Genomic DNA, 57671 nt, shown 5'->3' on the forward strand with positions numbered 1-57671 from the left:
ACGTCGACGGGGTCAACTCCGGGCTCGCCGAGGGCGCCGCCGCGGCACCCGAGTTCGCCGCCACCGGCGCCGCGCCCGAGCCCTGGCGCCCCTGGTCGCCGCTCGGCGTGTTCCTCGTCCAGCACGTGCTGTTCTCCACCTTCCCGAACAAGCTCTGGCACGCGCACGTGGCCCGGACGCTCGGCCCCGAGGCCACCGGACTGTTCGCGGTCGAGGGACCCGCCTCGTCCGGCAGCAACGCCTGGGCGCTGACCGCCGACCCGGCCACCGGGCGCGGCCCGCTGATCGCCGGTGACCCGCACCGGCTGCTCGAACTGCCCGGCGTCTACCAGCAGGTCCGGCTGGCCTGCCCGGAGTTCGACGTGGTCGGTCTCGCCTTCCCCGGCGTGCCGGGCCTGCCGCACTTCGGCCACACCGGCCACGTGGCCTGGGCCGTCACCAACGCGATGGCCGACTACCAGGACCTCTACCGCGAGCGGCTGCGCCGCGACGGCGACCGCGTGCTGGCGCGCGACGCCGACGGCTGGACCCCGGTCGCGCGTCACGTCGAGGAGATCGAGGTCCGCGGCGGCGACCCGGAGACGGTCGAGGTGATCGAGACGCCGCGCGGGCCGGTGATCGACCACGACCGGGTCACCGGCGAGGCCATCGCGCTGCGCGCCCCGAGCCGGGTGGAGGCCCGGCTCGGCTTCGAGGCGCTGCTGCCGCTGCTGCGCGCCCGGCGCGCCGCCGACGTCGCCGACGCGCTGCGCCACTGGGTCGAGCCGGTCAACAGCGTGCTCACCGCCGACACCAAGGGCGGCGTCCGCCGTCTGGTCGCCGGCCTGGTCCCGGTACGCGACGAACGCTGCCGCCGCGAACCCGTGCCGGCCTGGGAACCGGCCTACCGGTGGCGGGGCGACTACCTGCCGCTCGTGGACGAACCGGTCGACGGCGCGGCGGTGTGCGCCAACGACCGGCGCGACGACGTCGCAGCGCACGGTGTCGACTTCGCTCCGCCGCACCGGGCGCGCCGGATCCGCGCGCTGCTCGCCGAGGGCGCCGAGGCGTCCACAGTGCACACCGACGACCGGCTCCCGGCCGGCCCGCTGTACCGGCTGCTCGACCGGCTCGACCCGGGCCGGCTCGACGAACCCGCCCGCGCGCTGCTGCTGCGGCTGCGCGGATGGGACCGGGCGATGGCGGCCGGCTCGGCCGAGGCCGGCGCGTACGCGGCCTGGCGGGCGGCGTTGGCCCGGCGGTTGCGCGTACACCCGAGGTTGCGTGCCCTCGACGAGCCGTGCGGGTTCGACGAGCTGTTCGCCCCCTGGACCGACCCGGCCGCCCGGATCGGCCTGGCGCTGGACCACCTGGCCGCCGCGCTCGACCTCGCGGAACCGGCGGCCGAGGCGCTGGCCGAGGTGGCCGCCGGCCCGCCGCCCGGCGAGTGGGGCGGCCGGCACCTGCTGCACCCGGTGCACCTGGGCGTCGCCCCGGCGGTCACCGACGCGGTCACCGCGATGCGGCGGCGGGTGGCGCTGGCCGGTGACACCGACTGCGTGCTGGCCACCTCCAGCGTGCCGGGCGTGTCGGACGCCTGCTGGCGCGGCCCGGTGGCCCGCTACGTGTGGGACCTGACCGACCGGGCGGCCAGCCGCTGGATCGTCCCGTTCGGCGCGTCCGGGCGCCCCGGCGACGCGCACTTCGCCGACCAACTGACCCACTGGGCCGCCGGGACGCTGATCCCGGTGCCCGCCGGCCCCCTGACGGGAGACGAGACGACGTGATCCACCTGGAGCGCATCCCCGGCCTCGGCGAGCTGGCGCTGGAGCCGGTACGCCCCGACCGGGACGCCGGCCTGCTGCACGGCTGGGTGATCCGGCCCCGCAACCGGTTCTGGGGCATGGGCTCGCACACCGTCGACGAGGTACGCGAGATCTACGCGTTCGTCGACGGCCTGGAGACCCACCACGCGTACCTGATCCGGCTCGACGGCGAGCCGATCGGGCTGTTCCAGACCTACCAGCCGGAGGCGGACCCGGTCGGCGAGCGCTACCCGGTGCAGCCCGGCGACGTGGGGACGCATCTGCTGCTCGACGCGCCCCGGCCGTACCCGGGTTCGCTGACCGGCGCGGTCTTCCCGGCCCTGATCCGGTTCCTGCTGCGCGACCCGGCCGCGCGCCGGGTGGTGGTCGAGCCGGACGTGCGCAACGACGCCATGCTGCGCCGCCTGCGCATCGAGGGCTTCACGTTCGGCCCCGACATCGACATGCCGGACAAGCGGGCGAGGCTGGCGTTCCTCACCCGGGAACGGTTCGAGGCGGACCACCCGGCGGCGTGACACCCGGCCCGCGTCACGGCCCGGCGGCGCGCAGCCGCCCGGCCAGGTCCCGCACCGTCTCGGCGTACGCCGGGTCGTCCTCGGACGGGAGATGACCCTTGATCGGTGGCGGGACGCTGTCCCAGGGCGGGGCCACCAGGCTCTCCGGATCCCGGAGACGACGGTCCACAGTCGCCTCCGGGCCGGTGACGCGGGCCGGCTCGTCCGGGCGGTGCGGGGAGAAGATCCAGCCGCCCAGCGCGTCGGTGTCGCGCCACAGGTTGCGCCACCGCCAGCCGACCCGGCCGCCGATCCCGCGCAGCATCTCGCCGCCGACGTAGGCGGGGAACAGCCGGGCGTAGAGCCGGCGCAGCGGCGAGCTGTAGGTGAGCAGGGCGACCCGCGAGCTGACCTCCGCCGGCAGTTGCAGAACGGTGGCGGCGACGAGCACCGAGCCGTGGCTGTAGCCGGAGAGCAGCACCCCGTTGCCGCTGTGCACCAGGTACGTGATGCGCCGGGCCAGCTCCGGCACGGCCCGCTCGGCGTAACAGGGCGGTGCGAACGGATGCGCCGCCCGGGGCCAGAACGTGGCCAGGTCGAAGAGCACGCCGACGTGGTGCCGGAACCCGGGACTGCGGTAGGCGAAGATCCCGGCGAGGATGAGGGCCAGCACCGCCGCCGAGATCGCCACCCCGCCCACCTCGATACCGAACATGACCAGCTCCGCCGGCACGTGCGTGCGGTGCTCCAGCGTCTCGCCCGGATCGGGACGGACCAGCGCCATCGCGGTGGTCGCCGCGCCCAGTCCGGCCATGACGGCGAACAGCACCGCCAGCGGCACCAGCAGGTCGGTGAACCGGGCCCGCACGATCATCGTCCGGACCTGCCGCAGCCGGGGCGCCGCCTCGGCCGGCGGCGACGGGAAGTCCCGCTCGACGATCGCCTCGGCGGCCCGCGTCCGGCCGCGCCTGGACACCAGCGCCACCACGGCCGCGACCACCAGGGTCACCAGCAGCGCCCGGAAGAAGCCGTAGATCGCCCAGGTGTACGCGTGCGCCGGACCCGGTATGTCGTCCGCCGGGGACACGCCCCGGTCCAGCAGGTCGGCGGTGCGCTGGACCAGCTCGGCGGAGTACGCCACCGCGAGCCCGCCCGCCGCCGCGGCGACCACGAGCGCCCCGAGGCCGTTCGGCGGCTGGTGGCCGCGGACCCGTAGGCGGTGCCAGATCAGCACCGCGGCCAGGCCGCCGAGCAGTACCGCGTGCGTGACCAGCAGCCAGGTCAGGATCGAGCCGTAGCCGGGCAGCCCGCCGCCGGTACGCCAGCGGGCCGGGGCGAACAGCAGGTACCCGGCCACCACGACGGTGAGCCCGATCGCGGTGCCGCGCAGCACCCGGGCGACCCGGTCGCGTCGCGGGTCGGTGGGCGCCCGGTCGACGAGCGGCGGCACGCAGACCAGGACCAGGCAGGCGAGCAGCACCGCGCCGGTGACCGCCAGCAGCACCGCCACCGTGGGCGGGACGCCCTGCGCGGCCCGGGCGGCGAGGAGACAGCCGTCGAGGGTGGCGAAGGCCGCCGCGATGTGGATCGAGCGCAGCCGGCCCATCAGCGGCTCGGTGTCCCACTGGCCGATCGTGCTCAGCGGGGGCCCGGCGGACGCTCGCTCCGGCGCCCGGAACGCGGTGAACGAGCGGCCCGGCCGCCGGGCGCCCCACCAGACCAGGCTCACCGCGGCGGACGGGACCAGCGCCAGCACCACGAGCCGCAGCCCGACCGGCCGGCCGCCCATCCAGGACAGCCACTCCCGGTCGGCGACGCAGGCCGGGACGGACAGGCACTGCCAGGCCACCAGGTCCAGCGCGACCCCGGCCCCGGCGAGCACGTACAGCGCGGTCAGGCTCAACCCCAGTACCCGGCACAGCGCCCGCACCACCGCGCCGCCGACGGCGTCCCCCGGCCGCATCCACACGGCCACGTTGAGCAGCATGAAGGGCATCAGGAACAGCAGCGAGAGGGTACGCAGCGCGGTGCCGGACGGCAGGTCGTTCCACTGGTACGCCTCCAGCGTCACCCCGCTCGCGCCGCGCCCGTCGGCCAGGTCCGGACGGGGACGGTAGAAGCCGGCGCTGCGGTCGCCCGCGACCTGCCGGACCAGCGGCCTGCCCAGCACCTCGGCGGCCCCGCCCGCGGAGACCCCGTGCACCCGCAGCTCCACCACCTCGCCCGGTGGGGCCTGCGCCCGCCCTGGTCCAGCCGTCATCGACCCTCCGCGACGTCCCGGCCGCCCACGCCGCCTGCACGGCCCGCCCTCGGGTGGCGCAGCGTCCTACCCGGCCGGGCCGGAGGCAAACGCCCGCGCGGGCCCGGCGGACGTCCGTTCGAAGCCCCGCCGTCCGGGTAACCGCCGCCGGACGTACTCGGGAGGGAGATCGGATGACCGGCACACCATCACCGCGCGGCGCGCCCGGATGACGGGGGTCACGGCGGCGACCCGGCTGCCGCCGATCGACGTCAGCCGGTGGGTGAACTCGGCGCCGCTGACGCCGCAGGAGCTGCGTGGGCGCGTGGTCCTGGTGGACGTCTGGGAGTACACCTGCGTGAACTGGATCCGCACCTCCCCGTACGTGCGGGCGTGGCACCGTGACTACCGCGACCTGGGGCTCACGGTGATCGGCGCGCACGCGCCGGAGTTCGGCTTCGGCCGGCTTCCGGAGAACATCGACCGGGCGATCCGCGACCACGGGCTCACCTACCCGATCGCGATCGACGACGACTACACGTTCTGGCGTGCCCTGCGCAACGACGCCTGGCCGGCGAGGTACCTCTTCGACGCCGACGGGCGGCTGGCCGACCGCTGGGTCGGCGAGGGCGGCTACGACCGGACCGAGTCGCTGATCCGGCGGCTGGTCGAGGCCGCCACGCCCACTCCCGCGCTGCCGCCGGTCACCCCGGAGGTGACCGCGTTCGTGACCGGCCCGCAGCCCACGTACGCGGGGATCACCCCGGAGACCTATCTCGGCGCGGACCGGGGTGTGCCCGGCACGTACGAGCTGACCGGCGACTGGCGGGTCGAGGGCGAGTACGTCGAGACGGGCGGCGCCGGTGCGGAACTGGTCCTGCCGTTCACCGCCGGTGAGGTGAACCTGGTGGCCGACCCGGGACCGGAGGGACCGGTAGTGGTTCGGGTGCTGCTGGACGGGAAACCGGCAGCCGACGCGCGCGGCACCGACGTGGGACCGGACGGCCGGGCCCGGGTCGACCGGGCGGCCATGTTCCGGCTGGTCGACGGCGCGACGCCGGGGGAGCACCGGCTCACCCTGCGCGCCGAGCGGCCCGGTCTGCGCGCGTACGTCTTCACGTTCGGTCCCTGACCCGACCCGAGGAGGACAGCCCGTGGCCGTCAAGACCATGACGCGTACCGGCACCGACATCCGCGAGTTCCGTGTCGACGTGCCGGAGGAGGACCTGGCGGACCTGCGGTCCCGGCTCGCGGCCACCCGCTGGCCGGAGCGGCAGACAGTCGACGACCAGTCGCAGGGCGTGCCGCTGGAGACGAGTCAGGCGCTCGCCCGCTACTGGGCCACCGAGTACGACTGGCGCAAGGTCGAGGCGCGGCTGAACGACCTGCCGAACTTCGTCACCGAGATCGACGGCCTGGACATCCACTTCATCCACGTCCGGTCCCGGCACGCCGACGCGCTGCCGCTGATCGTCACGCACGGCTGGCCGGGGTCGGTGATCGAACAGCTGAAGATCATCGGCCCGCTCACCGACCCGACGGCACACGGCGGCAGCGCCTCGGACGCGTTCCACCTGGTGATCCCGTCGATGCCCGGCTACGGCTTCTCCGGCAAGCCGGACCGGCCCGGCTGGGACCCGCAGCACGTCGCCCGCGCCTGGACCGAACTGATGCGGCGGCTGGGCTACACCCGCTTCGTGGCCCAGGGCGGCGACTGGGGCGCGCTGATCACCGACATGCTCGGCGTGCAGGCGCCGCCGGAACTCGCCGGCATCCACACGAACATGCCCTGCGTGGTGCCGCCGGACATCGACGCGCTGCTGCAGAGCGGCATCACCGGCGTGAACAACCCCCTCGAGGAGCTGCCGGCCGGGCTCTCGACCGAGGAGCGGGCCGCCTGCGAGCGGATCGACTTCTTCTGGAAGCACTCCGCGTACGCGCTGATCATGACGACCCGTCCGGAGACGCTCACGGCGCTCGCCGACTCGCCGGTCGGCCTGGCGACGTTCATGCTCGACCACGACGCGGCCAGCCTGGACCTGATCTGCGCCGCCTTCGCCGGGCGGCCCGGCGGGCTGAGCCGCGACGACATCCTGGACAATGTCACGCTCTACTGGCTGACCAACACGGGCGTGTCGTCGGCCCGGCTCTACGCGCAGAACGCGCTGTCGTTCTTCGCTGCCAAGGGCGTCCAGGTGCCGGCCGCGGTGAGCCAGTTCCCGGACGAGATCCTGCTCGCGCCGCGCAGCTGGGCGGAGCGGGCGTACCCGAACCTGATCCACTACAACACGCTGGACCGGGGTGGGCACTTCGTCGCCTGGGAGCAGCCGGAGCTGTTCGCCCAGGAGATGCGGGCGGCCTTCCGGTCGCTGCGCTGACCGACGGCGGACGCGGCCGGGTGGGGCGCCCACCCGGCCGCGTCGGTACGCCCGGACTCAGACCTCGGTCAGCCGGACCGCGTCGGCGATGACCAGGCCGGCGGCGGAGCTCCACCGGCTGACCGCGACGCGGTTGGCGTCCCCGGCCGGCAGCGTGAACGTGCCGAGCGAGCGCCACTGCCCGCCGGTGGCCCGCTGGTCGACCACCACCGTCCGATTGCCGGTGGTGGTGGCGACGATGTACGGCGTGGCCGCGTTGTAGCCCGCGTTCGCCGGCCACCACGCCTCGACCCGGTAGTTGCCGGTACGCGGGACGTTGAACTTGTACCAGGCCGCGTCGCTCGCGGCGACCGGGTCCGCGTAGCGGTAGTCGGCGCCGTAGCGCTGCCCGGAGTACGTCGAGGTGCCCCAGCTCGCGCTGGCGGTGAACCGGCCGGCGGTGGCGTTGTCCACGATCGACGTCCAGCCGGTGCCACCGCCGGCCATCTTGGCGGCCACGTCGGCGCGCATCGTGTTCAGGTCGATGAAGGACGGGTCGATCTTGCCGGTGGTGCTGGTCTCCCGGTGGCCGCGGGCGTAGCTGGAGTCCCGGCCGAGCCGCTTGAGCACGGCGGCGGTGGCCGCGATGCTCGCGTTGTACTGGGCGGTGGTCATCCGCTGGTCGACGCCGTTGTAGTCGATCTCCCACCCGATCATCAGGGTGTTGCCGTCCCCGGCCGGGATCGGGCCGCTGCCGCCGCTGGTGCCGGCGTGGTTGCACCGGCCGGCGGAGATCACGTGGAACACGCCGTGGTAGTCCACGAGCGCCTGGCAGAGCGGGCCGGGCAGGTCGGACCGGCCGTTGATGCAGATGTTCAGCGCCGGGTGCGGGTTGGTGGCGCTGGACGTGGCGGCGGTGTGGTGCCAGAGCACGCCGATCGGGTCGAACGAACCGGAGCGCATCCGGTTGAGCCAGTCGCCCTCGACCACGACCTGTACGCCGGCGCCGCGCAGCACGTCCACGAGCCAGGGAATGGTGGCCATCACTGCTCCCCGAGCAGGTCGGCGAGGCACTCGGCCTTCGGCGCGGCGTGCGCCGTACCGGGACGGACGGCCACCGCGAGGGCGGCTGCCACCAGGGCGGGTACGCCGAGCAGACCTCGGCGTCGCAGACGGGGGGATCGTGACGTGGACATGGCGCTCCTCGGGTGACGACGCTCACCGATCGACGGATGTGAGTGCGGGCACGCTATACCGGCACCCGCCGTTCTGTCGATACCCTTCAATGATCGTTTCCGTCGTGAAAACTTTCGCCACCGCCATCTGTCGCCATTCGTCGATGCGTGGTAGAAATCCTGCCCAAGTCTCGCCGTCGAGCGAGGAATCCTTCACAGGAGGGGCGCCGATGAGAGCGATCGCCACGGCCCTGACACTTCTCGCCGTGCTCGCGGCCACGGCCCCGGCCGCGCCTGCCGCCGCGGCCGGGACGCCGGCCGCCGTCGCCGCGGTCGGCCCGCAGCCCGGCACCTTCACCGGCAAGGGCTTCGACACGTGCACCGCGCCGTCGCAGGCCGCGATGGACGCCTGGCTGAGCGCGTCGCCGTACCGCGCGGTCGGCGTCTACATCAGCGGCGCCAGCCGCACCTGCGCCCAGCCGAACCTGACCGCGACCTGGGTCGCCGACCAGACCCGCAAGGGCTGGCGGCTCATCCCGATCGAACTGGGCTACCAGGCACCGTGCGGCACCCGTACGCCGAAGATGTCCGCCGACCCTGCCACCGCCCGCGGGCAGGGGAGGACCGCTGCGGACAGCGCGGCCGCCGCCGCCGCGGCGCTCGGCATCGGCGCGGGCAGCACGCTCTACAACGACGTCGAGCAGTACCCGTCGAACGCGAGCTGCCGGGCCGCCGTGCTCTCCTTCCTCTCCGGCTGGGTCGAGCGGCTGCACACGCGCGGCTACCTCGCCGGCATGTACTCCAGCGGCTCGTCCGGCATCACCGACGTCTGCGCCGCCTACGACGACACCCGGTACCTGCGCCTGGACCAGATCTGGATCGCCTGGTGGAACGGCGTCGCGGACACCGACGGGGGCACGTACTGCGCCGACGACCGCTACGCCGACCAGCAGCGCCTGCACCAGTACGCCGGGGACGTCACCGAGACGTGGGGCGGCGTGACCATGAAGATCGACCGCAACTACCTCGACCTCCGGGCCGGCACGGCGACGCCCGCGCCGTGGAGCGTGACAGTGGACAACGCCACGTCGGGCGGGTTCAGCGCGGGCGCGGCGTGGGGCACGTCGGCGTACTCCGGGCAGCGGTACGGCGCCGACTACCGCTTCGCCACGCCGGTGGCGTCCAGCGACGTGGCCTGGTTCCGGGCGAGCCTGCCCGCGACCGGCTCCTACGAGGTGTCGGTGTGGTACCCGGCCGACCCCGGCTACAACGACCGCACCCCGTACCTGGTCGCCACCACGACCGGCAACCGGTCGGTGGCGGTCGACCAGCGCACCGGTGGCGGACGCTGGGTCTCGCTCGGCGTGTTCACGCTCGCCGCCGGGACCGGGGACAAGGTCGGGGTGAGCCGCTGGAGCGCCGGCGCCGGCTACGTGGTCGCCGACGCGGTCCGCATCACCCGGGTGTGAGGCCGCCGAACCGTGAGCCGGCTCCGCCTCGGCGGGGCCGGCTCACGGCGTGCTGTCAGCTCAGGTGCGCCAGCAGGGCGGTGGCCATGCCCTGCTCACCGCGGGCGTTCGGGTGGAACGGCGCGGCGGAGTTCTGCGGCACCAGTCCCTCCACCCAGCGGGTGCCGCTGCTCTTGCACGCGTCCCGCCCGATCGACGGCGTGTAGACGTCGGCGTAGCTCGCCCCGCCCGCCGCCGCGGTGTCGGCGAGCATCGTGTTCAGTGCCTTCTGGACCCCGCGCAGGTACGGCACGTCCTGGTAGGCGATCGGCACCACCGGCCAGCAACCGTACCCGCTGTCGGGCAGGATCGCCGGGTAGCCGAGCACCACCACGCGCGCGTTCGGCGCGGCCTGGCGGACCGCCCGCAGGACGGCCGTCACCTTCGGCGCGGTGGCGGCGATCCGGGCCCGCAACTGGTCCGTGCCGCCCGCGGTGAACCGGTCCTTGCAGGGCGATCCGAGCGGGCTGCTCACGCTCGCCTCGGCGCAGTCGCCGATGATGCCGGAGAAGCCGATGTCGTTGCCACCGATCTGGACGGTCACCAGCGCGGTGGCCGAGGTGACGGCGTTCACCTGCGGCGGCAGCGCGATGCCCAGCGCGCCGTCCCCGCCGTACAGGATGTCCTCCGTGGTGGCGCCGGAGCAGCTCACGTCGGCGAACGACGACGAACCGGCGGACGTCGCGACCAGGGACGGGTAGTTGCGGTTGGAGCGCAGGCAGTTCAGGTCGACCTGGGTGGGCACGAGCGGTGCGGAGGTGTAGGAGTCGCCGAGCGCGACGTAACGCCCGGCGGGTGCGGCGGCGACGGCGGGTGCGGCGACGGTGAGCAGCACGCCGGCGGTGGCCGCGGCGACCGCGGCGAGTCTGGTGGCGGTCCGCATCAGCGGCAGGCGGGGACGGATCATGGGGCCCTCCCGGAGGGGTCCTGGTGGTGGTGCTGGGATTCTGTCCGCGCCTGTGACATGCGTCAATATAGACGATACTCACTAAGTGGCGGTCCAGGATGTGGTCCGCCGCCGCCCCGCCGGCGTCGGCCGGTGTCGCGTACGTCACACTTTTCGGCGTCGTGGATGCCGGGTACAGGTCGATCGCCGATCGGTCGATCCGTTGCGTCACAACGGTCCCCGGCCCGTCACGCCTGATGGGCGGGCGGATGCCGGATCCGGGCGCGCACGCACCGGAGTGACCCCGGCACGGCTGGTGAAGAACGTATCGAATGTCGGCGATCGTGAATTTGCAGGCGTCATTACGCTGCGGGGTGGTTGATCGCCGGAACCACGGACGACAGGTGGAAGAACCTCAGATGAGTGACAATCACCCTCCCTACGGAGGCTATCCGGACCCGAACGCCGGAGCGTGGGGCAACCAGCCCGACCCGAACGCCCCGTACGGCGCGCAGCCGGCCTCCGGCGCACCCTACGGCTCGCAGCCGGCATCGGGTGCGCCCTACGGTGCGCAGCCCGCGTCGGGCGCCCCCTACGGCGCCCAGCCGGGGTCGGGTGCCCCGTACGGCGCGCAGCCGGGGTCGGGCGCTCCGTACGGCGCGCAGCCCGCGGCGCCGTACCCGGGTCAGCCGGGCTACCCCGGGCCGGCGCCGTACGCGCCCACCCCGCCCCCGAGCGGCGGCAAGAGCAAGGGCCTCATCGTCGGCCTCGCCGCCGGCGCGGTCACGCTGACGCTGCTGTGCTGCGGCGGCGGCCTCGCCTACGTCGCCTTCAACGGTGACGAGGAGGACCCGAAGCCGGTTGCCTCGGGCAGCGCCACCCCCGGGCCGGACAACAGTCCGTCCGCGACCCCCAGTGCGGGCGGGCCGGAGTCGACCGGGCCGGACGGGCCCACAAACAACGACTCGATCACCGCGCGGTACGCCAGCGAGATGTCGGCGGTCTGCGACGGGGGAGCGATCCTCAACGCCGCGCCGTACACCGCGCCGGCGGGCTCGAAGGCGTACGTCTTCTCCAACTCCCCGGACCGGCCGTCGTTCTGGTCGCAGAAGACGATCAGCTCGGCCAAGCCGTACTACGCGAAGTCGGCCGACTTCGCCACGGTGTCGGTCATCGGCTGCCTCAAGATGGTCGAGGGCAGCGAGGGCACGCCGAAGAAGTGCCAGTACAAGAACAGCGAGGACAAGGTCGTCACCGTCGACTACATCTCCTCGCGGTACACCCTGACCTTCCACGCCGCCAAGACCGGCGAGAAGGTCGGTGACGGCGGCACGGTGACCGCGCCCGCCGCCCGGTGCCCGAGCTTCATCTCCTACAACAAGGTGACGATGAAGTCGTACGCGTCGCCGGACAGCGGCACCATCGAGGCCGCGCTGGACCGCTTCCTCAAGTAGGTGACACCCGGTCGCGGTGTGCGGGTCGGACCGACCCGCACACCGCGACCGGCGTTCAGGCCGGACGCGGCCGGCCGTGCGCGTCCACGCGCTCGCGGGCGAACAGCCGCAGCAGCTCCGGCAGGTGGAGACGCTCGTCCGGGGCGCCGGGGTCGACCGGCACCAGCAGATTGTGCTGGACCAGATGCTCCACCATCCGGTTGGCCTGCTGCCGGGGCAGGCGCAGGATCTCCACCGCGCTGGCCGGGGTGATGAACGAGTCGGTGCGGGCCAGCGCGTGCAGCGCCCGGCGGGCGTCGACGTCCAGCGCCTGGTAGCTGACCGAGAGGCTGTCGCGTACCGAGATGTCCCCGACGGACAGCTCGGACAGCCGGTTCTCCTCGTCCTCCAGATGCGCGGCGAAGCCGGGCAGGGCGACGTCGGGCTGGGTGACGAGCCGGCTGCCGACGATCCGCAGGGCCAGCGGCAGCCGGTCGCAGGCCGCCGCGATCCGGCCGAACACCTCCGGCTGTTCCCGTACCCGGCGCTCGCCCGCGATCGTGGCGAGTAGTTCCACCGCGTCGGCCCGGTCGAGCGCGCCGAGCGTCAGCCGCCAGCCGACGTCCAGGTCCAGCAGGCGCTGCCGGCTGTTGATCAGCACCAGGCTGCGACCCGCCCCGGGCAGCAGCGGACGCACCTGCTGCGCGCAGTCGACGTCGTCGATGATGAGCAGCAGCCGCCGGCCGGCGAGCGCGCACCGCAGCACGGCCGAGCGCTCCCGGATGTCCTCGGACACGTCGGTCAGCGGCACGCCCAGCTCGACCAGCAGCTCCCGGATCAGCTCCCCGCTGCCGCGCGGCGGCTCGTCGCCGCTGTCGAAGCTGACGAAGAGCTGACCGTCGGGGAAGAGGTCGGCCAGGTCGTACCCGCTGCTCACCGAGAACGACGACTTGCCGACGCCCGGCGCGCCGGAGACGAGCACGACCCCGGCGTGCTCGTCGGCGCCGGCCGGGTCGGCGATCCCCTCGGCGATGGCGCGCAACTGGCCCGCCGTGGTGTCCCGGCCGACCAGGGACGGCGGTTTCATCGGCAGGGCCTGCGGGCTCGGCGGCGGGTCGGGCGGCGACGCGGGCCCGGCGCCGAGGGCCGCCGGCCAGCCGGCCGGTGGACGGACCTCGGCGGACTCCGCGTCCAGTGCGGTCTGGAGGGCGCCCTGGAGGGTGGGACCGGGGTCGACGCCGAGTTCGTCGACGATGCCGCGCCGGGCCTGCTGGTACACGGCCAGCGCCTCGGCCACGCGCCCCTCCAAGGTCAGCGCGGTCACCAGTTGCGCCTGCCGGCGTTCGTCGAGCGGCTCCTCGGCCACCATCCGGCGCAGCGGCGGGATGACCCGGGCCGGCTGACCCAGCCGCAGGCGCAGGTCGATCAGCTCGGTCGTCATCTCCCGGTGCTGTTCCCGCAGCGCCGTGACGGTCGCGCCGAGGTCGGTGCCGAGATCCGCCAGGTCCTCCAGCGGATGCCCGCCCCACAGCTCGACCGCCCGGTCGAACAGGTCGGCGGCGGCCTCGGGGCGGTCCCCCCGCGCGGCCCGGCGGGCCTCGTCGGCGAGACGCCGGAACCGCAGCAGATCCAGCTCGTCCTCGTCGACCCGCAGGTGGTAGCCGGTGCCGTCGTGGACCAGCCGGTCGGCCGAGTCGCCACCGCGGTCCAGCGTCTGCCGGAGCCGGTGCACGTACGTGCGCAGGTTGCGGACCGCCGACGCGGGCGGCGCGTCCGGCCAGAGGCCGTCGACCAGCCGGGATGTGGGGACCGTACGTCCCGGGCTCAGCAGCAGTACGGCGAGCAGGAGGCGGGGCTTGGTGCCGGTGAGCGTGACCGGCCGGTCGTCCACATGAACGGTCAACGGGCCGAGAACACTGAACCGCATCGATGCATTCCCCCGCTCCGCAGTACCGTCCACAGTGTGGTGTACCGATGGATTTCCCACCTTCGGCTGGGGAATGCCTCGCTCCCAGATGGTGCAAGTAGTCACCGATCGGTGTGTACTTCGTGACCCCGAGTCAGCTGTGCCGTCGCCCGCCGCGCCGCGTCGAGCACCGCCACCGCGTCCGCCACCCCGGCACCCGCCGACCGGCCCTCCCGGACCAGCCCGGCGAAGTCCTCCGCCTGACGGGCCAGGGCCGCGTACATGGTGGCGTCCCCGTCGGCCGGGTCGAGGAAGGTCAGCCGCTCGTGGTCGCGGGTGCCGAAGACCTCCACCGTCGCCATGTCGCCGCCCCGGTGGTGCCGGCCGAGCGACACCAGCGCGGTGCCGCCGCCGGACAGGCCGAGCAAGGCCTGCGCGCTGTCCACGTCCCGGCCGCGTACCGCCGGGTCGGTGACCGGACCGGCCGGCTGCACCGCGAGCCGGTCGATCTCCTGCCCGGTCAGCCACCGGATCTGGTCGAACTCGTGCACGCCCATGTCCACGAAGATCCCGCCGCTACCGGTCCGGAACGCCGCCGCCGGTGGTTCACCGTCCCACTGCGCCGCGGCCACGAACAGGATCTCGCCGAGCTCGCCGCCGGACATCCGCTCCCGCAGCCGTCGTAGCTGCGGGACGAACCGGCGCCAGTAGGCGACCTGGAACGGGATCCCGGCCGCGGCGGCCACCCGGCCCGTCTCCGCCGCCTCGGCCGGGCCGAGCCCGGCCGGCTTCTCGCACAGCACCGGCAGTCCCGCCTTGGCGGCCGCCGCGACCAGCGCGCCGTGCCGCCCGGTGGGCGCGGTCACCAGGAGACCGTCCGGCACGGCGTCCGCGAGCAGGTCCTCCACGCTCGGGTACGCCGGCAGCCCGGCGGCGGTGACCGCCTCCCGTGCCGCCGGAACCGGATCGACCACGTACCGGATCCGGACGGCCGGGTGGTCGGCCAGGGCCCGCAGGTGGTGGTGGCCCATCCGGCCCGCCCCCACCAGTGCCAGCCGGAACTCATCGCTGCCGGTCATCGTCGGTTCCCCTCTCCTCGTCGGTGTCGGTATCGGCTTCGTCGGTGCTGTCGGCGCCGCTGCGGCTGTCGATGCCGTCGCGGCCGTCCGCGCCGTCGTCGCCCAGCCAGCCGGCCAGCGCGGCCACCACGGCCGGCGCGCCGGTGGCGAAGACCACGAACCCGTCGTGGGCCCACCGCCGGCTCACGCCGCCGGCGGCCTCGACCAGCGCGGCGCCGGCCGCGATGTCCCACGGCGCGGGGTCGAAGCTGACGAACGCGTCCAGCTCGCCGCGGGCCACCGCCGCCAGGTCACAGACCGTCGAGCCGGTGTTGCGCAGGTCGGCGACGCGGGGCGCGACGCCCACGAGCGCCTGGTACGCCCGCCGTCGCGGCCCCGGCGCGTTCGGCACCGCGAACGCCACCAGGGCGTGCCCCGGCTCGGCCTCGTGGTTCACCGCGACCGGTGCGTCGCCGTCGAGCGCGCCGTCGTCGTCGAGTACCAGGCAGGCGCCGGTGGCCGGTTGCAGCACGGTGGCCGCGACCACCCGGCCGTCGCCCACGTCGCAGCCGGTCGCCACCGCGATGCTGACCGCGTAGCGGCTCGCCCCGTGGCTGAAGTTCAGCGTGCCGTCGAGCGGGTCGACGATCCAGCGCAGGCCGGAGCAGCCGTCGCTGGCCCCGGACTCCTCGGCCAGCACGGCGTCCTGCGGCCGGTCGCGGGCGAGCAGGCCGAGGATGGCCCGCTCGCTGGCGTGGTCGGCGCTGGTCACCGGGTCCTGGGCCGCGCCGCCCTTGTGTTCGGTCTGCAAGCCCTTGCCGCGCGCCTCGCGGATCGCGTCCGCCCCGGCCCGCGCCGCGCGCAGGCTCAGGTGGCGCAGGTCGCCGGGAGCGGCACCGATGCTCATCGCGTCACCTGCGCTTCCCGCGGCGCGGCGACCCGGGCGTAGCCGCCGTCCACGAACAGCAGCGGCGGGGTCGGCCGCAGCAGACCGGCGGAGCGGACCGCGCCCATCAGCACCGCGTGGTCACCGGCCGGATTCGCGGAGACCGCCTCGCAACCGAAGTACGCCACCCCGTCGGTCAGGCGCGGGCAACCGGTCGCCCGCTCGTCGTCGTACGCCACACCCGCGAAACCCTCGGCGCCCGCAGGCCGGCCCCGGCTGGCGAACCAGGCCGCCTCCTCGCGCTGGTCGTCGCCGAGCACCGTCACCGCGAACCGGCCGGTACGCCGCACCGCGCCGAGCAGCCGGCAGTCCCGCCGCAGGCAGACCAGCAGCATCCGGGGCGACAGCGACACGGTGGTGAAGGAGTTGACTGTCATCCCCACCGGTCCGTCGGGCCCGACGGCGGTCGCCACCGCCACTCCGGTGGCGAAGCGCCCGGCCACCGAGCGGAACGCCCGTTCCTGGTCCTGTCCCTTTCCTGTGCCGGTCATCACCGTGCTCCTCTCGTCGCGCCGCCGACCAGGTCGGCGGCCCGCCGTCGGTCGGTCTTGCCGTTGGCGTTCATGGGCAGCGCGGCCACGTGGTGGATCCGCGCCGGCACCATGTAGGCGGGCAGACGCTCCGCGCACCTGCGGGTCAGCTCGCCGGTGATCCCGGCGGCGCCGGTGTAGACCGCGCGCAGGGAGACGTCGTCGCCCGCGCCGAACGCCAGCACCACCGCGTCCTGCACCCCCGGGTGGCCGCGCAGGACCATCTCGATCTCGCCCAGCTCGATCCGGTAGCCGCGCAGCTTCACCTGGTCGTCCAGGCGGCCGTGGTGCACGAACGTGCCGTGCTCGCGCCGGACCCGGTCACCGGTGCGGTAGTACCGGCGGCCGGCGTACGTGACGAACCGGCCGTCGTCGTCGGCCGGGTCGAGGTAGCCGTCGAACCGCTGCGGCCCGTGCACGCACAGCTCGCCGTCGTCCACGCCGACGGCGCCGTCCTCGGCGCGCAGGATCGCGTCCAGCCCGGGGTGCGCGTCGCCGATCGGCACGGTGCCGTTGGAGGTGGCCGGCCAGGCCGCCGGATCCGCCGGCAGCCGGTGACCGGTGCAGGTCACGGTCAGCTCGGTGGGACCGTAGAGGTTCTCCACCACGCTGCCCGGCGCCGCCGCCGCCCACGCCCGCGCCTGCTCCAGCGTCAGCGCCTCGCCGGCGAAGAGGCTGTGCCGCAGACCGGGCATGGCGCCGGGGGAGAGCATCCGCATCCGGCGGGCCAGCGAGACCACCGAGGGCACCGAGAACCAGTGCGTGATCCGCCGTTCGTTGACGAACCGCACCGGCGTCAGCACCTCGTCCGGCTGCGGCACCACGAGCGTGGCACCACCGCCCCAGGCGACGAACATGTCGAACACGGACGGGTCGAAGGTCAGGTCGAAGGTCTGCGACAGCCGGTCACCAGGGCCGACGGGGTAGCGGTCCCGGCAGTACGCGAGGAACGCGTCCACGTTGCGGTGCCGGACCGGCACGCCCTTGGGCCGCCCGGTCGAGCCGGAGGTGAACAGCAGGTACGCCACGTCGTCCGGCGCCACCGGGGCGGCCGGCGGCGGGACGGCGGGCGCGCCGTCGAGGCGTACCGTCACGGCGTCGCCCGCGACCTGCGCCGCGGTCGCGGCGCCGGCGTCGTCGACCACGAGCGCGTCCACGCCCGCGTCCCGGCACTGCCGGGCGGTGCGGGCCGGTGGGAAGGCCGGGTTGAGCGGCACCACCGCCGCTCCGGCGCGCAGCGCGGCCAGATATCCGGCGTACGCGGGCAGGCTGCGGGCGGCCAGCAGGCCGACCGCGCGCGGTCGGTGGCCCACCTCGGCGTGGATCCGCCCGGCGAGGCCGTCGGCGAGGTCGCGCAGCCGGCGGTAGGTCACCGGCTCCCCGCCGACCTCCAGCGCGACCGCTTCGGGCACGCGTGCCACGGTCCGCTCGAACCAGGAGTAGAGACTCACGGCGTTGCTCCCTTCACTGTGCTGTCGTCGATCGGTCTTCCGGCGCACCGGCGCGGGACGTCGTGCTCAGGTCACCGTGCCCACGAGTTCGTCGGCGTGGTCGGCGATGCCGGCGAGCATCGCGCCGGTGGCGCCACCGGCGATGCCGAACATGGCCGCCTCGGTACGCAGCTGCGCCTCCCCGCCGTCGCGGAACGCGTCCGCGCCGCGCAGGCGCACCGCCTCGGCGGCGACCCGGTCCACGGTCTCGGCGGCGCTGACCTTGAGCAGCATCCCGGTGACCGCGGACGGGACGGCGGCCGGCGCGTCCAGCAGCGGCGCGCACAGCGCGTCGAGCTGGTGCGTGGCGACCAGGCACCGGGCGTACCGCTCGCGGACCGCCGGGCGGTCCCACAGCGTGCCCGCCCCGGCCGGCCGCCGCCGCAGCCAGTCGTGCAGGCCCGCCAGCATCCGGTGGCACATCGCCCGGGCCCACAGCGCCCCGGCGACCCGTTCGACGCCGACCTGCCGGGCGAACCCGGCCAGCGCCCGGCCGGGGCGGCCCAGCACGGCGTCCGGGCCCAGCGCCACGCCGGCGAAGCGCAGGTGGCCCACGCCGGACCCGGCGAACGCCCGCCCGGCGGACTCGGCCGTCACGCCCGGCGCGGCGGCGGGCACCAGCACCCAGCAGAAGCTGGTGAAGTGCCGCGCCTCGCGGTGCCGGGCCAGCACCAGCGCCGCGTCGCAGCTCGTCGCGTTGGTGATCCAGTCCTTGCCGCCGTCCAGGACGGCGCCGTCGTCGCCGGGCTTCACCCGGGTCGTGGCGTCGAGCAGGTCCGAGCCCGACCCGGCGGCGTCGGTGACGGCCAGCGCCACCACCGTCTCGCCGCGCAGCATGCCGCGCCGCGCGGTCTCCGCCGGGCCGGTCGCGCCGGCCAGCAGCGGCAGTACGGTGGCGACCTGCACGCAGACCGACAGCGTCACGCCGAGCGGGCACCGGGCGTCCAGTTCGGTGAGCAGCGCCGACAGCCGTCGGGGGTCCGGCTGGACGCCGTCCGGATAGAGCGCCTCGACGATCCCGGCGGCGCCCAGCGCGCGCCACACCGCGCCGGGGTCGGTGGGATCCGCACCGGACAGGGCGGCCCGCACCGCGGCGGCGTCGTCCCCGGCCGGCGTCGGCTCAGGCAAGACGCACCCCCGGGTCGCGCAGCGACAACGCCCCGTTGGCCAGGCGCAGCCGGTCGTTGGCGTAGTTCAGCGAGGCCGAGCGCAGATCCCGGAAGGCGCGCTCCAACGTCAGCGGCGAGTCGGTCAGGTAGCCGTGGCGTAGGCCGGTCAGCTCGACCAGCTCGTCGGCGGCGGCGAAGGACTCCTCCGCCGCCCGGATCTTCAGCGTGTTGAGCAGCAGTTGCACCGGCGCCGCCGACATGTCCGGCGCGTCGGTGACCACCGCGACGGTGTGCCGCAGCAGCGCGTGCGCCGCGTCCAGCCGGGTGCGGATGCCGGCCAGCCGCAGCAGCACCAGCTCGGAGGAGGGGGCGAACTGGCGCCGTCCCGCCTCGCTGCGGGCGTGCCGCAGCACCCGGGCGTACGCACCGGCCGCCGCGCCGATCCAGGCCGCCGACCAGCCGACGTGGGCCAGCGGCGCGAAGACCCGGGTGGCGATCTCCCGGAACCCGCCGTGCTCGCCGATGACCTGCCACTGCGGCACCGCGCCGCGCAGCCGCATCGGCACGCTGTGCGTGGCCCGCATGCCCAGCGGGCGCCACCCGCCGGTCACCTCGGTCTCCACCTGGTCCCGGTCGGCGTAGACCAGGTCCACCTGGGCGGCCGAGCCGGCCCCCGGCGCGCGGGTGGTGATGAGGAAGGCGTCCGCGTAGGGGCCGCCGGTCACGATCGGCGCCTGCCTGTCGATCAGCAGCATCTCGCCGTCGTGCTCCAGCGCCGACTCGGCGGTCAGCAGGTGCCCGCCCTTGCCGGCCTCGGTGGTGACCGAGCCGAGATACCGCTCGCCCCGGGCCACCGCCGGCAGCACCTCGGCACGCAGCTTCTCCCCGCCGTACGCGGTGATGGCGGCGACCTGCTGGCAGTGCATGGCGAAGACCATCGCCACCGACATGTCCACCCGGCCCAGCGTCAGCGTGACGTCGACAAGGTCCGTCAGCGTGCCGCCGGCACCGCCCTCGGCGGCCGGGACCAGCAGTCCCAGCAGCCCGGTACGGCGCATGGCGGTCAGCGCCTCGGTGGGGAAGGCGGCGTCCTCGTCGGACTGGCGGGCATGCTCCGCAGCCACGTCGGCGACGGTCTCGACGGCCGGGGCGTACCCGGCGGGCGCGGTCATCGGGAACCACCGCCGACCGGGGCGCGCAGCTCCTCGACCACGCCCCACAGCCCGCCGGCCGTGGCGAAGGTCGAGTCGACCAGCTTGTCGTCGGGCACGGCCACGCCGAACGTGTCCTCGATGGCGAACAGCAGCTCGATCTCGCGCATGGAGTCCAGGCCGAGGTCGCGCAGGCGCGACTCCTCGGTGATCTCGTCCGCGCCGGCGAACTTGAGGAACGGGCGGAGCAACTCGGTGAATTCGGCGTTCATTGACGTCACCTTTCTTCTCGGGTTTCGGCAGTGGCGCCCGGCGCGTCGACCGGGTGCCGCGTCAGGGTCAGCCGGGACGTCTCGACGACGCGGTCGCCGTCGCAGACGACCTCGACCGGCGCCGGGTGGCCGAGGAAGGCCAGCAGGCTCGCCGAGAGCCCGTACGCCCCGACGTTCGGCACGGCCAGCACGTCGCCCGGCCGCACGTCGGGCAGGTTCGCGGCGCGGGCCCAGGTGTCCAGCGGCGTGCACAGCGGCCCGGCGACGATCGCGGCCTCCAGCGGCGCGCCGTCGCGGCCGTCGGCGGCGTGCAGGGCGGGTACGAGCGGCGGCAGCCGGCGCAGGCCGGACATCCCGCCGAGGTGGTTGATGCCGGACTCCAGCACCACCACCGGCGTACCCTGCGACCGCTTGACGTCCAGCACGCGCGTCAGCAGCGTGCCGGCGGTCGCGGTGAGGAACCGTCCGGACTCGAAGGCGACCGTCGGCGCCCCGTCGCGCCAGCCGGGGAAGAGCTCGTCCAGGGCCGCGGCGACCCGGTCGGCGAGGCCGGTCAGGTCCGCGTTGCGGCCGGGCCGGGCGAACGGCGCGCCGAAGCCGCCGCCGAGGTCGAGCAGGGTCAGGTCGATGCCGAGCAGGTCCCGCAGCCGCCGGGCGGTACACGCCGCCGCGGTGAACTGGGCCACCAGCGCGTCCACCGAGTCGACGTTGCTGCCGGTGTAGAGGTGGAATCCGCGTACCGGGGCCGACGGGCGGGAGCGGAACCGTTGCGGCTCCTGTTCGATCCAGTCGGCGTCGGCGCCGAACTGGGACGCGACGCCGGTCATGGTGAGCCCCTGACCCGGGTTGGGCACCCGGTCGTTGACCCGCAGCAGGCACCGCACTTCGACGCCGTGCGCGGTGGCGATCCGGTCGGCCTGGTCCAGGCCCTCGGGCGAGTCGACGGAGAACCAGCGGACACCGGCGCGCACCGCCTCGGCCACCTCGGCGTCGCGCTTGCCGGGTCCGGTGTAGAGCATGCGCTCGCCCGGCACACCGGCCCGTAGCGCCGCGGCCAGCTCGCCCGGCGAGCAGATCTCCGCGTCGCAGCCGGCGGTGTGCAGCGCCGCGACCAGCGCCGGGTGCGGGTTGGCCTTGAGCGAGTAGAACAGCCGGCTGGGCGCGGGCAGCGCGGCGACCAGGGTGGCGTGGCTGGCGCGTACCCGGGCCAGGTCGTAGCGGTACGCCGGGGTGTCGAACGGCAGGTCAGCCATCGTGCTCACCCGCCAGCCGGGCCAGCGCCCGCCGGTCCACCTTGCCGTTGCCGGTCAGTGGCAGGTCGGGCAGCACGACGCAGCGCGCCGGCACCTTCATCTCCTCCAGCTGTTCCCGCAGCCGGCGCAGCACGTCGGCGGGGGTCAGCGCGGCCACCACGAACAGCGTCGCGCCGTCGCGGCCGTCGGCCGGCGGCAGCACCCCGGCCGCGTCCACGCCGTCGACCCGGTACGCGGCGGCCTCCACCTCGGTGGCGCTGACCCGGGTGCCCTTCTCCTTGTAGACGTCGTCGCGGCGGCCGGCGAAGTGGACGTACCCGTCGGCGTCCACGTGACCGTGGTCGCCGGTGTGCAACTGCGGGAACAGCCCGTGGGCGCGGCGGAAGCGTTGCGCTGTCAGTTCGGGTCGCCGCCAGTAGCCGGCCATCACGTGCGGGCCGCGTACCACAAGCTCGCCGCGGACGCCCGGTGGCTGACGCCGCCCCTCGGCGTCCACAGTGAAGATCTCGGTGCCGGGCAGCGCGCGCCCGCAGGCGCCGGGCCGGCGCAGGTCGGCGTCGGGCGGCATGATCGCCGCGCGTTTGCACTCGGTGAGGCCGAACATCAGCTGGACGGCCAGGCCGGGCAGCAGCCGGCGCAGGCCGGCCAGCACCTCCGGCGGCATGGCGGCGCCGGTGTTTGTGAGCAGGCGCAGCGGCGGGCGCGGCGCGCCGGCCCGGCCGAGCAGCCGCAGCAGGTTGATCGCGAGCGACGGTACGCAGGGCAGCACCGTGGCGCCGGACTCGACGAGGGTCGCCAGCAGGCGGCCTCCGGTGTCCCCGGGATCACCGAGGCGCAGCCGGGCGCCGGCCACGGTGCTCAGGAAGATCTGGTAGAGGCCGTAGTCGAACGACGGCGGCAGCAGGACGTGCACCACGTCGTCGGGCCGGTAGCGCAGCTCCGACTGGATCGCCCGGACCGCGAACGTGACCTGGGCGTGCGTGGACACCACGGCCTTCGGCATGCCGGTGCTGCCGGAGGTGTAGATCAGGCAGACCGGGTCGACCGCGAGCGGGGCCGGGCCGGTGGGCGCGTCGCCGATCGCCGCGGCGGACGCGGCGTGCCGCGCCTCGGCCGCCCTGTGGACCGGGACGCCGCGGGCGCGGGACAGGCCGGTCAGGACCGGGTCGTCGGTGAGGACCAGGCCCGGTTCGGCGTCGTCGAGCACGTGGGCGAGGGCGACTTCGGGGGCCGGCGTCCGGAGGACGACGAAGACCGCGCCGGCCCGGGCGACCGCGTACAGCAGCGCCGGCAGGGTCGCGTCGGCGGGCAGCGCCACCAGCACCCGGTCGCCGCGCCGGACGCCCTGCCCGCGCAGCCAGCCGGCCAGGCGCAGGCTGTCGGCCCGGACCTGACGGTACGTGAACTCGACGGTCCCGTCCCCGGCGGCGGGCGCGTCGGGTCGCGTCTCGGCGGTGCGGTCCAGCAGGTCGTGCAGCAGTTCGGTACTCATCGGGCACCTCCGGTGGCGGCGCCGAACATGGCGCACAGGGAGCCGACGTCGCGCAGGTCGGCCGCGGACAGCGCGGTGGCCGGCACCTCGACGCCGAGCCGGCGTTCGACCCGGTCGATGACGTCGACCAGCCGGAACGAGTCGAAGCCGGGCAGTTCCCGGAGCACGTCGGTGGTGCGCAGGGCCGAGCCGTCCAGGTCCAGGGTGTCGCCGAGCGCGCCGAGCACCGCCGCGCGTACGCCGTCGTCACCGGCCCTCTCCGGCGCGGGCCGCGCGGTGTCGTCGCCGGTCGCGCCGGCCGGTCCGGCGATCGACTCCAGCGCGGCCAGGTGGTCGGCGATCAGCCCGCCGAGCGTGTCCGCCAGGTCCGGCGCGGCCGGCCGGCCCGCCTGGGCCCGCCGCAGTGCCACGTAGCTGCGCGTGGCGAGTTGCTGCCAGCGCGCGGCCTGCCCGGCCAGCGCGGCGGCGGCCTCCGGCGCGACCGCGGCGAGCCAGTGTTCGTGCAGGTCGCGGGCGCGGGCCAGCAGCCAGACGTCGAGGACGAAGCGGTGCAGCCCGGCCACCGTGTCCAGGGCGGCGCCGGTACGGGCCAGGTAGCCGTCGATCTCCGGACGGGCCCGGCCGGCCCGGGCGGCGTTGCCGGCGAGCATGGCCGGTACGTCGATCTCCGGGGCCGGGTGCGCCGTCACCGCCAGGGTGTGCGCGCCGCCGGCCAGCGCCGTGTCGAACGCGGCGGCGGGCAGCCGCCACACGCCGGGACGCGCAGGACCCCAGGCGGTGTCGTTGTGATACGCGTCGACCACTGTGACCTCGTCCGGCGCGGCGGCCGTGACGAGGAAGCTGTGCCGCATGTGCTCGTGCTCGTGGTACGGGCACCAGGGCAGGTCGTACGCGTCAGCGGTCACGTAGAGCGGCTGGCCCGGGGCGGACAGCCGGCGCACCTGCGGGCCGTCGAGCTGCATCCACCGGCCCTCCACCCGCAGGCCCAGCAGGTCGACCGCCTCGGCGGCCCGGTCGTCCGAGGTCGCCTCGACGGTGACCAGGCCGTCCTTGTCCCGGGTGTGGAACCCGAACCGGGCGCCGAGGGCGAGGTGGCTGCCGGACCCGTTCGCGTGGTCGGCCAGCAGGGCGAAGCTCGTCTGGAGACAGTCCAGCGCGGTCGCGTGCAGACCGGTCAGGATCGGTGTCCACACCGGATCCGTGCTCGGCCGGTCCGGCGCGTTCGGGACGTGGTGGGACATGGGGGACTCCTCGATGCGGATACGTGGGGCGGGGCCGCCGGCGCGGTGGGTGCCGCGCCGGCGGCCGGTACGAAGGTCAGCTGTCGGTGCGGCCGTCCAGCCCGTTGGCCCAGGTGGCGAGCGCCTGCGCCTGCTCGGCGAGCGCGTGCTCGTCGGTGCCGATCGGGTCCTTGAAGAAGAAACCCAGCTCCTCGATCGGGCCGACGTGCCCGGCCCGGTGCGCCGCGGCGGTCAGCCGGGCCAGGTCGAGCACCAGCGGGGCGGCCAGCGTGGAGTCCACTCCGCTCCAGGTCAGCTGCATGGACATCCGGACGCCGAGGAAGCCCTCGAACGAGACGTGGTCCCAGGCGGTCTTGTGGTCGCCCAGGTCCGGCACGTTGTCGATGTGCAGCGGGGCGGTGACGTCCTCACCGAGCAGCGCGGGCAGCACGCCCGACTTCGAGCTGAGCTTGCTGCGGGCGTTGCGCGGGTCCTCCAGCGTCGCGCCGTCACCGCCGCCGAGCAGGTTCACCCCGGCCCAGGAGAGCACGTGCAGGGCGCGGGAGGTGAACATCGGCGCCAGGGCGGTACGCAGCAGCGTCTCCCCGGTCTTGCCGTCGGAGCCGGCGAACGGCACGCGCTCCCGCTGTGCCATCATCTCCAGCGCGGGCAGCCGGGCCCCGGTGGACGGGGTGAAGTCGACGAAGCCGCAACCGGCCTGGAACGCCGCGTACGCGACCACCGAGCTGGCCGGCAGCGCCTTGTCGTCCGGGTCGGCCATGGCGCGGGTCAGCGCGTCCAGGTCGTCGTACTCGGGCCGGTGGTCGGCCGGCGGCTCGGTCGAGGAGACGTTGATGACGACGACCCGGGACAGCCCGTGGCGGCTGCGGAACTCCTCGATGTCGCCGGCCAGCCGATCGACCACCTCGGCCAGTGGCGCGGTCTCGGTACGCGCGTCGTACCCGGTGCGCAGGTTCTGCTCGACCTCGGGCAGGCTGCCGCGCACGGCGGCCAGCACCGGCGCCGGGATGACCCCGGAGTCGACGAGCGACTCGGCCTTCTTCTCCAGCGGCGTGTCGACGATGTCGTGCCCGCCGACCACCATGTCGTTCCAGCTCGCCAGCGGCGCGTCGCGCAGCATGCCGGTGTCGGTGACGCAGCCGGTCGAGTCGGCCATGCCGGCGCGCAGCGCCAGCAGACCGGTGATCGCGGTGGTGGCGACCGAACCGCGGGCGCCGTTGAGCCACACGCCGACGGGTGCGTCCGTGTCGGGGGACGAGGCGCGCGAGGTCTCGCGTTGGGTGACGGTCACGGGAAGACTCCTTCTCTGGGTGCGCCGGGACGGCGCGGTTCAGCGGGTGAGCACCTTGGTGACGGCGGCGGCGATGTCCTCCATGTCCTGTTCGGTGCCGAGGAAGGTGCTGTGGTGTGTCTGGACGGTGTGGGCGGCGAGCCACTCGGTGTTGGGGTACGTGCGCTCCCGGTGGATCGCCGCGAAGCGTTCGGCCAGCGGCGCGAGCAGCGGCTTCGTCCACGGCTGGAGCAGCCGGCTGCGGTGCAGCGGCTCGTCGGTGCAGTAGAACCGCCGGCCCAGTTCGGCGGTGAGCGCGGCGGCCACGGCGGCGTTGTCCATGCCGGCCGGCAGCTCGTCGAAGACGATCGTGCCCTCGTAGATCGAGATGCGCGTCTGGTCCGGCGCCGGTTGCAGCAGCCGTACCCCGTCGACGCCGGCCAGCAGCTCGCCGAGCAGCCGGTAGTTGTGGTTGCGCACGTCGTGCTGCTCGTCCAGGGTGGTCAGCTGGGCGCAGGCCACCGCGGCGGAGAACTCGTTCAGGCAGAAGTTGGCGCCCTGCACCCCGGCGCTCTCCTCCAGGTCCAGCTCGCCGGCCGGCGTCCGGTCGCCGCGGTAGCGGCGCGAGTCGGCCCGCAGCTCCTCGAGCACCGGCGCGAGCGTGTCGTCGTCGGTGACCACGGCCCCGCCCTCACCGCAGGTGAGCACCTTGCCGTGCTGGAAGCTGAAGCAGCCGAGCCGGCCGAGCGAGCCGGCCTGGCGGTCCTGCCAGGTGGCGCCGTGGGCCTGCGCGCAGTCCTCCACGACGGAGATGCCGCGCGGCCGGGTGACCGCGTCGAGCGCCGGCACGTCGGCCATGTTGGAGGCCCAGTGCACCGCGACCACGGCGCGCGGGTCCACCGACAGGTCGATGTGGTCCGGCCCGACGCAGCCGGTGTCGCGGTCGACGTCGACGAGCACCGGGACCAGGCCGGCGCGCAGCGCGGCGGTCGCGGAGGCGGTCCAGGTCAGCGCCGGTACGAGCACCGTCTCGCCGTAGCCGAGGCCGAGTGACTCCAGGGCCACGACGAGGGCGCTCGATCCGTGGTCGACCGGCACGCAGTGGCGGGTGCCGACGTAGCGGGCGAAGTCGGCGGCGAAGCGCCGCTCGTACAGGCCGGTGCCGCCGACGGACGGGCTGCTGATCGCCCACCGGCCGCCGGTCAGCACCGCGGAGAGGTTGCCGGCGGCGTCCGGCGCGGGGATCGGCCAGCGTGGCCACGGACGGTCGGGCGGGCGGACCGGCCGGCCACCGTCCACGGCGAGCCGCCGGTCGAGAGGAATGGAGGTCGTCATGTCCTCGACCTTGATGCCCATCGATACATCAGCGGTACACACGCGGTAGCCGGCCCGGCCGGCGCCGTGTATCGGCGTTGTATCCGGGTGGTCGAACCTCGGGACATGAGCCGATCCGCATCGCACGTGAGCGAACCGACCGAACCCCGCGCCGTCACGCGCGGCGTCTCCGTCGTCATCCCGGTCAAGGACCGGGTGGCGGAGATGCGCCGTCAACTGCGCAGCCTGCGTGACGCCGCCCCGAACTGCCCGGAACCGGTGGAGGTGGTGGTCGTCGACGACTCGGCGCCCGGCGCGGCCGCCGCGCACCGCGCCGCCTGCGCCGAGTACGGCGCCCGCTACGTGCGCGGCCCCCGGCACGTCGGCGCCAAACGGAACCTGGGCGTCCGGCACGCCCGGTACGACCTGCTGCTGTTCACCGACTCCGACTGCCGGGTGCCGGCCGACCTGATCACCCGGTACGCGGCCCGGCTGCGCGCCTCCGGCGAGGAGGTCGCCGGCGTCACCGGCCCGGTGATCGTCGAGCCCGGCGACAGCGCGTTCTTCCGCGTGATGCGCCGCTCCTACCTGCTGCTCGGCGACCTGACCCGGCCGCTGCACTACGAGCGCGTGTCCTGGGGCGCCGGGGCGAACATGGCGGTGAAGCGCTCCGTCTTCGAGGCGGTCGGCGGATTCCCGGAGGACTCCCCGATGCCGCTGGGCGGCGAGGACCTGCACCTCGGGCTGCTGCTCACCGACGCCGGCTACGTGCTGCTCACCGACCCGGCCGGGGTGATCACCCACGACACCGGCGTCGCCGACACGTTCCGCGCTGTCGCCTACCGGTTCACCACGTACGGGCGCTCCGAGCAGTGGCTCTGCCTCGCCCACCCGCACCGGCGCAGGTTCGTGCTCAACACCGCCAGCACGCTCGCCGTGACCGCGCTGGCCGGGATGCTGACCGCCCGGCGCAGCGGTGGGCGCAGCCTGCTCGCGGTGCCGGCCGTCGCGGCCGCAATGATCGCCGCGAAGACACCCGGCCGGCTCGGCGGCGACCGGGGACCGCGCGCGGTGGCCGAGTCGATGGCCTGCGCGGCGATCGAGACGCTCTTCGACGGGGCCGCGTTCGTCACGTCGCTCCGGCTCGGCCGCCCCGACCTGCTCTTCACCGGCTTCCGCGCGCCGGACGAGGCCGACTACCAGCCGTACGGGGCGGACCACCGGCCGGTCGCGCCGGTGGCCGTGCCGCCGGTGGCGGTCTGACGGAGGGAGTGGTGGTGCCGACGACGTACCCGCTGGCCCCCGGCCAGCAGATGATGTGGGAGTTCATGACCGCGCTCGACCCGGGCCACCCCGGCGCCTCACGGCTCGTGGTGGTGGAGTTCCGCCGGCTGCGGGGCACCCTGCGGGTCGACGTGCTGCGGCAGGCGATGCAGGACGTGGTGGACCGGCACGACGCGCTGCGGATGCGGTTCGACCGCATCGGCGTGCAGCCCGAGGTGCGGATCCTGCCGCACGTCGAGTCGCCGCTGGAGTACGTCGACCTGTCCGGCCTGCCGCCGGCCGAGCAGCAGGCCCGCGTCGAGCGGATCGCGTACGCGCACCGCAACGACGCGTTCGACCCCGGCCGGGCGCCGCTGTGGCGGGCCGCCCTGGTCCGGCTCTCCGAGACCGAGCACGTGCTCGCGCTCTGCTTCTTCCACATGGTCTCCGACGGCTGGTCGTGCCGCGTCGTGGTGGAGGACCTGTGCCACGCGTACGCGGCCCGGCTCGGCGCGGCCGATCCGCAGCCGCCGCTGGGCGTGGATCCCACCGCGCTCGCCGCGCTCCAGGAGGCGGAGCAGGCCGGCAACGGCGTCGACGCCGCCGCCCGGGCCGCGTACTGGCGGGACCGGCTGCGGCCGGTGGAGCCGTACCAGCTCTTCCCGGCGTCGCCGCCGGCGCCGGACGTCGCGCTCAGCGCCGAGGTGGCCACCCGTTTCGCGTTCCCGCCGGAGGTCACCGCGCGGCTGCGTCCGGCCGCCCGGCGGGCCCGCACCAGCCCGTACGTGCTGCTGCTCGCCGCGTACCTGGTGCTGCTGTCGCGGCGGGCCGGCCGGTCCCGGGTGGTGCTGGGCACCACCACGCTGGGCCGGGAGAGCCCGCTGTCCCGGCAGCTCGTCGGTCAGTTCACGAACAACGTCTACCTGCCGGTCGACGTCGCGGCGGACGCGCCGATGAGCGCGGTGGTAGGCGCCGCGCACACCTCGCTGGCCGAGGCCGTCGCGCACGCCACCGCGTTCCACCGGCTGGCCCGGGCGGTCCGCCCCGACTTCGCGGCGATCCGTCCCTGGCCGGACAACCACCTGTTCGACGCCTGGTTCCAGTCCGCCGCGTCGGCGTCGCCGGTGCTGCACTGCCCGGGGCTGCGGGTGGAGCCGGTCGACATCACCGCCCGGCCCGCGCCCGGCACGCCGCCGCCGGTGGTCGCCGCCGACGTGCCGCCCGAGTGCCTGCCCGTCTGGGTCAAGCGGGGTTCGCCGATCGTCGTGGTGGACGACGACCGGGCCGGCGGCGTGGTGATCCGCAACCGGGGCGTCTTCGGCGACGACCTGGTACGCGGCCTGATCGACGACTACGTCGCGGTGGTCTCGGCGCTCGTCACCGACCCGGGAACCACCCCGGAGCGGGTGCGCCTTCCTGACGGTGCGTGCTTCCTCGACCACGCGATCGGGTAGGAGTCCCGACGGACCGATCGGAGAGAGGTACGACGACCATGACGGACACCTCGACGAACCAGCACACGGCGGAGCAGCCCGCGCCGCCGGTGCCACGCTCGGCCGTACGGGCCCGCTGGTCGGTGGCGCTGCTCTTCGTCATCATGGGCCTGGCCATCGGCGGGTGGTCGGCCCGCGTACCGGAGGTGCGGGACGCGGTAGGCGTCGGCAACACCGGCTGGGGCCTGGCGAACATCGCCACGAACGCCGGGGAGCTGGTCTCCCTGGTCGTGGTGGCGGTGCTGATCAGCCGGATCAACACCCGCCGGCTGGCGCTGGCCGGGGCCGCGCTGATCCTGCTCAACGCGCCGCTGCTGGCCGCGTCCACCACAGTGGTGGCGCTGGTCGGCGGTCTGGCGGTCTGGGGCTTCGCGGCGAACCTGCTGGCCACGCCGATGAACGCCCAGTCGGTAGAGGTGCAGAAGCGCTACGGGCGGCCGATCCTGTCCACGTTCCACGCCGGCTTCAGCATCGGCATGCTGGCCGGTGGTCTCTGCGGCACCGGCGCCGCGGCGATCGGGATGTCCCCGTCGGCGCAGATGGCCGTCACCAGCGTCCTGCTGGGCGCGCTGCTGGTCGGCACGCACCGCTGGCTGCCCGATACGCCCCGGCAGGAGACGAAGGACGGCGAGGACCGGCGCCGGCTGCGCGACCGGTTCACCCCGCAGCTGCTGCTGCTCGCGGTGATCGCGTTCCTCGCCTCGTTCATCGAGATGGCCGGCGCACAGTGGAGCGCGCTGTACGCGACCGAGGTGGCGGGCGCCGCCGCGGTGCTCGCCGCGGCCACGTACACCTGCCTGTCGCTCGCCGCGACCGTCGCCCGGCTGGTCGGTGACCGGCTGGCCGGCCGGTTCGGGCGGATCCGCTTCGTGCGGCTGTCCGCGCTCGTCGCCACAGTGGGTGTGGCGCTGCCGGTGGCGTACCCCCATCCGGCCGCGGTGATGGCCGGCTTCGGACTGCTCGGCTTCGGCCTGGCGTGCGTGACCCCGACGGTGCTCGGCTTCGCCGGCGAGCAGCCGGGCCTCACCTCCGGTGAGGGCGTCTCGGTGGTGGCGATGGGCCAGTGGCCGGGTGCGTTGCTCGCGGCGCCGGTGATCGGCCTGCTCGCCGGTGCCCTGAACCTGCGCAGCGCGTTCGTGGTGGTGGCCGTGATGGCGATCGCCGTGGTGGCGTTGATCGGACGGGTCCGGGCGACGGCGCTGCCCGGTGAGAGCCCGGTCCCGCCCCGGCCGTGACGGCCGGGGCGGGGGCGGCGGTCAGAAGTCGTCGTCGAAGGTGACCGACCCGGTCACCCCGACCTGGTACGCCGACACCCGGCGTTCGAAGAAGTTGGACAGCTCCTGCACGTCCTGCAACTCCATGAACGTGAACGGGTTGCCGCTGCCGTACATCGGGGCGATGCCGAGCACGGCGAGGCGCCGGTCGGCCACGTGCTGGAGGTACTCGCGCATGTCCGCCGGCGACATCCCGGGCACGCCCTGCCCGAGCAGGTCGTCGGCGAAGCTCACCTCGCACTCCACCGCCTCGGCCAGCATCTCCTTCACCTGCTTCTCCATCTCGTCGTCGAACAGGTCCGGTTCCTCGGCGCGTACGGTCTCCACCACGTCGAAGGCGAACGCCATGTGCATCGACTCGTCCCGGAACACCCAGTTGGTGCCGGAGGCCAGCCCGTTGAGCAGGCCCCGGGAGCGCAGGAAGTAGACGTAGGCGAACGCGCCGTAGAAGAACAGGCCCTCGATGCACGCGGCGAAGCAGATCAGGTTGAGCAGGAACGCCCGCCGGTCCGCCCGGGTCCGCAGTTCCCGCAGCTCGAAGACGGAGTCGATCCACCGGAAGCAGAACTCGGCCTTGCGGGCGATCGACGGGATGTTCTCCACCGCCGCGAACGCGGCGAACCGTTCCTTCTCGTCCGGCACGTACGTGTCCAGCAGGTTCAGGTAGAACTGGACGTGCACCGCCTCCTCGAACAGCTGCCGGGACAGGTAGAGCCGGCCCTCGGGGGAGTTGACGTGCTGGTAGAGGTTGAGCACCAGGTTGTTGGCGACGATGGTGTCGCCGGTCGCGAAGAACGCCACCAGCCGCGACACCAGGTGCCGTTCGGCGGGGGACAGCTTCGCCAGGTCGGCGAGGTCCGAGTGCAGGTCCACCTCCTCGACCGTCCAGGTGTTCTTGATCGCGTCCTTGAACCGGTCGAAGAAGCGCGGGTAGCGCATCGGTCGCAGGGTCAGGTCCATGCCGGGGTCGAGCAGCATGTGCCGGGTCGGTGCGGTGGTGGTCACTGGCATGCCTCGCAGCTCTCGGGGTTCTCCAGGGAACAGGCCAGCGCCTCGTCGTCGCTCACGGAGGAGACCACGCCGGAGACCGGGGCGAGCGCCGGCGCGACGGTGGCCTGCTGGATGCGGGTGGCGGGACGGGAACGCAGGTAGTAGGTGGTCTTCAGCCCGGCCTTCCAGGCGTACAGGTACATCGAGGACAACTTGCCGATGGTCGGCGCGCTCAGGAACAGGTTCAGCGACTGGGACTGGTCGACGAACGGCGCCCGCGCGGCGGCCAGGTCGATCAGCGCCCGCTGCGGCAGCTCCCAGGCGGTGCGGAACAGCTCCCGCACCGGCGCGGGCAGCTCGGCGATGTCCTGCACCGAGCCCTCGGCCCGCTTGATCCGGTCGCGGACCTGCGGCGTCCACAGCCCGCGCGCCTTCAGCTCCCGCACCAGGTACGTGTTGACCTGGAGGAACTCCCCGGACATGGTCTCGCGCTTGAACAGGTTGGACACCTGCGGCTCCACGCACTCGTAGCAGCCGGCGATGGAGGCGATGGTGGCGGTCGGCGCGATCGCCACCAGCAGCGAGTTGCGCAGCCCGTGTGCGGCGATCCGCTCGCGCAGCGCCGCCCACCGTCCGGCCTGCGCCGGCTCCGCGCCCCACAGGTCCGGGTGCAGGTCACCCTTCGCGGCCCGGGTCTGCGGGTACGCCGGATGCGGCCCGAACCGCTCGGCCAGCCCGGCGGAGGTCTCCAGCGCGGTCAGCAGGATCTCCTCCTGCACCCGGGTGGACAGTTCCTTCGCCTCGGCGGAGTCGAACGGCAGGCGCAGCGTGAAGAACGCGTCCTGCAGGCCCATCAGCCCGAGCCCGACCGGCCGCCAGCGCGGGTTGGACGCCGCCGCCTGCTCGGCCGGGTAGTAGTTGATGTCGATCACCCGGTCGAGGAACACCACAGCGGTGCGTACCGTGGCGCGCAGCCGCTCCCAGTCCACCCCGTCGGCGCTGACGTGTGCGCCGAGGTTCACCGAGCCGAGGTTGCACACCGCGGTCTCGGTGTCGTCGTTGACCTCCAGGATCTCCGTGCACAGGTTGGACAGGTGGATCACGTTGCCCGGCTCACCGGTCTGGTTGGACAGCCGGTTCGCGGCGTCCTTGAACGTCATCCAGCCGTTTCCGGTCTGCGCGAGCGTGCGCATCATCCGCCCGTACAGGTCCCGGGCCTTCACCGTGCGCACCGCGTTCTTCTCGGCCGCCCGGTACGCGGCGTCGAACGCCTCGCCGTACAGGTCGGGCAGCTCCGGGGCGTCCGACGGGTCGACGAGCGACCACTCGCCGTCGGCCTCGACCCGCCGCATGAACTCGTCCGGGATCCAGTTGGCGAGGTTGAGGTTGTGCGTCCGCCGGGACTCCTCGCCGGTGTTGTCCCGCAGTTCCAGGAACTCCTCCACGTCCGGGTGCCACGGCTCCAGATAGACGCAGGCCGCGCCCTTGCGCCGGCCGCCCTGGTTGACCGCTGCCACCCCGGCGTCGAGCGTCTTGAGGAACGGCACGATGCCGTTGGACCGGCCGTTCGTGCCCCGGATCAGCGCGCCCCGGCCGCGCACCCGCGACCAGGCGATGCCGATGCCGCCGGAGAACTTCGACAGCTTCGCCACCTGGTGGTACCGCTCGTAGATCGAGTCCAGCTCGTCGCGCGGCGAGTCGACCAGGAAGCACGACGACATCTGGGTGTGCCGGGTGCCGGAGTTGAACAGCGTGGGGGAGCTGGGCAGGTACGCGAGGCTGGACATCAGCCGGTAGAAGCCGACCGCCTCGCCGGGGGTGCGGGACAGCCCGCAGGCCACCCGCAGCAGCCAGTACTGCGGCGTCTCCACCACCAGCCGCGACTGCGGGTGCCGCAGCAGGTAGCGGTCGGCCACCGTGCGCAGTCCGAAGTACTCGAACCGCCTGTCGGCGTCCGGGTCCACGGCGTCGTCGAGCTTGCGGGCGTGCCGGGCCACGAACGCGGCCGTCTCGTCGCCGATCAGGCCCAGCCCGTGCGCGTACGCGATCGACTGGCTGAAGCTCGCCACGCCCTGACCGCGGACCTCCTTGTCCACGTACGCGGCCAGCAGCCTTGCTGCCAGCTTCGAGTACTGCGGCTCCTCGCCGATCAGCTCCGCCGCGGTCTGGATCGACAACCGGTCCAGCTCGGCGGTCGTCGCCCCGTCGTAGAGCCCGCTGATCGTCTTGGTGGCCACCCGCAGCGGGTCCACCTCGTCCAGGTCGGCGACCCAGCGCTCGACCGCCCGGACGATCTTGCCGACGTCCACCGGCTCGGTGTCGCCGTCCCGCTTGCGTACCCGCATCGCCGGCCGGCGGGCCTCGGACCCGCCGGTGGCGGACGGGGGACTCTCCTGCACGACAGTCATGACCTCTCCTCGCTGTCACCGTCTGGAGACGGCGGGAGACGCCAACGGGCACGGCGCGGCCGGCCCGGCTGCTGGCGTCGGTCGTCCCGCGCGACCTCCGGCCGCCGTACGCGGAGGCGTACGGCGCGCTGGCAGGTCTTCGGACTCGCGGGCCCGACCGGGGTCGCCGGTCGCCTACCGGCCGTCGCTTCCCAGGCCGGTGGCCCAGTGCTGTTGACGGCTGTCGTTCCCACTCACCGCTGCGGGGCAGTCCCGGATTCCCACCGGGTTCCCTCTTGCCTCGGCCCCGCCCCGGAGGGCTCGGCCGAACCAGCTGCGGCACCACCATATATGGCGGTGAGGGCTTGTGTGCAACACCAGATGTCGTGTCGGCGTGTCGGAATGATCTCACTGTCCACAGTGCCTACCCCCGATTCCGGCGCGACCCGGCGGGCGCGATACTCGGCGTATGGGGAATACCGGGCGCCGCTGGGCGTGGGTGGCGGTCCTGTTCGTCGGCGTCGGGCTTCACCTGCTGGTGCTGGAGACACTGGCCGGCACCGGGACCGTCACGTTCGTACCGGCGCTGATCGTGCTCGGCGCGTGCGTCGCGCCCGCCACGTTCCTGGCCTTCGCCCAGGGACGGCCGGCCCGCCGCCCGGTCCCCGGCTCCGTCGTCGGCGTCGCCGCGCTCCTCGGCGGCGTGGTCGGCGTGGTCGCCGCCGGCTGGCTGGAGTACGGCACGCTGCACCGCCTCGGCGTCCTGCCGATGGCGCTCGTCGGCCTGGCCGAGGAGACCGCCAAGCTGATCGTGCCGGCCGGCATCCTGCTGCTGTGGCGGCGGCACCCGTCCCCGGCGCAGGGCCTGGTGATCGGCGTGGCCTCCGGCGCCGGGTTCGCCGCGCTGGAGACCGTGGGGTACGCGTTCGCCGTCTTCGTCGGGTCGGAGGGCAACCTCGGCGCGGTCGAGCGGACGCTGCTGGTGCGCGGTCTCACCGCGCCCGCCGCGCACCTGGCCTGGACCGGGCTGACCGCCGCCGCGCTGTTCACGTTCGCCGCCGCGCCCGGCGGCCGGAGACTGGCGGCATTCCTGCTCACCTTCGCCGCCGCCGTCACGCTGCACACCTGCTGGGACACGTTCGGCACCCAGCCCGCGTACGTGTTCATCGGCGCCGTGTCGCTGGGCTGGGTGTTGCTGCGCCTGCACCTGGACCGCGAGCGGCCGCCCGCGTCCGGGACGCCGGTCGTGCCGGCATCCCGGGAGACGGCAGCGCGTGCCGGCTGAGCCGGGCGGCCGGCCCTCCGGCTCCGCGCCGCCCGGCACGTCAGCCGACGGCCAGCCGGACGCCGAGCGCGACGAAGGCGACAGCGCAGAGCCGGTCGACGCGCCGCGACCAGCGGCTGTCGCCCCACCGCCCGGCGAACCGGCCGGCGCCCACGCCGAGCGCCAGGTCCACGGCGAGCTGCACCGCGACGAACAGCGCCCCGAGCAGCACCAGCTGCGCCGCCACCGGGCCCGCCTCGGGCCGGACGAACTGCGGCAGGAACGCCACACTGAACAGGATCATCTTCGGGTTGAGCAGGTTCGTCAGCAGCCCGCGCCGGAACGCCCGCCCGGCGCCGCCGTCCGGGCGGTCCGCCGGGGCTCCGGGCCGGCCGGTGCCGCGCAGCGCCCGCAGGCCCAGCACGATGAGGTACGCCGCACCGGCCCACCGGATCGCGGTGAACAGCACCGGGGACGCGGCGATCAACGTGGCGAGCCCGGCCACCACGGCGGCGACGTGCACCGCTTCCCCGGCGGCGACCCCGAGCGCGGCCACCGCGCCCGCCCGCGGGCCGTACCGGGTGGCGTTCGCGAGCACGAACATCATGTCCGGCCCCGGGGTGAGCATGAGCACCACGATCGCGGCCAGGTAACCGGCGAGCGTGGCCGCCGACAGTCCGAGCACCGCTCAGCCCTCCCCGGCGCCGTCGAGCAGCGCCCGGCGCAGCGCCAGCCGGTGCTCGCGCCGGATCTGCGCCTCCCGGTAGCGCCGCCGGTCACCGTCGGTCTCGGCGTGCAGCGGCGGCACCGGCCGGGGCTGCCCGTCGTCGTCGACCGCCACCATCACCAGGTGCGCGGTCGCCACGTCCACCGGCGGCACCGCGCGGTCCCACCGGTCCGCGCTGACCTTCACCGCCACCTCCATCGAGCTGCGGCCGGCCCAGGTGATCCGGGCGTCCACGTGCACCACGTCCCCGACGCGTACCGCACGCAGGAACGCGGTCTCGTCGATGGCGGCGGTGACGGCCGGGCCGTCGGAATGGCGGGCGGCGACCACACCGGCGACCGAGTCGATCAGGTTCAGGATGCGCCCGCCGTGGACCGTGCCCATCAGGTTGGTGTGGTGCTGGTCCATGATCTGCGACAGGGTCAGGTGCGAGGCCGACGGTGGTCGGCCGGTGAGCGTGATGGTGTCGGGCACTGTGCGGTTCCGTCCTCGCAGAAGCGGACCGCCGACCGGCCGGGGTGTGCACGTCGAGGACCCGCCGACGGCCCTGCGTACGACGTGTCACCCGCCCGACCCACCCGCGAGGTCGACGGCGGCGCGCACCGGTGGTACGCGCGACGCGGGCAGGTCTTCGGACTCGCGGGCGTGACACGAGGTCGCCTACCGGCCGTCGCTTCCCAGGCCGTGGCCCAGTGCTGTTGACGGCTGTCGTTCCCACTCACCGCTGCGGGGCAGTCCCGGACTTCCACCGGGTTCCCTCTTACGACACCCGGCCGTCGCCGACCGGGTGAACCAGCGCTTCCCGCAGCGTAGCCCAGCGCCCGAGGCCGGCGGCACAGGCGTCAGGCCGGCGCCGATCCCGTCACAGCGGCAAGCGGCGCCGCGCCGAACGACACCGCGAACCGCTTGCACCAGATCGACACGCTGCGCAGGCCGTCCAGGTCCACCGACGCCGGGATGTCGTACGCCTGATCGCCGATGTTGCCCTTGAGCCGGCCCAGCTCGACCCAGCGGCCGTCGTCGAACACCTGCCAGCCGGCCCGGCCGGGCAGCACCTTCCGGTCGGTGAGCCACACCCGCAGGTCGGGCCCGTCCGAGGTGTCCAGTCCGCGCAGGAGCAGCTGACGGCGGCCGTCGGCGAGACGGACCAGCTGCGCCCGGCCGGACGTGTCGTGCTCGTGGGTGACGAAGTCACCGGCGGCGAGCACCACGTCGGCGGGCGGTGCGCCGGTCGGCGACGGGCCGGCCGCCGGTGAGCCGGTCGTGCCGGCCGGCTGCGGCTCCGCCACAGTGGGCAGCGCCTCGCGTACCTCGCGGTCGGTCACCAGCCGCCACGGCTGGAACAGGTACAGGCTCACCCCGAGGCCGGTGACGGCCGCGACGGCGAGCACCGACAACACCACACGTCTTCTGCCCATGCTCCGACGGTAGGCGCGGACCCGGCGGAAAGATCTTTCCGTCCGCTTACGGCTCGACCGCGGGCCGCCGCGCCGGGACGCCGATGGGTAGCGTCTGGCGCATGGGGCGCTACGTGCTCGTCGTCGACGACGACCGGACGGTGAGCGACGTCGTCCGGCGCTATCTGGAGCAGGACGGTTGCCGGGTCCGGCTGTCCTTCGACGGGCCGGACGCGCTCGCCGCGGCCGAGGAGGAGCCGCCCGACCTGGTGGTCCTCGACCTGATGATGCCGGGTCTCGACGGCATCGAGGTGTGCCGGCGGCTGCGGCGCCGGCTGCCCGGCCTGCCGGTCGTCATGCTCACCGCGCTCGGGGACGAGGCCGACCGGGTCGCCGGGCTGGAGGTCGGCGCGGACGACTACGTGACCAAGCCGTTCTCGCCGCGCGAACTGGTGCTGCGCATCAGGTCGGTGCTCCGGCGCGCGGCCCCGCAGGACCGGGGACCGGCAGGGACGCTGCGCGACGGCGACCTCACCGCGGACACCGGCCGCCGCGTCGCGGAGCGCGGCGGGCAGCAGCTGTCGCTGACCGTACGGGAGTTCGACCTGCTCGCGTTCCTGCTGGCGAACCCGGGACGCGCCTGGTCACGGGCCGAGCTGCTGGACCGCGTGTGGGGCTGGCGGTTCGGCGACCAGTCCACAGTCACCGTTCACGTCCGGCGGCTGCGGGAAAAGATCGAGGACCACCCGGCGCAGCCGCGCCGCATCGTCACCGTGTGGGGCGTCGGTTACCGGTACGAGCCGTCGGAGGCGTCCCGGTGAACGAACTGATGGTCATCGGGCTCTACGCCCTGCTCGCCGGCGCTGCCGTCGGCGCGCTCGGCGTCGGCGCGTTGCGGCTGGTGCGCCACCGGTCGATCCTCGCGCACATCGCGGTGCTGCTCGCGGTCACCATCGCCTCGGTGACGGCGGGCGTCACCGCCGTCGCCCAGGCCATGTTCCTGTCCGCGCACGACCTCCAGGTCGTCCTCGTCACTGTCGCGGCGTCCGCGGCGCTCAGCCTGGCCGTCGGGGTGGCGTTCGCCCGCCGCCTCGCCCAGGCGGCGGTCTGGGCCGACCAGGCCCGGCAGCGGGAGCGGCAGCTGGAGGCCGGCCGCCGCGAGCTTGTCGCATGGGTCTCCCATGATCTGCGTACGCCGCTGGCCGGGCTGCGGGCGATGGCGGAGGCGCTGGAGGACCGGGTGGTCGAGGAGCCGGCGGCGGTGGCCGAGTACCACCGCCGGATCCGGGTCGAGACGGACCGGATGACACGCCTGGTCGACGACCTGTTCGAGCTGTCCCGGATCACCGCCGGAGCGCTGCGGCCCGCGCTGTCCCCGGTGCCGCTCGGCGACGTGGTCTCCGACGCGATCGCCGCCACCGCGCCGCTGGCCGCCGACCGGCGGGTCCGGGTGCTCGCCCCGGAGACCGGCTGGCCGACCGTCCGTGCCGCCGAGGCCGAACTCGCCCGCGTCGTGACGAACCTGCTCGTCAACTCGGTGCGGTACACGCCACCGGACGGCACTGTGCGCATCGACGCCGGGCGGGACGACGACGACGCGTGGCTCGCCGTCTCCGACACCTGCGGCGGCATTCCCGAGGCGGACCTGCCCCGGGTGTTCGACGTGGCGTTCCGGGGCACCCGCGCCCGTACCCCCGCACCGGCCGGCGCCGACGAGTCGGCGCCGGCCGGCGGCGGGCTGGGTCTGGCGATCGTGCGCGGACTGGTCGAGGCGCACGGCGGGCGGGTGCACGCGCACAACGTGACCGGCGGGTGCCGGTTCGTGGTCCGCCTGCCGGCGGTCTGACCGGGCCGGTCAGGCGGCGTCCGGGGGACCGGTCTCCACCAGGCGTCCGTCCGCCAGGCGCAGCCAGCGGCCCACGTCGATCGCGGCGAGGAACCGCTCGTCGTGGCTGACCACCAGCAACGCGCCCCGGTAGGCGTGCAGCGCGCTCTCCAACTGGCCGACGCTGACCAGGTCGAGGTTGTTCGTCGGCTCGTCGAGCAGCAGGAGCTGCGGGGCCGGTTCGGCGCCCAGCACGCACGCGAGTGTGGCGCGCAGCCGCTCCCCGCCGGAGAGCACACCGACCGGAAGGTGCGCGCGCGGGCCGCGGAACAGGAAGCGGGCGAGCAGGTTCATCCGCTGCGCGTCCGGGGCCTGCGGCGCGAACGCGGCCAGGTTCTCCGCCACGGTACGGTCCAGATCCAGCAGGTCCAGCCGCTGCGACAGGTACGCGATCCGGCCGTCCGCGCGGGTGATCCGGCCGCTCTCCGGCTCCAGGTCGCCGTCGATCAGCCGCAGCAGCGTCGACTTGCCCGCGCCGTTGTCGCCGAGCAGGGCGATCCGTTCCGGACCACGGATCGTCAGGTCGACCCCGTCGGCGGCGAACAGCGACCGCTCGCCGTGCCGGACCTGCACCCCTTCGGCGCTCAGCAGCGTGCGTCCGGCCGGGACGGTGGTGGCGGGCAGCTCCACCGTGATCGTCTTCTCGTTGCGCAGCGCCCGCTCGGCCTCGTCGAGGCGCGCCCGGGCGTCGTCGACCCGCCCGGAGTGCATCTCGTTCGCCTTGCCCGCTGCCACCTGCGCGTCCCGCTTCAGGCCGCCGGCGACGATCCTCGCCAGACCCGCGTTCTTCAGGTTCCGGGAGGCGTTGCCGGCTCGCCGGGCCGCCCGCTCGCGGGCCTCCTGCAACTCCCGCTTCTCCCGCTTGAGGTCCTGTTCGGCGCTGCGGACGTTCTTCTCCGCCACCTCCTGCGCGGCCCGTACGGCCGCCTCGTACGAGGTGAAGTCGCCGCCGTGGAAGCGCATCTCACCGCGATCGAGTTCGGCGATGCGGTCCATCCGGTCCAGCAGCGCCCGGTCGTGACTGACCAGCAGCAGGCAGCCGTGCCACTGTTCCAGCACGTCGTAGAGCCGGTGCCGGGCGCCCAGGTCGAGGTTGTTCGTGGGTTCGTCGAGCAGCAGCACGTCGGGCTGCTTGAGCAGTTGCGCCGCCAGCCCGAGGGAGACCACCTGCCCGCCGCTGAGCGTGCCCAGGCGCCTGTCGAAGGCGAGGTCGCCGAGGCCGAGCCGGTCGAGTTGCGCGCGGGTGCGCTCCTCGACGTCCCAGTCGGCGCCGATCGTGGTGAAGTGCTTCTCGTCGGCGTCGCCGGCCTCGATGGCGTGCAGCGCCGCGATCAGCGGGGCGATCTCCAGGACCTCGGCCACTGTCAGGTCGGCGGCCAGCGGCAGGCTCTGCGGGAGGTAGCCCAGCACGCCGTCGACGGTCACCGACCCGGCGGCCGGGCGGTACTCGCCGGCGATCAGCTTGAGCAGCGTGCTCTTGCCGGCGCCGTTCGGCGCGACCAGACCGGTCCGGCCGCCGCCGAGGGTGAAGGAGAGGTTCTGGAAGACCGGGGTGTCGTCCGGCCAGGAGAAGCTCAGGTTGGAGCAGACGATGAAGGAATCGGACATCGGGAAGACGACCTCGACGATGAGGGCGGGCGGACCTCAGCCGCCCGGCGGGGGACACGGTCTCGGGGTACGACGGAACGACCACGGCGCTCGCCTGCGGTCGGTCACATGTCCGGTCTCACCCGGAGATGTCGTCGTCACCCGCCATGTCTGGTCTCCCTGCCTGCCTGATCGCCACTGGATCACTCCGGTCCACCGTAGCACCGGCGGTGGTCGCCAGGCGGTCCTGGAGACGGGCGTGCCGGAACTGGTAGACCGGCCCCACCGTGCGCAGCACCGACCGGCGGTGCGCGTCGTCGAGGAATCGGAGCAGCCGCAGCGGCGCCACCCCGGTACGGCGCAGCTCGACCATGACGAGCAGGGCGCGCCAGGTCTGCGAGGACGTCACGCCGAGCAGGAAGCCGCCGACGATGCCACAGGCGATGCCACCTTCCGCCGATCCGGCGAGCCGCCCCACCAGGCCACCCAGGACGCCGAGCACGGACCCGAGCCAGAGGCCGCCGCCCACCGCGGACCACAGGTCCCGCCGCCAGGACAGCCGCGACGACACCGGGTCGTCCTCGTCCGCCGACCCGGCCATCGCCAGGTACACGCCCAGGGAGAGGCAACCGAGGAAACCGGTCGCGGTGAAGGCGAGGAAGACCGGGAAGGCCCGGCCGGACCCGATGCCTGTGACGTCGGCGCACGCGGCGACGAGGAGCCCGAAGAAGCCCAGGAACAACGCACCGGTGAGCCCGGCGCCGAGCACGTTCTCCATCCGCTGACGGCTGATCACCCGGCTCCACCTGATCCGGCGGAGCCGCAGTGGACGCCGGCCGATCAGCACGTCCCGGGAGAGCTTGGCGGTGAATGTGAGCACCAGCCCGAACGCCAGCCCGGCCAGGACGCCGAACGCCGGGCCGGCGAGCAACCCCGCGCTCAGTCCGGCGCCGAGGCCGGTGACGAGCACCGTCGAGACCGCGTACAGGTCCCAGGAGGTGAACGACGCCAGGTGCCACCACACCAGATCGCGGCTGCCCACCCGGTTCATCAGGTGGGCGAGGTGACCGAGCCAGCGCGCCGCCTGCGCAGCCGTGTAGCGCGGCTCCGGTACGCCGGGCTGGACGGCGTACGCCGCGGGGAGCACCCGGTCGAGCAGGGCGTCCTCCACCGCCTCCCGGCTGTGGTAGCGGTCGAGCAGCTCCGCGGCATCGTCGTCGGTGGTCACCGTGTCCCGGAACAGGCTCAGCATCAGCGGGCTGCGCAGCGCCTGCGCGACGGGACCGTCCGGCCGGTCGCGCACCTCGTCCACCAGCCGTTGCCATCCCGGCGGCAACGGCTGGGTCCGGCTCCTGGTGACGTACGCGGCGATGTCCGCGCCGGTCAGCGGCTCCAGCTCCAGGGCGGCGGCGCCGGAGAGGTGCCGGGCGGCGGCCACCGCCTCCACCAGCTCGCGGCTGCGGGTCGTCACCACCAGCCGGAACGTGGTCTGGACGTCGAGCGCGCGCAGGGCGACCGGTCGCAGCTCCGGCGGCAGTTCGTCCAGCCCGTCCAGGAAGAGGGCCACGTGCCCGCCCGTGACGAGCCGGCGGGCCGGTTCGAGCCCGCCGAGGACATCGTGATCGGCGGCCAGCCGGGCGGCCAGCCAGTCGGCGACCGGTTGCCGGCGCGGATCCCAGCCGGACACGGTCAGCAGCACCGGCACGGGTACCCGTGCGCGTTCCTGCTGCGGCAGGCGCTGCCGGTGCTCCAGCGCGTCGATCAGCAGCAGGACGACCGCTGCCGACTTGCCCGCACCGGGCCCGCCGAGCAGCAGGAGGCGGCCGGAGCCCAGGCCCGCGTACACCCGGAACAGGTCGTGCAGGTCGCCGTGGGCGAGGTCGGCCGCCCGCACCGGCGGGACGGCCGGCAGGGGCGGGAACCGGACCAGGTCGCCCTCGGTCGCGGCGGCGTCCACCGGCCCGGTGACCGGCCGGTCCGACCACCGCCAGTGGACCCGGATCGGAACCGGCGCCCACAGCCCGCGTTCGGTCGCCGCGCGGCTCCACTGCGCGAGGACGGCGGCGGCCAGCTCGTCGGCCGCCCGCTGCGCCGCGGGGCCGGGGTGGCGTGCACCCCGGTGGTTGCGCCGCCACAGCCAGCCCAGGATCGGCCCGCCGGCCGCCAGGACGGCGAGGACCGACTGCAGCAGGGTGAGCTGCCGGTCGGTGGCGTTCGGCAGCCAGGCGACCGACGCGCCGAGCCCGGCCGCGACGAGCATCGCCAGCACCGACCAGACCCCCCGCCGCATCCCGGTAGTGTGCCAGCCGGCTGGCTGTCCACACAGGCCCGTTCGCCGAGCCGGGAGTGTTCCGGCCCTATGCTCCTGGCCATGTCCCAGGTGACTGCGAGCCGCTGGTTCGGGCCGGCCGGATCCACGGCCGGTGACGCCCAGGTGTTCGTCTTCCCGTACGCCGGTGGCGTCGCCGCCTCCTTCGCGCAGTGGCGGGACCTGGCCGCGCCGGAGCTGTCGGTGCAGGTCGCGCTGATGCCGGGCCGGGGCGCCCGGCTGCACGAGCCACCCGTGGGCGACCTCGCGGAGCTGGTGGACGCGCTGGCCACAGCCGTCGCCGAGCGGGCGTCCGGGCCGTACCTGCTGTTCGGCCACAGCCTGGGGGCGCTGGTGGCGTTCGAGGTGACCCGGGAGCTGCGCCGCCGGGGCGCGCCCGCGCCGCTGGCGATGCTGGTCGGCGGCGCGGAGGCGCCGCAGACCCGGCTGGTACGGCGGCGCGTGCACGACCTCGACGACGCCGGTCTGATCGACGCGCTGCACGACTTCGGGGCCACGCCGGCCGCGCTGCTGGCCGATCGCGACCTGATGGAGCTGATCCTGCCCGGGGTACGGGCGGACTTCGCGCTGTCCGAGCGGTACGCCTACCGCCAGGGGCCGCCGCTGGAGGTGCCGGTGCACGTGCTGCTCGGCGACCGGGACGAGCACGTGGACCCGGGCCGGGCCGCGGGGTGGGCGCGGGAATGCGTCACCGAGCCGCAGTGGCACGTGTTTCCCGGCGGGCATTTCTTCCTTACCGACCATCTGCCGGAAATCATCGACCTAATGCGACACATCGTCGCCAGTCACACCCCTGTGGCGGAATAGGCGACAAAGAACGGGTAAGGACTCGTACCCGTACCGGACCTTCCGCAATGTCCGGTATTCGACCTGGTGAACGGCCGAGAAGCGGTGTTAAAGTCTGCCATCCGTTCGCCGAAGGGACGTCGCTGACGAGGCGGCATACTGTCGCGTGCGCCGAGGTGTCCATGAGCCGGCCGTACCTTCCGTCCCTGGTCCTGCGCGATTACCTGCACACCGTGGCGACCCTCCACCCGCAACTGCGCGAACTGCTCGACTTCGGCCGCCCCGGCGCGGACGCAGCACTCGCGGAACTGGCCGGCACGGTCAGCGAGTTCGACACCGACTCCACCGGCCGGGGCGATTCCTACCGCCGGGCCCAGCGGGACACGCTCGTCCGCTGGACCGGCATGCGGCGGCTGCTGGACCTCGCCACCCCGGACGCCGCCGCCCCGGTCACGCTCATTCTCGACGTGCTCGGCGGCGACGGCACTGTGGCCCGCGCCGCGAGCAGCCAGTCCGCCTGCTTCGAGTCCAAACTGGCGTTCATCACCGGCGACCTGTCCGGCCACATGGTCGACAAGGCGCTCGCCCACGGCCTGCCTGCCGTCCGTCAGGCCGCGCACTTCCTGTTCCTGCGTGACGCCGGTATGGACGCGGTGCTGCTGGCGTACGGCACGCACCACATCCCGGCGGCCCGGCGGCCGCAGGCGGTGGCCGAGGCGGCCCGGGTGGTCCGGCCCGGCGGCCGGATCGTGCTGCACGACTTCGACGAGTCCAGCCCGATGGCCGGGTTCTTCGGCGAGGTGGTGCACCCGCACGCCGCCGGCGGCCACGACTACCGGCACTTCAGCCGCGCCGAGCTGACCGGACTGTTCACCGCGGCCGGGCTGCCGGTACGCGTCGTCGACCTGTACGACCCGCTGATCGTGCGCGCCGACAGCGCCGAGTCCGCCTCCGCGGGCATGCGCGACTACGTCGGCGACATGTACGGCGTGCGCGACTACTTCGCCACGCTCACCGATGACGAGGTGTGGGGGCTGCTGACCCGCCACTTCGACCACACCGGCTACCTGGCCGGGATCGGTCGCGACGACGTGCCGGCCCGTCCGCTGGTCTACCGGGCCGACGGGCAGTTCGTCGCCGAGGTGCCCCGGATGGCGATCGTCGCGGTCGCGACGAGGACGCGGTGAGCGCCGTGACCGGCCCGCGCGACCTGGCCGGCCCGCGCAATCTGACCGGCCCGCGCTACCTGATCGACCTGGTGCACCGGCCCGCCGGTGCCGACGACGACCGGCCCGCGATCGTCGGCCCGGACGGCGAGCTGAGCTACACCGCGCTGTGGGAGCGGGTCGGCGCGACGGCCGAGCTGCTGCGCCGCGCCCGCGTGCGGCCGGGTGACCTGGTGGGCCTGTACCTGCACCGGTCCGCCGACTATGTGACGTCGCTGCTGGCGACGCTCGCGGTGGGCGCGGTGGCGGTGCCGATCGACCCCGAGCTGCCGTCGGGCCGGGCCGAGCAGATGCTCGCCGCCGCCGCGCCCCGGCTCGTCCTGTACGCCGACCGGCCGCCTGCCGTCGCCGCGCCCGCGCCCACCGGGTGGCGGGACGTGCGTACCGCGCGGGCCGGGTCGCCGGCCGACCTGACCGATCGCACCGGCTGGCTGCCGCCGGGCGAGCATGCCGCGCTGGTGCTGTTCACCTCCGGCTCCACCGGCCGGCCCAAGGGTGTCGTGCTGCACCACGCCGGGCTGGTCAACCGGCTGGCCTGGGGTCACGACTGGTTCGGCTTCACCGCCGACGACCGGGTGCTGCACAAGGCGTCGATCGGGTTCGACGCGTCGGTGCACGAGATCCTCTCTCCGCTGATCGCGGGCGGCGCCGTTGTCGTCGCCGGGCCGGGCCTGCAGTTCGACAGCCTCGGGCTGGTCCGGCTGATCCAGCGGGAGGCGGTCACCACCGCGCACTTCGTACCGACCATGCTGCGGCACGTGCTCGACGAGCCGGAGCTCGCCGGCTGCGGCACGCTGCGGCGGGTGCTGTGCGGCGGCGAGGCGCTGGACATGCGGCTGGTCCGGCGGCTGCGCGAGGTGCTGCCGTGCGGGCTGTTCAACGGGTACGGCCCGAGCGAGACCTCGATCAACGTGTCCTACTGGGACTGCGCCGAGGCGTACGCGGGAAGCATCGCCCCGATCGGCCGGATCATCGACGGCGTCACCGCCCACGTGCTCGACGACGACCTGCGCCCGGTGCCCGAGGGCGGGACCGGCGAGCTGTGGATCGGCGGGGTCGCGGTCGGGCTGGGCTACCTGCGCGACGACGAGCGGACGGCGGAGCGTTTCCGCCCCGACCCGGCGCGGCCGGGCGCGCGGCTCTACCGCACCGGTGACCTGGTGCGGATCGCGCCGCAGGGCTTCCTGGAGTTCCGCGGCCGGGCCGACGACCAGGTCAAGATCCGCGGGGTCCGGGTGGAGCCGGGCGAGGTGGCCGCCGTGCTGCGCGAGCATCCCGCCGTGCACGACGCGGTGGTGGTGACCGTCCCGGACACCGACGACGGTCCGCGCCTGGTCGGGTACGTGGTGCCGCAGCCCCGGCAGGCCCCGGCCGTCGGCGGGCTGCCGCGGTTCCCGCTTCCGAACGGCATGGCGGTCACCGCGGCGTCGCCGGACGAGGCGGTCTTCCTCTACCGGCAGATCTTCGACCAGGCCGAGTATGCCCGTTTCGGCGTGCGCGTCGGCGACGGTGCCGTGGTCCTCGACGTCGGCGCCAACATCGGGCTGTTCTCGCTCTGGGCGTCCCGGCAGGCGCGCGACGTGCGGCTGATCGCGGTCGAACCGAACCCGGACACGCTGCCGTACCTGCGCGCCAACCTCGGCCTCTACGCCGGCTCCGCGTCGGTCGTCGAGGCCGCCGTGACCGACGCGGCCGGCACCGCCGAGCTGACCTCGTTCCCCGAGCTGAGCTACCTGTCCGGCCTCGGCGCCGACCGGGCCGGCGCCGCCTCCGACCTGGTCCGGTCGCACTACCGCCACGGCGGCGGCGACGCCGACGAGACCGAACAGGCGGCGCTCCTGGCCGACGCCCGGCGCCGCCTGGCCTCGGTGGCGCACGTGGTGCCGACGGTGACGCTGTCGGACCTGCTGGACCGCTTCGAGCTGGACCGCGTCGACCTGTTGAAGATCAACACCGAGGGTGCCGAGCTGAGCGTGCTGCGCGGGCTGCGCCCCGAGCACTGGCCCCGCATCCGCCAGGTCTGCCTGGAGGTCGAGCGCAGCAGCGTGACCACCCCGCAGGTGCGCGAGCTGCTGTGCGCGGCCGGGTTCGAGGTGCACGACATCGGCGACTGGAACGTCGGCGCGGACGCCGACGTCAGCTACGTCTACGCCGTACGGCCGCAGGAACCACCACCGGCGGCGACGCCGCGGGACGAGCCCGCCGACCACCTGCTGACCACCGGGCTGCTCCAGGGCTACCTGGCCTCGGCGCTGCCGTCCGCGATGCGCCCGGACCAGATCGTCCTGGTCGACCGGCTGCCCCGCCTGCCCAACGGCAAGGTCGCGCGGCTGGAGCTGCCACCGCCACCGCCCCGGCCCGCCGGGGTCGCGGCGGAGCCGGCCGGTGGCGCCCTCACCGACCGGCTGCGCGAGGCGTGGCGGGCCACGCTCGGCGTCGACGCGGTGCACGACGACGACACGTTCGTCGCGCTCGGCGGGCACTCGCTGACCGCGCTGCGGATGGCGCTGCGGGTACGGGAGATGGCCGGGCTGGAGGTGTCCCCGGCGAGCTGCCTGCGCGCCGGATCGTTCGCCGACTGGGTCGACCGGGTCACGGAGGCGGGGCGCGATGTCAGCCCGGTCCGCTGACGCGCGGCACGTCGTCGTGGTGGGCGCCGGCCGGCTGGCCCGCTCGCTGTGCCACACCCTGGCCGCGACGCCCACCCCGGTGCCGCTGCGCGTGACGGTCCTGGCCCGCGACCCGGACGCGGCGCACGCGCTCGCCCGGGCCGCGCGGGTGCGCGCCACAGTCGCCGGAACCCCCGTCGCCGTCACCGCCCGGCCGTTCACCGCCGAACCCGGCGCCGACCCGGGGGAGGGGTACGCCGCCGACGCCGCCTCGATGGCCCGGCTCCGGCCCGACGTGCTGGTCTGCGCCGCGTCCGCGCAGTCGCCGTACGAGCGGGCGGCGGCGCCGTCGGCCTGGACGGACCTGATCGCCGCGGCCGGCTTCGGGGTGACGCTGGCGCTGCAGGCCGAACTGGTGTCCCGGCTGGCCGCCGCGCTGGCCGGCGGCGCGCCCGGCGCGACGCTCGTCAACGGCGCGTTCCCGGACGCGGTCAACCCGCTGCTCGCCGCGCGGGACCTGCCGGTGCGCTGCGGCATCGGCAACGTGGCGACGCTCGCCGCGTGCCTGGACGCCGCGCTCGGCCGTCCCGGCCAGCGCCGGCTGGCGGTGCTCGGCCACCACGCCCACCTCGCCGCGCCCGGCCCCGACGACGAGGACACCGCCGAGGTACGCGCCTGGCTGGACGGCCGGCCCGTCCCGGACGTCACCGGGCTGCTCGCCGGCTACCGCGCGCTGCCCCGGCCGGAGCTGAACGCGCTCGCCGGGCACGCCGGGGCGGCCCTGGTGGCGGCGCTCGCCACCGGCGACGAGGTGACGGCGAGCCTGCCCGGGCCGCTGGGACTGCCGGGCGGCTACCCGGTCCGGCTCACCGCCGGCCGGACCGAGCTGCGGCTGCCGGCCGAGCTGCCGGTGGCGCAGGCGGTCGCCTGGAACACCGCCGCCGGGCGCCGCGACGGCGTCGAGGTCGGTGGCGGCCACGTCCGCTACCCGGAGCGGGCCCGGGCGGCGCTGGCGGCGTACCGGCCCGACCTGGCCGGCGGCTGGCACGCGGGCGAGCTGCCCGAGATCGCCTGCCGCTTCACCGCCCTGCGTGACCATCTGCGAACGGTGCCGCCGGCGCCGGCCCGGAGTGTGTTGGAGGAAGCCCGATGACCGTGACCACCCCGGCCACCCGCAACATGATCACCGACTACTACGACGTCGTCGCGTCGGCGGTGCGCCGGTGCGGCGCGGTCCCCGGCGACGCGCCCGGCACGCCCGGCTTCGCGCCCGGCTTCGACCTGCCCGAGCTGACCCCCGCGGTACGCGAGTTCTACGCCGCCGCCACGGTCAGCTGGTCCCCGCTGGGTCACTACGGCGGGCACGACCTGACGATGCTCGACCTGACCGCCAACCCGGGCACCCGGACCACGAAGACGTTCGCCTCGATGGTGATCGTCGCCCGCGCGGTGGAGCACATCCGGCGTACCGGTGAGCGGCTGTGCATCGTCACCCCGACCTCCGGCAACAAGGGCGTGGCGCTGCGCGACTCGGTGGCCCGCGCGTACGCGGCCGGGCTGGTGACCCCGGAGCAGCTGTCCATCGTGGTGCTGGCGCCGGCGGCGACCCGGCACAAGTTCCGCCACGACGCGCTCGCCGACGATCCCGCGACCCGCGCGGTCAACCCGCTGCTGCGGTACACCGGCGCGGACCCGGAGGGCGTGAAGGCGCTCGGCCGCGCGTTCGTCGACGAGTACGCCGCCACCGCGTACGACAAGCACGGCGTCACCCTCTGGTACACCCTCGACCTGCGCAACTACCTGGTCGCCGACGCCGCCCGGGCCGCCTTCGAGGCCGACGTGTCGCCGGCCACCGGCTCGCGCTGGCACGCGCACGCCGTGTCCAGCGCGTTCGGCCTGCTCGGCTACAACCTGGGCCGCGACGTACTGGAGGCGGCCGGCGACGCCGACCCGGCCGACCGGCCCGGTTTCCTGCTCGTGCAGCACCTCGGCACGCCGGACATGGTGCTCAGCCTGCGCCACGGTTCGTTCGAGCGGGACCACTGCCCGGCGTACACGTTCGACGAGAGCCGGGGCGTCTGGACGCAGGACGCCGACCTGCGCTTCCCGGCCGTCACCGACGACCCGGCCGAGGTGCTCGACCCGACGTTCTACACGCACCGCCCGGTGACCTCCCCGGCCATGAACGCACTCATCGAACGGCACGGCGGCGACGGCATCGTGGTGTCGCGGCGCGAGTGCGTCCGGCGCTACCCGGTCGCCCGGCAGTGGCTCGCCGACGCCGGTCTGACCCTGCCCGAGGATCCGGCCCGGCTGCGGGAGTGGTCGATCCTGATGGCGCTGACCGGCGTCTGCAACGCCGTCGACCGGGGCCTGGTCCCGGCCGGGCACGAGATCGTGGTGCACGGCACCGGCAGCTACTGCGACGACTTCCGGATCGCCGAGGCGGACGCCGAGGTGTCCACGCTCGCCGACGTGGTCGCCGCCGCCCTGGACCAGCGGTGAGCCCGTCTCCGCAGCCGCTCGGCCTGCCGCCGCGGTTCGCCGCCCGGGCGCGCGCCGCGGGCGCCGACCCGGCCGCCGTCGTCCTCACCGCCACGGCTCTGGTGGTACGCCGGTACACCGGATCCCCCGTGGTGACGCTGCGGCACGGCGGCGACCCGGTGACGCTCGACCTGACCGCCGACGCGCCGATCCGGGAGTTGTGCCGCTCGGTGCGCCCGGCGTCGCCGGACCACCCGGTCGACGCCACTGTCGAGGTGCGCCCCGGCCTGGCCGGCGTCACCGTGTCCGGGCTGCCCGCCGCGTACGCCGACGACCTCCGCGCCGACCTGGCCGACGTCCTGTCCACGCTGGACCCGGACGCCTCGTCGGCGGGGGTGCTGCCGTCGGCCCGCTACGAGCGGCGTCCGGCGCCGGACCTGTGGCGGCTGCACGGCGGCGACGGCACCGAGGCCGGCCGGGTATGCGGCGACACCATCCCGGCCGCGTTCGCCGCGGCGGTGCGGGCGTACCCGGAGCGGGCGGCGGTGCTCGCCGACGACGCGACGGTGACCTACCGGGAACTGGGCGCGGCAGTGGCCGCGACCGCCGAAGCGCTGGCCGGGCCGGGTGACGTCGCGGCGCCGGTGGCGGTGCTGTGCCGCCACGGCGTCGCCACGATCACCGGCATCCTGGCGGCGCTGGCGTCGGGGTCGCCGTACGTGCCGCTGGACCCGGCGTACCCGGCGGCCCGGCTGGCCGCGATGCTGCGCGACGCAGGCGTCCGGGCGATCGTCGCGGACCCCGGCCACGAAGAGCGGGCCGCCGCGCTCGCGGCCGACGCGGGGCTGGAGCTGCCGGTGGTGTCGTTGCGCCGGGGCGAGGCCGGCGTGCCGGTGCCGGCCGGGCCCGCGCGCCCGGACGACCCGGCGTACGTGCTCTACACCTCCGGGTCCACCGGGAAGCCGAAGGGCGTGGTGCAGAGCCACCGCAACGTGCTGTTCGGTGTCCGCAACCACGTGCGCAACTTCGCCGTCCGGCCGGACGACCGCACGAGCGTGCTCACCTCGTTCGGCTACGACATGGCGGTCACCGACACGTTCAGCGCGCTGCTGTCCGGCGCCGCCGCCGTCCCGGTCGACGTCCGCACGCACGGCCTCGGCCATCTCACCGGCGCGCTCGCCGACCGGGGCGTCACCGTCTACCACTCCACCCCCACCGTCTTCCGGTACGTGGTGGCGAGCCTCGGCGAGCACGGGCGGCTGCCGTCGGTCCGCGCCGTCGTCCTCGGCGGCGAGGAGGTCACCCGGCACGACGTGACGCTGGCCCGGCGGGCGTTCGCGCCGGGCGTGGTGTTCGTCAACGGGTACGGCACCACCGAGATCAGCTTCGCCGCGCAGCACCACCTGCCGCCGGACGCCGACCCGGGGCGGGCAGTCGTGCCGATCGGGCACCCGCTGCCGGGCGTCGAGGTGGTGCTGACCGACCCGGCCGGACGCCCCGCCTGCCTCACCGGCGAGGTGGTCGTGCGGACCCCGCACGTCGCGCTCGGATATCTGGGCCTGCCGGAGCTGACCGCGGCCCGGTTCACCGAGTACGACGGGGTGCGCGCGTACCGGACCGGGGACATCGCGCGGCGGCTGCCCGACGGCACGCTCGTCTACCTGGGCCGCGGCGACCGGATGGTGAAGATCCGCGGCTACCGGGTGGAGCTGGGCGAGATCGATGCGTGCCTGGCGGCGCAGCCCGGCGTGGCCCACGCGGCGGTGGTGGCGCGGCGAGGCGCGTCCGGCGCTGGCGAGCAGGAGATCGTCGCGTACGTGGTCGCCGCCGCCGGGACTGTCGTCGAGCCGTCGGCGCTGCGGGAACGGCTGGCCGCCGTGCTGCCGGACTTCATGGTGCCCCGGGCGGTGGTGGCGGTGCCGGAGCTGCCGATCGGGCCGACCGGCAAGCTCGACCAGGCCGCCCTGCCCGACCCGGACGCCGGAGGACCGGTCACCTCCGGGCCGCCGGCCGGGCCGGTCGAGCAGGCCATCGCGGCGGGCTGGTGCGCGGTGCTCGGACTGCCCACAGTGGATCGTCTGGTGAACTTCTTCGATGCGGGCGGGCACTCGCTCCAGCTCGCCCTGGTGCAGGGGTACCTGGAGGAACACCTCGGCCGCCGGGTGCCGCTGGCCCGGCTGGTGGAGTTCCCGACCGTGGCGGCGCTGGCCGCGTACCTGGAGACGTCAGGGGACGCTGCGGGCATACCGGAGGACGGCCGGCTGGCCGCGGTCGGACGCCGGATGGCCCGTCGCGCCGCCGCGCGGGCCGCGGGCGGTGGGGAGGGACGGGCGTGAGCGCGGACGAGCGGATCGCGGTGGTGGGCCTGTCCTGCCGGGTCCCCGGCGCGGACGACGCGCAGGCGCTGTGGCGCAACCTGCTGTCCGGGGTGGACTCGGTGCGCCGGACCCCGGCCGGCGAGGGCGTGCCGGGCGGACCGGACTGGGTACCGGCGTTCGGCCGGCTCGACGACCTGGAGGGTTTCGACGCGGACCTGTTCGGCTATCCCGCCGAGGCGGCGGCGCTGCTCGACCCGCAGCACCGGCTGTTCCTGGAGGTCGCCTGGCACGCCCTGGAGGACGCCGGGATCGACCCGGACCGCGACCCGGCCCAGATCGGCGTGTTCGCCGGATGCGCGCCCAACCGCTACCTGCACCACCACCTGCTCGGCAACCCCGCGCTGGCACCGGCGGCGGGCACGCTCGCCGAGGACTGGGACGATGCGCTGACCGGTTCCGGCTGCGACTACCTGCCGACGCGGACCGCGTTCGCGCTGGGGCTGTCCGGCCCGGCCGTGGCGGTCCAGACCGCCTGCTCGACAGCGCTCGTCGCGGTGTGCCAGGCCGGGCAGAGCCTGCTGGACTACCGCTGCGACGTGGCGATAGCGGGCGGCGCGGCGGTGGTGTCCACCCGGCAGGCCGGGTACCGGCTGCGGCCGGGCGGGCTGCTGGCCACCGACGGGATCTGCCGCCCGTACGACGCCGCCGCCACCGGGCAGGTGTTCGGCAACGGCGCCGGGGCGGTGGTGCTCAAGCGGCTCGCCGACGCCCGCGCCGACGGCGACCACGTGTACGCCGTGCTCGCCGGGTGGGCGGTGAACAACGACGGCGCCGACCGGCCCGGCTTCACCGTGCCGGGCGTGTCCGGGCAGGCGGCGGTGCTGGCGGAGGCGCTGGCGTCGGTGGGCTGGGACGCGGCCGACGTGGGTTACCTGGAGGGGCACGGCACCGGCACGCCGGTCGGCGACGCGATCGAGGTGGACGCGCTGGCCCGGGTACGCCGGGGCGCCCGCGCGCCGCTGCTGCTCGGCTCGGTGAAGGGCAACCTCGGCAACCTGGACGCGGCGGCAGGCGTGCTCTCGCTGATCAAGGCCGTGTACGCGGTCCGCACCGGGCAGGTGCCGGGTACCGCGCACTTCACCGCCGCGCACGGCGACATCGACCTGGCCGCAGCGGGTGCCGAAGTCGGCGCGGAGACCCGGCCGTGGACGGGGGAGCGACGCGCGGGCGTCAGCTCGTTCGGCCTCGGCGGCACCAACGCGCACGTACTCGTCGAGCCCGCGCCCGCGACGGACGAGCCGGACGCCGGGGCACCCGGCCCGGTGGTGCTGGGACTGTCCGCGGGCAGCCCGGCGGCGCTGCGGGAACTGGCCCGGCGGCTGGCCGTCCGGCTTGCCGACGGCGACCTGGCGGTGGCCGACGTGGCGCACACGCTCGCGGTGGGACGGCGGCGGCTGGCGTACCGGGACGCTGTCGCCTGCGCCGACGCGGGGGAGGCGGTGCGCCGGCTGACCGCGCTCGCGGCCGGCGACCCGGCCTCCGACGACGACGCCGCAGTTCGCGCCTGGCGCGCCGGTGACGAGCCGGCCGTCCCGCCGGGCCGGCGGGTGCCGCTGCCCGGCTACCCGTTCCGGCGGACCCGGCACTGGATCGAGGCACCGCGATGACCGTCCGCGACGATCAGCGCGACCAGCGGGTCGGTCCCGAGCTGCCCTACCCGCAGGTGTGCCTGCCCGACCTGGTCGCGGCGCACGCCCGGCGGCGTCCCGGCGCCCCGGCCGTGGTGCAGGGCGACCTGACACTCAGCTACTCCGTCCTGGTCGGCCGGGCCGCCGCGCTCGCCGCGTCGCTGCGTGCCCACGGCATCGGCGCGGACGACCTCGTCGGCGTCTGCGTGGACCGCCGCCCGGACCTGGTGGTCGCGCTGCTCGGCGTGCAGACGGCCGGCGCCGGGTACGTCCCGCTCGACCCGGCGCTGCCGGCCGGACGGCTGCGGGAACTGGCCGCCGAGGCCCGCCTGCGTGTCGTCGTGGGTACGCCCGCCGCCGAGGCGTTCACCGGACGCACCGTGCTGGACGTCCCCACCGGCACCGCGCCCTGGCAGCCGACCCCGGCGACGCTCGGCACCACCGCGTACGCGATGTTCACGTCCGGGTCGACCGGGCAGCCCAAGGGCGCGGTGATCGAGCACCGGGCGCTGACCGAGAAGATCACCTCGATCGCGGAGTTCTCCGGGTTCGACACGGCGACCCGGTGCCTGGCGTTCGCCTCGATCGGGTTCGACGCGTCGGTGGCCGACATGCTCGCCCCGCTCGCCGCCGGCGGCACAGTCGTGCTCGCCGGTGACGCCGAGCGGGCCGACCCGACCCGGCTCTACCGGATCTGCGCCGAGCACGCGGTCGACGTGGTGGTGCTGCCGCCGCCGATCCTGCCGCTGCTGGACCCGGACCGGCTCCCCGGCGTGCGGCTGGTCGTCACCGGCGGCGAGGCCACCGGCCCGGAACAGGTCGGCCGCTGGACCGCCGGCGGGCGCCGCTTCATCAGCGTGTACGGCCCGACCGAGGCGACGGTGCTGGTGACCTGGTTCGAGGGCAGCGGCGACTGGACCCGGCCCATCCCGATCGGCCGGCCCGCCGCCAACCACCGCATCCACCTGGTCGACGACGAGCTGCGCGAGGTCGGCCCGGGGGAGATCGGCGAGGTGCTCGCCGGTGGTCCCGGGCTCGGCCGCGGATACCTGTTCGACGCCGCCCGCACGGCGGAACGGTTCCTCCCGGACCCGTTCTCCGGCAAGCCGGGGGAGCGCCTCTACCGCACCGGTGACCTGGCCCGGTGGCTGCCGGACGGGAGCCTGGAGTTCCTCGGCCGGGCCGACCGGCAGGTCAAGATCCGCGGGCAGCGGATCGAGCTGGGCGAGGTCGAGGCGGTGCTGCGCCGCCACCCGGACGTCGACCTGGCCAGCGTCCAGGTCCGCGCCGGCGCCGGCGGTCAGGAACTCGTCGCGTACGTGGCGACCGGCCTGGCCCCCGCCGAGCTGCGCGACTACTGCGCCCGGCTGCTGCCGCCCGCCGCCGTACCGGCCCGGATGCTCACCATGCCCGCGTTGCCGATCACCATCAACGGCAAGATCGACACCGAGCGGCTGGCCGCGCTCGACCTGGCCGGACCGGCTCACGTGCCGTCCGGCGAGCCGCCCGCCACCGACACCGAACGCCTCGTCGCGCAGGCGTGGGCGGCGCTGCTGGACGTCCCGGCGGTCGGCCGCGACGACGACTTCTTCCACCAGGGCGGGCACTCCATCACCGCCATGCGGCTGGTCGCCGATCTGCGCGAGCGGCTGGGCCGCGACCTCGCCATCGAGGACGTGCTGGTGGGGCGGACGCCACGCGGCATCGCCGCCCGCGCCGTCGCCGCCGCCGGAACCGGCCCGGCCGACGCCGCCGTCCGGGGACGGCCACCGGCGCTGTCCCCGGCGCAGCAGCGGCTGTGGTTCCTCGACCGCTACTTCCCGGCCGCCGCGTCCGCGTACAACGTCGCGTTCGCCGAACGGATCACCGGCCCGCTCGACGTGGCGGCGCTCGCCACGGCGCTCACCGCGGTCGCGGACCGCCAGCAGATCCTGCGCTGGCGCATCCCGGAGCGCGACGGCGTGCCGTACGCGGTCGCCGACCCGTCCACACCGGTGCCGCTGCCGGTACGCGACCTCGCCCCGGGCACCGATCTCGCCGGCCATCTCGCGGCGAGCGCCGCCACACCGTTCGCGCTGGCCACCGACACGCTGTGGCGGGCCGAACTGATCCGCGCCGGCGCCGACGAGCACGTGCTGGCCGTGTACGCCCACCACGCCGTGTTCGACGGCTGGTCGCAGTCGCTGTTCTACGCCGACCTCGCCGCCGCGTACCGGGCCGCGCTCGGGGACGGGCCGCCACTGCCGCCGCTGCCCGCCACCTACGGCGACTACGTGGCCTGGCGCGCCGACCGTGCCCGGCGCCGCGCCGCCGCCGACCTCGACTGGTGGCTGGAGCACCTGACCGGGGCGCCTGTGGTGCTGCGACTCCCCGGGGGACGGGACCGGCCGGCCGAACAGACGTACACCAGCGCGACGGTGCGTACCCGGCTGGACCGGGCCGCCACTGCCGCGCTCACCGACCTCGCCGCCGGGCTCGGCGCGACCCCCGCCGCCGCCGTACTCGCCGCGTTCACGCTGGTGCTGGGCCGGCGTACCGGCCTGCCCGACCTGGTGGTCGGCACCCCCACTGTGGACCGGCGGGCCGCCGACTTCGAACCGATGGTCGGCTTCTTCATCGAGATCGCGCCGCTGCGGCTGCGCCGGACGCCCGGGGCCGGCTTCGCCGCGCACGTCCGCGCCGCCTGGGAGGAACTGCTCGCCGCGCTCGCCCACCCGGAGGCACCTGTCGAGCGCATCGTCGGCGGTCTCGGACTGGGCGGCCTGCTCGACCGCAGCCCGCTGGTGCAGGTGCTGTTCAACATGTACACGTTCGACGAGCCCCGGCTGGACCTGGCCGGACTGTCCGCCGAGCCGGTGCCGGTGCCCGCGCCCGGCTCACCGTTCGACCTCACGCTCTACGGCATCACCCGGGACGGGCGGCTGCGCGTGGAGATCGTCTTCAACCCGGACGTCTACGGTGAGGCCCTGATCAGCGACGTGCTCGCCGACGTCGAGCGGTTGCTGCGGGCCGGCGCCGCCGACCCGGAGCGGCCG

At 74.8% G+C, this 57671-nt stretch carries 44 protein-coding genes and 2 riboswitches (2 of these 46 running past the window's edge); of the genes, 20 read left to right on the top strand and 24 right to left on the bottom strand.

Translation table 11 applies throughout. The features are described from left to right. Both O7611_RS10365 and O7611_RS10370 read left to right on the top strand, forming a co-directional pair. Nucleotides 1-1766 carry the 3' portion of a penicillin acylase family protein gene (locus O7611_RS10365; RefSeq protein WP_269696685.1) on the top strand. The gene continues 271 nt to the left of window position 1, outside the view, so only the last 1766 of its 2037 coding nucleotides appear in the window; the start codon falls outside the window, past its left edge; the stop codon is at nt 1764-1766. Further along, nucleotides 1763-2320: a GNAT family N-acetyltransferase gene (locus O7611_RS10370; protein WP_194799928.1), complete on the top strand. Its 558-nt coding sequence runs from the start codon at nt 1763-1765 to the stop codon at nt 2318-2320. Before O7611_RS10365 ends, O7611_RS10370 begins: the two co-directional genes overlap by 4 nt. 13 nt (nt 2321-2333) lie before the next feature. On the opposite strand, the gene O7611_RS10375 is transcribed toward O7611_RS10370, so the two are convergent. After that, nucleotides 2334-4559, bottom strand: coding sequence for a hypothetical protein (locus tag O7611_RS10375; RefSeq protein WP_269696686.1), 2226 nt, complete (start codon nt 4557-4559; stop codon nt 2334-2336). 208 nt (nt 4560-4767) lie between these two features. On the opposite strand from O7611_RS10375, the gene O7611_RS10380 reads away from it, so the two are divergent. Next, a complete protein-coding gene (locus O7611_RS10380) occupies nt 4768-5670 on the top strand; it encodes a redoxin (RefSeq protein WP_269696687.1) in 903 nt (300 codons plus the stop codon). 22 nt (nt 5671-5692) lie between these two features. Further along, complete coding sequence (locus tag O7611_RS10385; RefSeq protein WP_269696688.1) at nt 5693-6916, top strand: epoxide hydrolase family protein; 1224 nt, start codon at nt 5693-5695, stop codon at nt 6914-6916. A 57-nt stretch (nt 6917-6973) separates the two neighbouring features. On the opposite strand, the gene O7611_RS10390 is transcribed toward O7611_RS10385, so the two are convergent. Both O7611_RS10390 and O7611_RS10395 read right to left on the bottom strand, forming a co-directional pair. Next, nucleotides 6974-7939 (bottom strand): golvesin C-terminal-like domain-containing protein, encoded by a 966-nt coding sequence (locus tag O7611_RS10390; protein WP_030268833.1) that lies wholly within the window; start codon nt 7937-7939, stop codon nt 6974-6976. Next, a complete protein-coding gene (locus tag O7611_RS10395; protein WP_194799931.1) occupies nt 7939-8091 on the bottom strand; it encodes a hypothetical protein in 153 nt (50 codons plus the stop codon). Before O7611_RS10395 ends, O7611_RS10390 begins: the two co-directional genes overlap by 1 nt. 209 nt (nt 8092-8300) lie before the next feature. Here O7611_RS10395 and O7611_RS10400 point away from each other — a divergent pair, with 209 nt between their 5' ends. Then, nucleotides 8301-9539, top strand: a complete 1239-nt coding sequence (locus O7611_RS10400; protein WP_194799933.1) for a glycoside hydrolase domain-containing protein — start codon at nt 8301-8303, stop codon at nt 9537-9539. A 55-nt stretch (nt 9540-9594) separates the two neighbouring features. On the opposite strand, the gene O7611_RS10405 is transcribed toward O7611_RS10400, so the two are convergent. Next, nucleotides 9595-10485 carry an SGNH/GDSL hydrolase family protein gene (locus O7611_RS10405; protein WP_194799934.1) on the bottom strand — a complete coding sequence of 297 codons (891 nt, stop codon included), beginning with the start codon at nt 10483-10485 and terminating at the stop codon, nt 9595-9597. Between the two features lie 398 nt (nt 10486-10883). Here O7611_RS10405 and O7611_RS10410 point away from each other — a divergent pair, with 398 nt between their 5' ends. Beyond that, a complete protein-coding gene (locus O7611_RS10410; RefSeq protein ID WP_269696689.1) occupies nt 10884-11918 on the top strand; it encodes a hypothetical protein in 1035 nt (344 codons plus the stop codon). Nucleotides 11919-11973: 55 nt separating this feature from the next. Here O7611_RS10410 and O7611_RS10415 read toward each other — a convergent pair whose 3' ends face one another. The 13 genes from O7611_RS10415 to O7611_RS10475 form a co-directional block, all read right to left on the bottom strand. Continuing rightward, nucleotides 11974-13824: an AfsR/SARP family transcriptional regulator gene (locus tag O7611_RS10415; RefSeq protein ID WP_194799936.1), complete on the bottom strand. Its 1851-nt coding sequence runs from the start codon at nt 13822-13824 to the stop codon at nt 11974-11976. Nucleotides 13825-13925: 101 nt separating this feature from the next. Next, a complete protein-coding gene (locus O7611_RS10420; RefSeq protein WP_269696690.1) occupies nt 13926-14882 on the bottom strand; it encodes a Gfo/Idh/MocA family protein in 957 nt (318 codons plus the stop codon). Next, nucleotides 14866-15768 carry an inositol monophosphatase family protein gene (locus tag O7611_RS10425; protein ID WP_269696691.1) on the bottom strand — a complete coding sequence of 301 codons (903 nt, stop codon included), beginning with the start codon at nt 15766-15768 and terminating at the stop codon, nt 14866-14868. Before O7611_RS10425 ends, O7611_RS10420 begins: the two co-directional genes overlap by 17 nt. Further along, nucleotides 15765-16298, bottom strand: coding sequence for a flavin reductase family protein (locus O7611_RS10430; RefSeq protein WP_269696692.1), 534 nt, complete (start codon nt 16296-16298; stop codon nt 15765-15767). Before O7611_RS10430 ends, O7611_RS10425 begins: the two co-directional genes overlap by 4 nt. After that, nucleotides 16298-17788 (bottom strand): amino acid adenylation domain-containing protein, encoded by a 1491-nt coding sequence (locus O7611_RS10435; protein ID WP_194799940.1) that lies wholly within the window; start codon nt 17786-17788, stop codon nt 16298-16300. The genes O7611_RS10430 and O7611_RS10435 overlap by 1 nt, the downstream gene beginning before the upstream one ends. A 66-nt stretch (nt 17789-17854) precedes the next feature. Then, nucleotides 17855-18955 carry an acyl-CoA dehydrogenase family protein gene (locus O7611_RS10440; RefSeq protein ID WP_194799941.1) on the bottom strand — a complete coding sequence of 367 codons (1101 nt, stop codon included), beginning with the start codon at nt 18953-18955 and terminating at the stop codon, nt 17855-17857. Then, nucleotides 18948-20108 (bottom strand): acyl-CoA dehydrogenase family protein, encoded by a 1161-nt coding sequence (locus tag O7611_RS10445; RefSeq protein ID WP_269696693.1) that lies wholly within the window; start codon nt 20106-20108, stop codon nt 18948-18950. The genes O7611_RS10440 and O7611_RS10445 overlap by 8 nt, the downstream gene beginning before the upstream one ends. Further along, nucleotides 20105-20359 (bottom strand): phosphopantetheine-binding protein, encoded by a 255-nt coding sequence (locus O7611_RS10450; RefSeq protein ID WP_135239575.1) that lies wholly within the window; start codon nt 20357-20359, stop codon nt 20105-20107. The genes O7611_RS10445 and O7611_RS10450 overlap by 4 nt, the downstream gene beginning before the upstream one ends. 5 nt (nt 20360-20364) lie before the next feature. Then, the gene (locus O7611_RS10455; RefSeq protein WP_269696694.1) at nt 20365-21612 is read right to left on the bottom strand and encodes an alanine racemase; all 1248 of its coding nucleotides are present in this window, start codon (nt 21610-21612) and stop codon (nt 20365-20367) included. Then, on the bottom strand, nt 21605-23104 hold the full coding sequence (locus O7611_RS10460) for a class I adenylate-forming enzyme family protein (RefSeq protein WP_269696695.1): 1500 nt from the start codon (nt 23102-23104) through the stop codon (nt 21605-21607). The genes O7611_RS10455 and O7611_RS10460 overlap by 8 nt, the downstream gene beginning before the upstream one ends. Beyond that, the gene (locus O7611_RS10465) at nt 23101-24345 is read right to left on the bottom strand and encodes an acyl carrier protein (RefSeq protein ID WP_269696696.1); all 1245 of its coding nucleotides are present in this window, start codon (nt 24343-24345) and stop codon (nt 23101-23103) included. Before O7611_RS10465 ends, O7611_RS10460 begins: the two co-directional genes overlap by 4 nt. A 76-nt stretch (nt 24346-24421) precedes the next feature. Further along, nucleotides 24422-25636: an inositol-3-phosphate synthase gene (locus O7611_RS10470; protein ID WP_269696697.1), complete on the bottom strand. Its 1215-nt coding sequence runs from the start codon at nt 25634-25636 to the stop codon at nt 24422-24424. A gap of 39 nt (nt 25637-25675) precedes the next feature. After that, nucleotides 25676-26950 (bottom strand): DegT/DnrJ/EryC1/StrS family aminotransferase, encoded by a 1275-nt coding sequence (locus O7611_RS10475; protein WP_269696698.1) that lies wholly within the window; start codon nt 26948-26950, stop codon nt 25676-25678. A 105-nt stretch (nt 26951-27055) separates the two neighbouring features. Here O7611_RS10475 and O7611_RS10480 point away from each other — a divergent pair, with 105 nt between their 5' ends. From O7611_RS10480 to O7611_RS10490, 3 genes are read left to right on the top strand one after another with little or no spacing between them, the layout of a single operon-like run. After that, nucleotides 27056-28192 carry a glycosyltransferase gene (locus O7611_RS10480; RefSeq protein WP_269696699.1) on the top strand — a complete coding sequence of 379 codons (1137 nt, stop codon included), beginning with the start codon at nt 27056-27058 and terminating at the stop codon, nt 28190-28192. Between the two features lie 14 nt (nt 28193-28206). Continuing rightward, nucleotides 28207-29646: a condensation domain-containing protein gene (locus O7611_RS10485; RefSeq protein ID WP_269696700.1), complete on the top strand. Its 1440-nt coding sequence runs from the start codon at nt 28207-28209 to the stop codon at nt 29644-29646. A 38-nt stretch (nt 29647-29684) separates the two neighbouring features. Continuing rightward, nucleotides 29685-30920, top strand: a complete 1236-nt coding sequence (locus O7611_RS10490) for an MFS transporter (protein ID WP_194799949.1) — start codon at nt 29685-29687, stop codon at nt 30918-30920. A 21-nt stretch (nt 30921-30941) separates the two neighbouring features. On the opposite strand, the gene O7611_RS10495 is transcribed toward O7611_RS10490, so the two are convergent. Together O7611_RS10495 and O7611_RS10500 are read right to left on the bottom strand one after the other, a co-directional pair. Next, nucleotides 30942-31970, bottom strand: a complete 1029-nt coding sequence (locus O7611_RS10495; protein WP_194799950.1) for a ribonucleotide-diphosphate reductase subunit beta — start codon at nt 31968-31970, stop codon at nt 30942-30944. After that, on the bottom strand, nt 31961-34357 hold the full coding sequence (locus O7611_RS10500; RefSeq protein WP_442929337.1) for a ribonucleoside-diphosphate reductase subunit alpha: 2397 nt from the start codon (nt 34355-34357) through the stop codon (nt 31961-31963). Before O7611_RS10500 ends, O7611_RS10495 begins: the two co-directional genes overlap by 10 nt. A gap of 114 nt (nt 34358-34471) precedes the next feature. Further along, a riboswitch (cobalamin riboswitch) is annotated at nt 34472-34686 on the bottom strand. Nucleotides 34687-34805: 119 nt separating this feature from the next. Here O7611_RS10500 and O7611_RS10505 point away from each other — a divergent pair. Further along, nucleotides 34806-35621 (top strand): PrsW family glutamic-type intramembrane protease, encoded by an 816-nt coding sequence (locus O7611_RS10505; RefSeq protein WP_269696701.1) that lies wholly within the window; start codon nt 34806-34808, stop codon nt 35619-35621. Nucleotides 35622-35661: 40 nt separating this feature from the next. Here O7611_RS10505 and O7611_RS10510 read toward each other — a convergent pair whose 3' ends face one another. The 3 genes from O7611_RS10510 to O7611_RS10520 form a co-directional block, all read right to left on the bottom strand. Continuing rightward, complete coding sequence (locus tag O7611_RS10510; protein ID WP_194799953.1) at nt 35662-36285, bottom strand: LysE family translocator; 624 nt, start codon at nt 36283-36285, stop codon at nt 35662-35664. 3 nt (nt 36286-36288) lie between these two features. Then, nucleotides 36289-36801: an acyl-CoA thioesterase gene (locus O7611_RS10515; RefSeq protein WP_030268885.1), complete on the bottom strand. Its 513-nt coding sequence runs from the start codon at nt 36799-36801 to the stop codon at nt 36289-36291. Nucleotides 36802-36932: 131 nt separating this feature from the next. Beyond that, a riboswitch (cobalamin riboswitch) is annotated at nt 36933-37139 on the bottom strand. A 30-nt stretch (nt 37140-37169) separates the two neighbouring features. Then, complete coding sequence (locus O7611_RS10520; protein WP_194799954.1) at nt 37170-37745, bottom strand: DM13 domain-containing protein; 576 nt, start codon at nt 37743-37745, stop codon at nt 37170-37172. A 101-nt stretch (nt 37746-37846) separates the two neighbouring features. Here O7611_RS10520 and O7611_RS10525 point away from each other — a divergent pair, with 101 nt between their 5' ends. After that, nucleotides 37847-38545, top strand: a complete 699-nt coding sequence (locus tag O7611_RS10525; protein WP_269696702.1) for a response regulator transcription factor — start codon at nt 37847-37849, stop codon at nt 38543-38545. Further along, the gene (locus O7611_RS10530) at nt 38542-39570 is read left to right on the top strand and encodes a sensor histidine kinase (protein WP_370584899.1); all 1029 of its coding nucleotides are present in this window, start codon (nt 38542-38544) and stop codon (nt 39568-39570) included. The genes O7611_RS10525 and O7611_RS10530 overlap by 4 nt, the downstream gene beginning before the upstream one ends. Before the next feature lie 9 nt (nt 39571-39579). On the opposite strand, the gene O7611_RS10535 is transcribed toward O7611_RS10530, so the two are convergent. Together O7611_RS10535 and O7611_RS10540 are read right to left on the bottom strand one after the other, a co-directional pair. Beyond that, complete coding sequence (locus O7611_RS10535) at nt 39580-41217, bottom strand: ABC-F family ATP-binding cassette domain-containing protein (RefSeq protein ID WP_269696703.1); 1638 nt, start codon at nt 41215-41217, stop codon at nt 39580-39582. Nucleotides 41218-41335: 118 nt separating this feature from the next. Further along, nucleotides 41336-43486: a hypothetical protein gene (locus tag O7611_RS10540; RefSeq protein ID WP_269696704.1), complete on the bottom strand. Its 2151-nt coding sequence runs from the start codon at nt 43484-43486 to the stop codon at nt 41336-41338. An 81-nt stretch (nt 43487-43567) separates the two neighbouring features. On the opposite strand from O7611_RS10540, the gene O7611_RS10545 reads away from it, so the two are divergent. The 8 genes from O7611_RS10545 to O7611_RS10580 all read left to right on the top strand — a co-directional run. Continuing rightward, on the top strand, nt 43568-44332 hold the full coding sequence (locus tag O7611_RS10545; RefSeq protein WP_269696705.1) for a thioesterase II family protein: 765 nt from the start codon (nt 43568-43570) through the stop codon (nt 44330-44332). A gap of 161 nt (nt 44333-44493) precedes the next feature. Next, nucleotides 44494-45498: a class I SAM-dependent methyltransferase gene (locus O7611_RS10550; RefSeq protein WP_194799959.1), complete on the top strand. Its 1005-nt coding sequence runs from the start codon at nt 44494-44496 to the stop codon at nt 45496-45498. Continuing rightward, nucleotides 45495-48167, top strand: coding sequence for an amino acid adenylation domain-containing protein (locus tag O7611_RS10555; protein ID WP_269696706.1), 2673 nt, complete (start codon nt 45495-45497; stop codon nt 48165-48167). Before O7611_RS10550 ends, O7611_RS10555 begins: the two co-directional genes overlap by 4 nt. Next, nucleotides 48148-49299, top strand: coding sequence for a potassium transporter TrkA (locus tag O7611_RS10560; protein WP_269696707.1), 1152 nt, complete (start codon nt 48148-48150; stop codon nt 49297-49299). Before O7611_RS10555 ends, O7611_RS10560 begins: the two co-directional genes overlap by 20 nt. Beyond that, complete coding sequence (locus tag O7611_RS10565) at nt 49296-50651, top strand: DUF6002 family protein (RefSeq protein ID WP_269696708.1); 1356 nt, start codon at nt 49296-49298, stop codon at nt 50649-50651. The genes O7611_RS10560 and O7611_RS10565 overlap by 4 nt, the downstream gene beginning before the upstream one ends. After that, nucleotides 50648-52966, top strand: a complete 2319-nt coding sequence (locus O7611_RS10570) for a non-ribosomal peptide synthetase (protein WP_269696709.1) — start codon at nt 50648-50650, stop codon at nt 52964-52966. Before O7611_RS10565 ends, O7611_RS10570 begins: the two co-directional genes overlap by 4 nt. Continuing rightward, on the top strand, nt 52963-54615 hold the full coding sequence (locus tag O7611_RS10575) for a beta-ketoacyl synthase N-terminal-like domain-containing protein (protein ID WP_269696710.1): 1653 nt from the start codon (nt 52963-52965) through the stop codon (nt 54613-54615). The genes O7611_RS10570 and O7611_RS10575 overlap by 4 nt, the downstream gene beginning before the upstream one ends. Further along, a protein-coding gene (locus O7611_RS10580; RefSeq protein WP_269696711.1) for an amino acid adenylation domain-containing protein crosses the window boundary here: on the top strand, nt 54612-57671 show its 5' portion. Its footprint extends 453 nt past the window's final position; the window shows 3060 of its 3513 coding nt (coding positions 1-3060); the start codon lies at nt 54612-54614; its stop codon lies off the right edge, out of view. The genes O7611_RS10575 and O7611_RS10580 overlap by 4 nt, the downstream gene beginning before the upstream one ends.

Origin of the sequence: Micromonospora sp. WMMC273, from assembly GCF_027460285.1 — a bacterium.
GTDB lineage: Bacteria > Actinomycetota > Actinomycetes > Mycobacteriales > Micromonosporaceae > Micromonospora > Micromonospora aurantiaca.

What these genes read in the sequence shown, in the direction of transcription:
- O7611_RS10375 (WP_269696686.1), bottom strand. Translation starts at nt 4,559, where the DNA reads ATGACGGCTGGACCAGGGCGGGCGCAGGCCCCACCGGGCGAGGTGGTG.
- O7611_RS10380 (WP_269696687.1), top strand. Translation starts at nt 4,768, where the DNA reads ATGACGGGGGTCACGGCGGCGACCCGGCTGCCGCCGATCGACGTCAGC.
- O7611_RS10390 (WP_030268833.1), bottom strand. Translation starts at nt 7,939, where the DNA reads ATGGCCACCATTCCCTGGCTCGTGGACGTGCTGCGCGGCGCCGGCGTA.
- O7611_RS10395 (WP_194799931.1), bottom strand. Translation starts at nt 8,091, where the DNA reads ATGTCCACGTCACGATCCCCCCGTCTGCGACGCCGAGGTCTGCTCGGC.
- O7611_RS10400 (WP_194799933.1), top strand. Translation starts at nt 8,301, where the DNA reads ATGAGAGCGATCGCCACGGCCCTGACACTTCTCGCCGTGCTCGCGGCC.
- O7611_RS10405 (WP_194799934.1), bottom strand. Translation starts at nt 10,485, where the DNA reads ATGATCCGTCCCCGCCTGCCGCTGATGCGGACCGCCACCAGACTCGCC.
- O7611_RS10410 (WP_269696689.1), top strand. Translation starts at nt 10,884, where the DNA reads ATGAGTGACAATCACCCTCCCTACGGAGGCTATCCGGACCCGAACGCC.
- O7611_RS10415 (WP_194799936.1), bottom strand. Translation starts at nt 13,824, where the DNA reads ATGCGGTTCAGTGTTCTCGGCCCGTTGACCGTTCATGTGGACGACCGG.
- O7611_RS10420 (WP_269696690.1), bottom strand. Translation starts at nt 14,882, where the DNA reads ATGACCGGCAGCGATGAGTTCCGGCTGGCACTGGTGGGGGCGGGCCGG.
- O7611_RS10425 (WP_269696691.1), bottom strand. Translation starts at nt 15,768, where the DNA reads ATGAGCATCGGTGCCGCTCCCGGCGACCTGCGCCACCTGAGCCTGCGC.
- O7611_RS10430 (WP_269696692.1), bottom strand. Translation starts at nt 16,298, where the DNA reads ATGACCGGCACAGGAAAGGGACAGGACCAGGAACGGGCGTTCCGCTCG.
- O7611_RS10445 (WP_269696693.1), bottom strand. Translation starts at nt 20,108, where the DNA reads ATGACCGCGCCCGCCGGGTACGCCCCGGCCGTCGAGACCGTCGCCGAC.
- O7611_RS10450 (WP_135239575.1), bottom strand. Translation starts at nt 20,359, where the DNA reads ATGAACGCCGAATTCACCGAGTTGCTCCGCCCGTTCCTCAAGTTCGCC.
- O7611_RS10455 (WP_269696694.1), bottom strand. Translation starts at nt 21,612, where the DNA reads ATGGCTGACCTGCCGTTCGACACCCCGGCGTACCGCTACGACCTGGCC.
- O7611_RS10460 (WP_269696695.1), bottom strand. Translation starts at nt 23,104, where the DNA reads ATGAGTACCGAACTGCTGCACGACCTGCTGGACCGCACCGCCGAGACG.
- O7611_RS10465 (WP_269696696.1), bottom strand. Translation starts at nt 24,345, where the DNA reads ATGTCCCACCACGTCCCGAACGCGCCGGACCGGCCGAGCACGGATCCG.
- O7611_RS10475 (WP_269696698.1), bottom strand. Translation starts at nt 26,950, where the DNA reads ATGACGACCTCCATTCCTCTCGACCGGCGGCTCGCCGTGGACGGTGGC.
- O7611_RS10480 (WP_269696699.1), top strand. Translation starts at nt 27,056, where the DNA reads ATGAGCCGATCCGCATCGCACGTGAGCGAACCGACCGAACCCCGCGCC.
- O7611_RS10490 (WP_194799949.1), top strand. Translation starts at nt 29,685, where the DNA reads ATGACGGACACCTCGACGAACCAGCACACGGCGGAGCAGCCCGCGCCG.
- O7611_RS10495 (WP_194799950.1), bottom strand. Translation starts at nt 31,970, where the DNA reads ATGCCAGTGACCACCACCGCACCGACCCGGCACATGCTGCTCGACCCC.
- O7611_RS10500 (WP_442929337.1), bottom strand. Translation starts at nt 34,357, where the DNA reads ATGACTGTCGTGCAGGAGAGTCCCCCGTCCGCCACCGGCGGGTCCGAG.
- O7611_RS10505 (WP_269696701.1), top strand. Translation starts at nt 34,806, where the DNA reads ATGGGGAATACCGGGCGCCGCTGGGCGTGGGTGGCGGTCCTGTTCGTC.
- O7611_RS10520 (WP_194799954.1), bottom strand. Translation starts at nt 37,745, where the DNA reads ATGGGCAGAAGACGTGTGGTGTTGTCGGTGCTCGCCGTCGCGGCCGTC.
- O7611_RS10525 (WP_269696702.1), top strand. Translation starts at nt 37,847, where the DNA reads ATGGGGCGCTACGTGCTCGTCGTCGACGACGACCGGACGGTGAGCGAC.
- O7611_RS10535 (WP_269696703.1), bottom strand. Translation starts at nt 41,217, where the DNA reads ATGTCCGATTCCTTCATCGTCTGCTCCAACCTGAGCTTCTCCTGGCCG.
- O7611_RS10540 (WP_269696704.1), bottom strand. Translation starts at nt 43,486, where the DNA reads ATGCGGCGGGGGGTCTGGTCGGTGCTGGCGATGCTCGTCGCGGCCGGG.
- O7611_RS10545 (WP_269696705.1), top strand. Translation starts at nt 43,568, where the DNA reads ATGTCCCAGGTGACTGCGAGCCGCTGGTTCGGGCCGGCCGGATCCACG.
- O7611_RS10550 (WP_194799959.1), top strand. Translation starts at nt 44,494, where the DNA reads ATGAGCCGGCCGTACCTTCCGTCCCTGGTCCTGCGCGATTACCTGCAC.
- O7611_RS10560 (WP_269696707.1), top strand. Translation starts at nt 48,148, where the DNA reads ATGTCAGCCCGGTCCGCTGACGCGCGGCACGTCGTCGTGGTGGGCGCC.
- O7611_RS10565 (WP_269696708.1), top strand. Translation starts at nt 49,296, where the DNA reads ATGACCGTGACCACCCCGGCCACCCGCAACATGATCACCGACTACTAC.